The sequence below is a fragment of the Algoriphagus chordae genome (assembly GCF_003254055.1).
GTDB lineage: Bacteria > Bacteroidota > Bacteroidia > Cytophagales > Cyclobacteriaceae > Algoriphagus > Algoriphagus chordae.
In genome coordinates, this window is sequence record NZ_QKZT01000013.1 from 1 (window position 1) to 57,671 (window position 57,671).

General features: G+C 40.6%; 57 protein-coding genes (1 of these 57 running past the window's edge). 33 read left to right on the plus strand and 24 right to left on the minus strand.

All coding sequences use genetic code 11. The features are described from left to right. Positions 1–261: transposase (locus LV85_RS14260; protein ID WP_146260479.1), on the plus strand; the 261-nt coding region annotated here is incomplete at its 5' end. 55 nt (positions 262–316) lie between these two features. Here LV85_RS14260 and LV85_RS22250 read toward each other — a convergent pair. From LV85_RS22250 to LV85_RS14275, 3 genes are all read right to left on the minus strand, one after another. Next, the gene (locus LV85_RS22250; RefSeq protein WP_111320583.1) at positions 317–496 is read right to left on the minus strand and encodes a hypothetical protein; all 180 of its coding nucleotides are present in this window, start codon (positions 494–496) and stop codon (positions 317–319) included. Positions 497–548: 52 nt separating this feature from the next. Beyond that, on the minus strand, positions 549–836 hold the full coding sequence (locus LV85_RS14270; RefSeq protein WP_111320585.1) for a hypothetical protein: 288 nt from the start codon (positions 834–836) through the stop codon (positions 549–551). 108 nt (positions 837–944) lie between these two features. Further along, positions 945–1,280, minus strand: a complete 336-nt coding sequence (locus LV85_RS14275) for a n-acetylglutamate synthase (RefSeq protein WP_111320587.1) — start codon at positions 1,278–1,280, stop codon at positions 945–947. Positions 1,281–1,550: 270 nt separating this feature from the next. Between LV85_RS14275 and LV85_RS14280 the strand changes: the two genes are divergently transcribed. Continuing rightward, positions 1,551–3,203, plus strand: coding sequence for a M1 family metallopeptidase (locus LV85_RS14280; protein WP_111320821.1), 1,653 nt, complete (start codon positions 1,551–1,553; stop codon positions 3,201–3,203). On the opposite strand, the gene LV85_RS14285 is transcribed toward LV85_RS14280, so the two are convergent. From LV85_RS14285 to hflX, 13 genes are all read right to left on the minus strand, one after another. After that, positions 3,200–3,568, minus strand: a complete 369-nt coding sequence (locus LV85_RS14285; RefSeq protein ID WP_111320589.1) for a hypothetical protein — start codon at positions 3,566–3,568, stop codon at positions 3,200–3,202. The genes LV85_RS14280 and LV85_RS14285 overlap by 4 nt on opposite strands. Positions 3,569–3,823: 255 nt before the next feature. Then, on the minus strand, positions 3,824–4,576 hold the full coding sequence (locus LV85_RS14290) for an SDR family NAD(P)-dependent oxidoreductase (RefSeq protein WP_111320591.1): 753 nt from the start codon (positions 4,574–4,576) through the stop codon (positions 3,824–3,826). Positions 4,577–4,596: 20 nt separating this feature from the next. Next, positions 4,597–5,880, minus strand: a complete 1,284-nt coding sequence (locus LV85_RS14295; protein WP_111320593.1) for an MFS transporter — start codon at positions 5,878–5,880, stop codon at positions 4,597–4,599. Then, positions 5,880–6,236, minus strand: coding sequence for a cupin domain-containing protein (locus LV85_RS14300; RefSeq protein WP_111320595.1), 357 nt, complete (start codon positions 6,234–6,236; stop codon positions 5,880–5,882). Before LV85_RS14300 ends, LV85_RS14295 begins: the two co-directional genes overlap by 1 nt. A gap of 25 nt (positions 6,237–6,261) precedes the next feature. Then, positions 6,262–8,370: an alginate lyase family protein gene (locus tag LV85_RS14305; protein ID WP_111320823.1), complete on the minus strand. Its 2,109-nt coding sequence runs from the start codon at positions 8,368–8,370 to the stop codon at positions 6,262–6,264. 7 nt (positions 8,371–8,377) lie between these two features. Further along, on the minus strand, positions 8,378–10,576 hold the full coding sequence (locus tag LV85_RS14310; protein ID WP_111320597.1) for a polysaccharide lyase 6 family protein: 2,199 nt from the start codon (positions 10,574–10,576) through the stop codon (positions 8,378–8,380). Continuing rightward, positions 10,569–12,845: a heparinase II/III family protein gene (locus tag LV85_RS14315; protein WP_111320599.1), complete on the minus strand. Its 2,277-nt coding sequence runs from the start codon at positions 12,843–12,845 to the stop codon at positions 10,569–10,571. The genes LV85_RS14310 and LV85_RS14315 overlap by 8 nt, the downstream gene beginning before the upstream one ends. A gap of 139 nt (positions 12,846–12,984) precedes the next feature. Further along, positions 12,985–14,439 carry a RagB/SusD family nutrient uptake outer membrane protein gene (locus LV85_RS14320; RefSeq protein ID WP_111320601.1) on the minus strand — a complete coding sequence of 485 codons (1,455 nt, stop codon included), beginning with the start codon at positions 14,437–14,439 and terminating at the stop codon, positions 12,985–12,987. Between the two features lie 11 nt (positions 14,440–14,450). Then, complete coding sequence (locus tag LV85_RS14325) at positions 14,451–17,600, minus strand: SusC/RagA family TonB-linked outer membrane protein (protein WP_111320603.1); 3,150 nt, start codon at positions 17,598–17,600, stop codon at positions 14,451–14,453. A gap of 209 nt (positions 17,601–17,809) precedes the next feature. Beyond that, positions 17,810–18,505 (minus strand): FadR/GntR family transcriptional regulator, encoded by a 696-nt coding sequence (locus tag LV85_RS14330; protein ID WP_111320605.1) that lies wholly within the window; start codon positions 18,503–18,505, stop codon positions 17,810–17,812. Positions 18,506–18,745: 240 nt separating this feature from the next. Further along, complete coding sequence (locus tag LV85_RS14335) at positions 18,746–20,416, minus strand: PQQ-dependent sugar dehydrogenase (protein ID WP_111320825.1); 1,671 nt, start codon at positions 20,414–20,416, stop codon at positions 18,746–18,748. Between the two features lie 106 nt (positions 20,417–20,522). Then, a complete protein-coding gene (locus LV85_RS14340) occupies positions 20,523–21,596 on the minus strand; it encodes a sensor histidine kinase (RefSeq protein WP_111320607.1) in 1,074 nt (357 codons plus the stop codon). Positions 21,597–21,721: 125 nt separating this feature from the next. Further along, on the minus strand, positions 21,722–22,972 hold the full coding sequence (hflX, locus tag LV85_RS14345; protein WP_111320609.1) for a GTPase HflX: 1,251 nt from the start codon (positions 22,970–22,972) through the stop codon (positions 21,722–21,724). A 199-nt stretch (positions 22,973–23,171) separates the two neighbouring features. On the opposite strand from hflX, the gene rfbC reads away from it, so the two are divergent. The 11 genes from rfbC to purU all read left to right on the plus strand — a co-directional run bounded on the left by rfbC (position 23,172) and on the right by purU (position 31,636). After that, a complete protein-coding gene (gene rfbC, locus LV85_RS14350; RefSeq protein ID WP_111320611.1) occupies positions 23,172–23,723 on the plus strand; it encodes a dTDP-4-dehydrorhamnose 3,5-epimerase in 552 nt (183 codons plus the stop codon). Beyond that, on the plus strand, positions 23,723–24,469 hold the full coding sequence (locus tag LV85_RS14355; RefSeq protein WP_111320613.1) for a tyrosine-protein phosphatase: 747 nt from the start codon (positions 23,723–23,725) through the stop codon (positions 24,467–24,469). Before rfbC ends, LV85_RS14355 begins: the two co-directional genes overlap by 1 nt. A gap of 15 nt (positions 24,470–24,484) precedes the next feature. Then, positions 24,485–25,438, plus strand: a complete 954-nt coding sequence (locus LV85_RS14360) for an NAD-dependent epimerase/dehydratase family protein (RefSeq protein ID WP_111320615.1) — start codon at positions 24,485–24,487, stop codon at positions 25,436–25,438. A gap of 145 nt (positions 25,439–25,583) precedes the next feature. Beyond that, positions 25,584–26,999, plus strand: a complete 1,416-nt coding sequence (locus LV85_RS14365; RefSeq protein ID WP_111320617.1) for a tetratricopeptide repeat protein — start codon at positions 25,584–25,586, stop codon at positions 26,997–26,999. Between the two features lie 16 nt (positions 27,000–27,015). Continuing rightward, complete coding sequence (locus LV85_RS14370; protein ID WP_111320619.1) at positions 27,016–27,786, plus strand: phosphosulfolactate synthase; 771 nt, start codon at positions 27,016–27,018, stop codon at positions 27,784–27,786. Between the two features lie 58 nt (positions 27,787–27,844). Beyond that, positions 27,845–28,780, plus strand: a complete 936-nt coding sequence (locus tag LV85_RS14375) for a DUF368 domain-containing protein (RefSeq protein ID WP_111320621.1) — start codon at positions 27,845–27,847, stop codon at positions 28,778–28,780. Then, complete coding sequence (locus LV85_RS14380) at positions 28,777–29,514, plus strand: shikimate dehydrogenase family protein (RefSeq protein ID WP_111320623.1); 738 nt, start codon at positions 28,777–28,779, stop codon at positions 29,512–29,514. Before LV85_RS14375 ends, LV85_RS14380 begins: the two co-directional genes overlap by 4 nt. A gap of 62 nt (positions 29,515–29,576) precedes the next feature. Further along, entirely contained in the window at positions 29,577–29,918 is a 342-nt protein-coding gene (locus tag LV85_RS14385; RefSeq protein ID WP_111320625.1) for a hypothetical protein, read from the plus strand. A 91-nt stretch (positions 29,919–30,009) separates the two neighbouring features. After that, a complete protein-coding gene (locus LV85_RS14390) occupies positions 30,010–30,231 on the plus strand; it encodes a hypothetical protein (protein WP_111320627.1) in 222 nt (73 codons plus the stop codon). After that, positions 30,212–30,625 carry a putative toxin-antitoxin system toxin component, PIN family gene (locus LV85_RS14395; protein ID WP_111320629.1) on the plus strand — a complete coding sequence of 138 codons (414 nt, stop codon included), beginning with the start codon at positions 30,212–30,214 and terminating at the stop codon, positions 30,623–30,625. Before LV85_RS14390 ends, LV85_RS14395 begins: the two co-directional genes overlap by 20 nt. 156 nt (positions 30,626–30,781) lie before the next feature. After that, positions 30,782–31,636 (plus strand): formyltetrahydrofolate deformylase, encoded by an 855-nt coding sequence (gene purU / locus LV85_RS14400; RefSeq protein WP_111320631.1) that lies wholly within the window; start codon positions 30,782–30,784, stop codon positions 31,634–31,636. Here purU and alr read toward each other — a convergent pair. Next, entirely contained in the window at positions 31,633–32,787 is a 1,155-nt protein-coding gene (alr, locus tag LV85_RS14405) for an alanine racemase (RefSeq protein ID WP_111320633.1), read from the minus strand. The genes purU and alr overlap by 4 nt on opposite strands. Positions 32,788–32,874: 87 nt before the next feature. On the opposite strand from alr, the gene LV85_RS14410 reads away from it, so the two are divergent. Continuing rightward, positions 32,875–33,462 (plus strand): DNA-3-methyladenine glycosylase I, encoded by a 588-nt coding sequence (locus LV85_RS14410; RefSeq protein WP_111320635.1) that lies wholly within the window; start codon positions 32,875–32,877, stop codon positions 33,460–33,462. Here the strand turns inward: LV85_RS14410 and LV85_RS14415 are convergent. The 3 genes from LV85_RS14415 to LV85_RS14425 all read right to left on the minus strand — a co-directional run bounded on the left by LV85_RS14415 (position 33,459) and on the right by LV85_RS14425 (position 37,538). After that, on the minus strand, positions 33,459–34,985 hold the full coding sequence (locus tag LV85_RS14415) for a sodium:proton antiporter (RefSeq protein ID WP_111320637.1): 1,527 nt from the start codon (positions 34,983–34,985) through the stop codon (positions 33,459–33,461). The two genes, LV85_RS14410 and LV85_RS14415, sit on opposite strands and share 4 nt — an antisense overlap. A 181-nt stretch (positions 34,986–35,166) precedes the next feature. Next, on the minus strand, positions 35,167–36,393 hold the full coding sequence (locus LV85_RS14420) for a Glu/Leu/Phe/Val dehydrogenase dimerization domain-containing protein (RefSeq protein WP_111320639.1): 1,227 nt from the start codon (positions 36,391–36,393) through the stop codon (positions 35,167–35,169). A gap of 71 nt (positions 36,394–36,464) precedes the next feature. Then, positions 36,465–37,538, minus strand: coding sequence for an anhydro-N-acetylmuramic acid kinase (locus LV85_RS14425; RefSeq protein WP_111320641.1), 1,074 nt, complete (start codon positions 37,536–37,538; stop codon positions 36,465–36,467). Between the two features lie 104 nt (positions 37,539–37,642). On the opposite strand from LV85_RS14425, the gene LV85_RS14430 reads away from it, so the two are divergent. The 16 genes from LV85_RS14430 to LV85_RS14505 all read left to right on the plus strand — a co-directional run bounded on the left by LV85_RS14430 (position 37,643) and on the right by LV85_RS14505 (position 51,364). Further along, positions 37,643–38,359 carry a type III pantothenate kinase gene (locus LV85_RS14430; RefSeq protein ID WP_111320643.1) on the plus strand — a complete coding sequence of 239 codons (717 nt, stop codon included), beginning with the start codon at positions 37,643–37,645 and terminating at the stop codon, positions 38,357–38,359. Further along, a complete protein-coding gene (locus tag LV85_RS14435; protein ID WP_111320645.1) occupies positions 38,349–39,632 on the plus strand; it encodes a hypothetical protein in 1,284 nt (427 codons plus the stop codon). Before LV85_RS14430 ends, LV85_RS14435 begins: the two co-directional genes overlap by 11 nt. 102 nt (positions 39,633–39,734) lie before the next feature. After that, complete coding sequence (locus tag LV85_RS14440; protein ID WP_111320827.1) at positions 39,735–41,033, plus strand: hypothetical protein; 1,299 nt, start codon at positions 39,735–39,737, stop codon at positions 41,031–41,033. 82 nt (positions 41,034–41,115) lie between these two features. Next, positions 41,116–41,661, plus strand: coding sequence for an LPS export ABC transporter periplasmic protein LptC (lptC, locus tag LV85_RS14445; protein WP_245942317.1), 546 nt, complete (start codon positions 41,116–41,118; stop codon positions 41,659–41,661). Between the two features lie 756 nt (positions 41,662–42,417). Further along, on the plus strand, positions 42,418–42,648 hold the full coding sequence (locus tag LV85_RS14450; RefSeq protein ID WP_111320647.1) for a hypothetical protein: 231 nt from the start codon (positions 42,418–42,420) through the stop codon (positions 42,646–42,648). Positions 42,649–42,741: 93 nt separating this feature from the next. Continuing rightward, complete coding sequence (locus tag LV85_RS14455; protein WP_111320649.1) at positions 42,742–43,866, plus strand: BF3164 family lipoprotein; 1,125 nt, start codon at positions 42,742–42,744, stop codon at positions 43,864–43,866. A gap of 118 nt (positions 43,867–43,984) precedes the next feature. Continuing rightward, on the plus strand, positions 43,985–44,260 hold the full coding sequence (locus LV85_RS22490) for a DUF1573 domain-containing protein (RefSeq protein WP_111320651.1): 276 nt from the start codon (positions 43,985–43,987) through the stop codon (positions 44,258–44,260). Between the two features lie 141 nt (positions 44,261–44,401). Further along, entirely contained in the window at positions 44,402–44,857 is a 456-nt protein-coding gene (locus LV85_RS14465; protein WP_146260480.1) for a hypothetical protein, read from the plus strand. Between the two features lie 84 nt (positions 44,858–44,941). Next, positions 44,942–45,487 (plus strand): LPS export ABC transporter periplasmic protein LptC, encoded by a 546-nt coding sequence (lptC, locus tag LV85_RS14470; protein WP_170125624.1) that lies wholly within the window; start codon positions 44,942–44,944, stop codon positions 45,485–45,487. A gap of 76 nt (positions 45,488–45,563) precedes the next feature. Then, positions 45,564–45,773 (plus strand): hypothetical protein, encoded by a 210-nt coding sequence (locus LV85_RS14475; RefSeq protein ID WP_111320657.1) that lies wholly within the window; start codon positions 45,564–45,566, stop codon positions 45,771–45,773. 2 nt (positions 45,774–45,775) lie between these two features. After that, a complete protein-coding gene (locus tag LV85_RS14480) occupies positions 45,776–47,059 on the plus strand; it encodes a hemolysin family protein (protein ID WP_111320659.1) in 1,284 nt (427 codons plus the stop codon). 83 nt (positions 47,060–47,142) lie between these two features. After that, on the plus strand, positions 47,143–49,254 hold the full coding sequence (locus tag LV85_RS14485) for a peptidylprolyl isomerase (RefSeq protein WP_111320661.1): 2,112 nt from the start codon (positions 47,143–47,145) through the stop codon (positions 49,252–49,254). A gap of 83 nt (positions 49,255–49,337) precedes the next feature. Then, the gene (locus LV85_RS14490) at positions 49,338–49,607 is read left to right on the plus strand and encodes a DUF493 family protein (RefSeq protein WP_111320663.1); all 270 of its coding nucleotides are present in this window, start codon (positions 49,338–49,340) and stop codon (positions 49,605–49,607) included. A 12-nt stretch (positions 49,608–49,619) separates the two neighbouring features. Then, complete coding sequence (locus LV85_RS14495) at positions 49,620–49,853, plus strand: 4a-hydroxytetrahydrobiopterin dehydratase (protein WP_111320665.1); 234 nt, start codon at positions 49,620–49,622, stop codon at positions 49,851–49,853. Continuing rightward, positions 49,850–50,542 (plus strand): 16S rRNA (cytidine(1402)-2'-O)-methyltransferase, encoded by a 693-nt coding sequence (gene rsmI, locus LV85_RS14500; RefSeq protein WP_111320667.1) that lies wholly within the window; start codon positions 49,850–49,852, stop codon positions 50,540–50,542. The genes LV85_RS14495 and rsmI overlap by 4 nt, the downstream gene beginning before the upstream one ends. A gap of 18 nt (positions 50,543–50,560) precedes the next feature. Beyond that, positions 50,561–51,364, plus strand: coding sequence for an inositol monophosphatase family protein (locus LV85_RS14505; RefSeq protein ID WP_111320669.1), 804 nt, complete (start codon positions 50,561–50,563; stop codon positions 51,362–51,364). Here LV85_RS14505 and LV85_RS14510 read toward each other — a convergent pair whose 3' ends face one another. Next, positions 51,365–52,273, minus strand: a complete 909-nt coding sequence (locus tag LV85_RS14510) for an AEC family transporter (RefSeq protein WP_111320671.1) — start codon at positions 52,271–52,273, stop codon at positions 51,365–51,367. A 327-nt stretch (positions 52,274–52,600) separates the two neighbouring features. After that, positions 52,601–52,975 carry a UDP-glucuronosyltransferase gene (locus tag LV85_RS14520; protein WP_111320675.1) on the minus strand — a complete coding sequence of 125 codons (375 nt, stop codon included), beginning with the start codon at positions 52,973–52,975 and terminating at the stop codon, positions 52,601–52,603. Positions 52,976–53,122: 147 nt separating this feature from the next. Here LV85_RS14520 and LV85_RS14525 point away from each other — a divergent pair, with 147 nt between their 5' ends. From LV85_RS14525 to rpiB, 3 genes are all read left to right on the plus strand, one after another. Next, positions 53,123–54,391: a serine hydroxymethyltransferase gene (locus LV85_RS14525; protein WP_111320677.1), complete on the plus strand. Its 1,269-nt coding sequence runs from the start codon at positions 53,123–53,125 to the stop codon at positions 54,389–54,391. A gap of 16 nt (positions 54,392–54,407) precedes the next feature. After that, positions 54,408–55,265 (plus strand): twin-arginine translocase subunit TatC, encoded by an 858-nt coding sequence (gene tatC / locus LV85_RS14530; RefSeq protein ID WP_111320679.1) that lies wholly within the window; start codon positions 54,408–54,410, stop codon positions 55,263–55,265. Positions 55,266–55,483: 218 nt separating this feature from the next. Beyond that, positions 55,484–55,921 (plus strand): ribose 5-phosphate isomerase B, encoded by a 438-nt coding sequence (gene rpiB / locus LV85_RS14535; protein ID WP_111320681.1) that lies wholly within the window; start codon positions 55,484–55,486, stop codon positions 55,919–55,921. A gap of 85 nt (positions 55,922–56,006) precedes the next feature. Here rpiB and LV85_RS14540 read toward each other — a convergent pair whose 3' ends face one another. Then, the gene (locus tag LV85_RS14540; protein ID WP_111320682.1) at positions 56,007–56,915 is read right to left on the minus strand and encodes an endonuclease/exonuclease/phosphatase family protein; all 909 of its coding nucleotides are present in this window, start codon (positions 56,913–56,915) and stop codon (positions 56,007–56,009) included. Between the two features lie 132 nt (positions 56,916–57,047). Beyond that, a protein-coding gene (locus tag LV85_RS14545; protein ID WP_111320684.1) for an eCIS core domain-containing protein crosses the window boundary here: on the minus strand, positions 57,048–57,671 show its 3' portion. 3,408 nt of this gene lie beyond the right edge of the window; the window shows 624 of its 4,032 coding nt (coding positions 3,409–4,032); the start codon falls outside the window, past its right edge; it ends in the stop codon at positions 57,048–57,050.

Below are 57,671 nucleotides of genomic sequence, written 5' to 3' on the forward strand. Positions count from 1 at the left end.
CTTAGCGCCTATTTTGCTTATACCAAAAGCATCCGCAAGATGATCTATACCACTAATGCAGTCGAAGGGTATCACAGGCAGGTTAGAAAGGTCACCAAAACCAAAGGCGCATTTACCAGTGATATGGCATTGTTGAAACTCGTCTATCTGGCGACAAGAAGGATCGAGAAAAAATGGAGTTCCCCTTTACACAATTGGGGCTTGACTGTCCAACAATTAGCCATTAAGTTTGAAGGAAGGCTAAAGTTGGATATAAATTAATAAATTAGTTCCCTTCCCTTGGGGTACCCCAAGGGAAGGGAAGGACAGAGTTTAGCTAACACTCCCAGAAAATTTGAAAAATTCCTTTAGAGTCTTTTAGTAATTCAATTGATTCAACAGACACAAAATCCTTTATAAAATAAGTAGTACTTCCTGTAATTCCATTTTTCACTTCTTCTCCAATTAAGGGTAATAATTTGTGCTTTGGAATTTCATATGTTGCGAAGTACTTCATTAAAATTAGCTTGATCTAGCAATTCTTTTTAGATGATAAAATAACAACCCACCTACCAATTTTTTGACTCTTTTTCTAAGTCTTCATGAGAAATAAAATTTCCATTACTTACATCATCTGATCGCTTTTTCATTTTATCATATAGTCGTGATTTTATTTCCTCTAGACTCATCAATCTTCCGTTTATGATATCGTTTTCTCCTGCCTGTGCAGCAAATACTAACCTTTCTTGATAGGCAGCTTTATTGGCTAAAAAAGTTTTGATTTCCTCTAGCCATTCTTCACTTTCCACATCAGCGATCATGGAAAATATATCCGATTTCAATTTATCCTTTTTCATAACCATTTGATTTAAAACATTCTAATATACGATAAACCAATTTCAGTATTGCTTCGATTAGCGATTTCGCAACATCGGACACCCGACATCCGACATCAAACATAAAAATCAAATCTCCTCAATAACACTTTCCCCGCTAGACCGATCACCAGAGGTCCATTCCCATGTTTCGTGAAGGCGGATTTTACCGTTTTCTAAGATTTCAGGTTTGGATTGGCAGATGCCAGTCATCAGTTCTCCAAGCGAATTGACTTGGTGATATCTCATGTTGATATTTCCCGCTTCATCTACCAATCCGATCAGATGACCTTGGACGATTTTCCCTCCAGAATATTCGCAAGTCAGTATGTTGCCGTTTTGCTGATAATGGAAAATAGTTTCTGCAGAAGTCTCTCCATTTTCAGTATTGCTGACTGGACGAAAGGTTTTGTTATTGTAATTCATATTTGAGGTTTTTATGGTTTTCACCAAATATTCATAAAAGCCAAAGCAATGGGAATAAAGCTAAAAACTCTCGATAAGGTCCGCATCGGGCATCCGTCATCGGTCTTCTGACCACTTGAGCAAAGAGATTAGGTTTGGCTACCAAATTGAGAATCATGATTAACGATCGCCTCTTTTCACTAAAATAAAGTCCTTTCGTGGAAATGTATCACTTTTCAATAAATCCTTCCAAGTATCTTGTGGATTCAAATCCCAAATTTTGACTTCAATATGAGATTACTACTCCTTTGTTTTTCCCTACTTCTTTGTCTTAGTGCTCAAGCACAGATGTTTCCTCACGGAGAGGAATTTACCAGACAGGATACCCTTCGCGGCACCATCACTCCTGAGCGAGCCTGGTGGGATTTGCAATATTATCATTTGGAAGTAGCAGTACATCCTGAAACCAAGTCACTTTCTGGTAAAAATACTGTGCGATACAAGGTGCTGGAAGAAGGAAAACGTATGCAAATTGACTTGCAAGCACCTATGGAGCTTACCAAAGCTGAGCAAGATGGAATATCATTAGAAATTGAGCATGAGGGAAACGCACACTTTATTACCATGAAATCTGATCAGCCTTTGGGTGAAGACAAAGAACTCATACTTACTTTTTCAGGAACTCCAGTTGAAGCGGTTCGCCCGCCATGGGATGGAGGTTTGACCTGGGAGAAAGATAGTAAAGGCTTGCCTTTTATCGCAAATTCCAATCAGGGGCTTGGGGCTAGCATCTGGTGGCCAAATAAGGACCATAGCTATGATGAACCCGATCAAGGGGTGGTGATGAGTGTGACTGTGCCGGAGAATCTGATGGATGTTTCCAATGGGCGGTTGATCAAAACGGATCATGATAAAACTGCTAACACCAAGACCTACCATTGGGAAGTGAAAAACCCAATTAATAACTACGGTATCAATATCAACGTGGGCGATTATGTCCATTTCGGAGATAAGTACAAAGGCGAAAAAGGTGAGCTGGACATGGATTATTATGTGCTGCGAGAGAACCTAAAGAAAGCCAAGAAGCAGTTTAAAGATGCTCTTCGGATGATGGAAGCATTTGAGTATTGGTTTGGACCTTATCCTTTCTATGAAGACAGTTATAAATTGGTAGAAACGCCTTATTTGGGCATGGAGCATCAGAGTTCAGTGACCTATGGCAATAACTATGAAAATGGATATTTGGGAAGAGATCTAAGCGGAACAGGTTGGGGATTGAAGTTTGATTTTATCATCATCCACGAGTCAGGGCATGAGTGGTTTGCCAATAATATTACCTATCGAGATATCGCTGATATGTGGGTACATGAAGGATTCACTTCGTATTCGGAGAATCTATTTTTAGATTATTTCTATGGGGAAGAAGCAGGATCAGCCTATACCTTGGGTCTGAGAAAAGGCATCAAAAATGACATCCCTATAATTGGTACATATGGCGTAAATCAGGAAGGTTCTGGCGACATGTATAATAAAGGTCACAATATGCTGCATATGATCCGCCAGATTGTGAATGATGATGAGAAATGGAGGTCAATCTTGAGAGGTCTTAATTCTGAGTTTTACCATAAAACAGTCACTACACGCCAAATTGAGAATTACATCTCACAAAAAGCTGGAATCGATCTAAGCCCTGTTTTTGATCAGTACTTAAGGGATATTCGAATTCCTATTTTCAGCTATTACCTAGAAGAAGGAGAGTTATTTTATCGATGGGAAAATGTAATAGATGGCTTCGATATGCCAGTGGAAATCTATGTGGATGGTAAGGAAATGAAATTAAAGCCAACTCAGCAATGGAAATCTGAAAGCGTACCTCAGAAGAACACCAAAATTGTTGTGGATAAGGACTACTATGTAACCACGATGAATCTTACTGGGAATTAATTTAAAAACGGGATCAGTACTTCCTTGGCTTTTTCCTCGGTGAATAAAACTAGGCCAGTCATGGAGTCACCTGGATATTTGAATACGATCATCTGATTTCCCAGGCATTTAACCTCAAATTGAAGTGGAGGATCAAGGTCATCTATGAATTCCAGAACTCCTTCCGGTGTTAGTATCCAATCTAATTCATACTCTTCCCCATTCTCTGATTTGATGGAAGTCCCATTTTCGAAGAAGTTGTAAAAGCAGTCAATCTTGCGGGTTTCTTTGAGACAATGCCAAGGGTTAGCGATTAAAAGCTCACGAGTTATAGGCTTTCCAAAAAATATGATATCAATGGATAGGAGATTGATAAAGTCGAACATAGCAATTAAAAATACGGAATTTTTGAATTTCTATTTCATTGTGGAATTAAGAAAAATTTGTATCCGTTTAAATAGCAAGATCTAATTTGAGTTTGGTTTAAACTTTTGAAAATCCCCCTTGCCCCCTTTAAAGGGGGAATTGCCAAAGTTTAACCTCAGTCCTGAATTCAAAGAAAATAGTCCATTTAAAATGGTAATAAAAAAGACTGGCTTTTTGAAGGCCAGTCTTTTTGTTAAACTAAGAATCGACTCTACTTAAGAGAATAGCAATCCTCCGTTAATATCGATGTTTGTTCCGGTAAGGAAAGAAGATTCATCAGAAGCTAAGTAAGCGACCAAATCAGCAACTTCATTTGCTTTACCTTCTCTTCTCAATGGAGTGCTGCCAGCTACTTTTTCACGTACTTCGTCTTTAGTAAAAGTGTCGTGGAAAGTAGTCGCGATCATACCTGGACAAAGTGAATTCACTCGGATATTTTTTGGTCCTAGTTCCTTAGCCATAGATCTAGTGAAGGTGATCACGCCACCTTTTGCCGTGGAATAAGCTGAAGCACCTGGTCCACCACCGTCACGACCTGCCTGTGAAGCAAAGTTCACGATAGACGCACCGCTTTTCATGTGAGGAACAACTGCTTTTGTTACTAGGAAGTTAGAAGTCAAGTTCAGTTTCAATAAGAAGCTGAAGAAATCTAGATCCATTTCTTCTAGAGTTTTTCTTGCTACTAGTCCGCCCGCTACATTGACAAGAATGTTAACTTCTTCACCGAATGCTTTTGTAGTTTCTGCGACTAGATTAGCCACTGCAGCCTCATCTGTCATATCGCCCTGCACTAGGATCGCCTCACCGCCTGCTGCTTTCACTTCAGCTAGAGTCGCCTCAGCCTGCTCGTCGTTATCAAAATAGTTGATTACAACTTTTGCACCTAGAGCTGCCAACTTTAGTGATACTTCTTTTCCAATGTCTCTGCCACCGCCTGTTACGATCGCTACTTTTCCTGATAGGTTCATATGATTTGAATTTAAATTATTTAGAAATTAGAGTTAGTTACTGGTTTGATTTTGCCACCTAGCAATCCTAGAGAAAGCAATGCTAAGGGTACTAGAGATGCGCCTAAAATGAAGAAAGGCACGTAGGATGTGGTCGTGATGACCGGTACTAGCCAAGTTGTAATTAATACACCTATTACCGCAGCAGAGCCACTTACTCCAGCTAAAGATCCCACAGATTTGCCTGAGAAATAATCACTAGGGAGTGTCTGAATATTCCCGATTGCGATTTGGAAGCCGAAAAGGATCACTGCGATCAGCAACACAGCCATCAAAGGCGTAGCTGCATAAGCAGTCAAAATCAATGGAGGAATCATGATCAGGCATCCTAGGTAAATGATAGTTTTTCTGGCTTTGTTTACTGTCCAGCCTTTGCGCAGCCAAACTCCGACTAGCCATCCACCGAACAAACTTCCGACAGCTGCACCTACATAAGGAACCCAAGCGAATAGTCCGATTTGCTTCACATCAAAGCCAAATTGATCGGCTAAATAGATAGGAAGCCAAGAAACGAATAGCCACCACACTGGATCGATGAAAAAGCGCATCAAGATCACTGCCCAGCTTTGCTTTAGTTTCAAGAGCTCACGTAAACTTGGAGCGTAATCTTCCTGAACCTCTTCGTTTGCTTCAGGTTCTGGCTTTTGTCCTTTGATGATGAAATTTCGCTCTTCCTCAGTGATCCAAGGATGCTTGTCTGGTGAAGCTTTGTACACGATCAGCCAAGGAATGATCCAAAGCAGACCTAATGCAGCTATGCACATGAATGTATATTGCCAGCCAATGGTGACATAGAGCCAAGCGATAATCGGTGCCGAAATCACCGCGCCTAAGGATGCACCAGAGTTGAAAATCCCCTGCGCCAAAGCTCTTTCCTTGACAGGAAACCATTCTGCATTCGCTTTTGTCGCACCCGGCCAGTTACCAGCCTCACCGAAACCTAGTGTAAATCTGAAAATCCCGAAGGAAAAAACCGACTTTGCTACGGCGTGAAGCGCAATAGAAATCGACCAAATAGAGATGGAAAGTAAGAATCCAAAGCGTGTTCCGATCTGATCAAAGATCTTTCCGAAGGCTGTCTGACCTAAAGCATAGGCTACCATAAAGAACGACAGGATCAAGGCATATTCTTCCTTTCCCATATCGAGATCTTCGGCGATTCCTGGCCACATGACGGCCAGTGCGTTTCTATCGATGTAATTGATGACTGTCGCCAAGGCAACAAGGCTCACCACTAACCATCTTAATCCTTTTACCTTCTTCATTACTTATATTTTTCTCCTGTGAAGAAATCCTCTCTGATAGGGCTAAACACATCAATCAATACCCCGGCAGCTAGGCAGACAGCCCCATGTGGTGAGTGAGGAGGGATATAAAAACCATCTCCGCCTTTCAATACTTTTTTAACGCCATTGATTGAGACTTCAAACTCTCCTGACTCCACGTAAGTGGATTGACTATGAAAATGATCGTGGATGGGGCCGATACTGCCTTTTTCAAAAGCTACTTTCACGACCAAAATATGATCATCGTGGCCCATGATTTGACGTTTCACGCCATTACCCACCACTTCCCATTCTAGTTCTTCTTCGACTTGAAATACATCACTTTGAAATTTCATGTTTTCTATGTTTTAGGTTATTATTCTATTTTTTGAGTTCAAATTCTTTGGTGCCTGCATCCTTGGTACTGACGCTGATGATTCTTTTTCCATCTCGTATAATCAGCTCCAATCGTGTGATCTGGTTGGAAGCATTCATCGTGATTTCATTTTTCGAGTCGAAAGAGCCGTGAGTTTCCAGTGCAGATAGGAAATAATGATTGCCTTCACTGTTTGCTCTGAGGATAAGCGCACGTTCATTTCTTAGATTGAAATCCGGATCATTGGCACCGAGCTCAGTGACGATCAACTGATCATCGCTGCTGGTTTTGGTGCTCCAGGTGTAGAATCTGTCTTTGAGAAGCCAAGTGAATTGGCTTAAACTTTCATGAGCTTTTCCCTCAGCTAAATTCCACAAGTGCTCATAACCATTCTCTTTACCCAAAGGACTTAATTGAGCGGTATGGGCTTGTAAAGGAGTATTTAGGTAAATGAACTGGCCGTTGAAATGTATAGGCAAATCGTACTGATGCGCAGTGGTCGATTCGATTTCAAACAAGTCAAGTACTACTGGATATTCGAAAGCTTCATCCTGTAGGTAAACCATCGTCCGGATGAATTTCACACCAGCATAGACTTCAGCTATTTCAGCGCTAGCGACCTGGAAATTTGGATTAGAAACGTCGAAAATCAATTCGGTAGGGTAGGCCGCATTTGCAACTTTGTAAACTCCATCAAAATGGCTTTTCTCATCCATCACTATGGTATTATGTGCTATGGATTGCTTAGCCCAGGTATTATTTTCCGCTAGATAATGTCCGCCATACTTCGCCTCTATATTCAAAAAGCGAGCTGCACCGTAGTCACGTATGATCTCTTCACCATTGTCGTAATACAACCAGGTCAACTTATCGTAGTGCCCGTGCCCCATTCCTTGAGCCGTATATTTATAGATCAAAGCAGCTGAATTGGATGGAGTTTCTGATCTGAAAATCGCCATTCCGCCTTCTTCGCCCTGATTTCCATCTCTTACCCGAAGTGATTTGAATTCAAAGGGTTTTGTCAACCCCTTACCTATTGCATTGGCAACTTCAAATCCCGCATCTATAGGCGCAAAACCTTCCTGGTACTGTGCAATGGACAAGAGCATGGGATCCTTGGTGATGCTGTATGCGATATCCGCTCCGAAAAGCATCTCCGAAGTCTGTAGATTTTTCTCTTTTAATGCATCGTTAATAGGGAAGAAATGTCCAGCATAGGTGAGATCAATGGCAGTATAGATCGCTTTGATCAAGATTGAATCCCTGTATTTGAAGATGTCTAGATCTGGATTATTGTTGGAGATAGCTTGCGCAAAAACCACAAATGGAAGCAATGCATATCGCTGATAATATGGGCCTTCGGTGTAGTATCCATCTGGGGAAAAGAGTTGATCCAACTGAGCCATAAAACCACCTGAACCATCAGTAGCGGTTCCTTTCAGAGACATTTGCACCCATTCATTTACTTCTAGACTGTAGCCTGTCATACCTACAGCAGCAAGTGCCCAAGTCCCGTGATTGTGGATTTTGTTGAAAGTTTCTTCTCCATCTACGGCCAGGAAATTTACATATGGCTCGAATAATTCTGTCTTAAGATAGGCACGTTCTTCAGGAGTCAAATAAGACTTGATCGCATCAAAACCTTGTACCGAATACACCAGCCAGACAGCATCGTTCAAGCTTTGCCAAAATAATTTGCCAGGCGTTTGCTCCTTTTTCTCCGGATGCAGCGGCAGAGTCTTGTACATTTTCGCATAGGCATTCAGCAAAGCTTTGGAGTGAGCGGCATATTTTTCCTCTCCTGTCAATTTATAGAGTACTCCTGACTGGAATATTGAAAGCTGATTGGCTTTGTGCTGCTCGTGGGTGAAGCCTCCACCTGCATCTTTTGGAATAGGGACATTCAGTGGCTCGGCCATTTCTGCTTCAACCTTGGCTTTCATCGCTTCCACCTGCTTTACCGCATCCGGATTTTTTTCTGCCAAGAGCCTATAATCTTCCACTCCTTGGGAAGTAAGCAAGAGCTTGCTTTCTCCAGATGGTGTGGATTGCTGCGCAAAACAAACCGTGCTGAAGAGCATCAAAATCAAGAAAATAGATTTTTTAAGACTCATTTTAGGTTTAGTTTTTTGCATGATTAATCGGAGCGGTCTTCTCTAATTCATTTTCAGAAAGTATAGTCACTGGTGTACCTACAGTTTCGGTGATTTGAATCGGAGCAGATGAGGAGAATTTATTGTTGGAAAAATCCACCCACTGAGCACCAAGTAAGTTGAAGGAAGCTTTTTCCAGATTGCGACTGTTTTTGCCTACTTCTGTGACCTGATTATTGTGGACTAAAACGTAGGGTCCAAAAGTGCTTTCGTCTGTACCGCCACGATACACATCTGCAACTTTTCCACCGATGTTGCTGAACTGATTTCCCTCTACAATCACATACTCTGCATTGTATTTTCCGAGGTCGTCGGTTTCCTTGTCAAGTGTTAATATTGAGCCAGTGAAGTTCTCAAAGCTAGAGTTGCTGATGGAAACCGTGTCAGCAAAACTTCCTTTAGAAGCTTCCAGGAAATTAAATGAGTGATTGACTGTCATGTCAGAAAACTGACTGTTGCTTACTTTCAACTTGTAGTTTTTCAAGGTGCCAGATCTATTGATGCGGATCACTGCATTTCCTGCAGCATCGGCAGCATTTGCTCCAGACACATTTATTCCCTCCAGATTCAAAGCCCCTCCATCATAGATTTCAAACAGATGAGTGCCTTCGAAGCTGATTATTGCATCCCCATCTGACTTAACAGTCAGAGGAAAAAGTACATCCAGCACTTTGTTTTGCTGGTAGCTACCCGCCTGCAAGAGCAAAACATCTCCTGATTTTGCATTTGCCAAAGCATCCGAAATACTGTTCAATCCTGGAGAAACAGGGATTTGCTCGCCTGTGCTGAAGACCATCTCCTTAGAAACTTTTGGATACCAGGTAACTCCTGTATCTGATTTGTCGATCACCTTCAGATCATGTGGCGCTCCTGCATTGATTCCGGCAGGGTATTGCAGACCGTTTGCAGCTTTTTCAAGTGTTAGTTTTTGGACATTCAATCCATTTCCGATGAGCGTAGAATTGATGTTTGAAATGTTGTCAGAGAATGCGATTCCACTGATGTCATCGTATGCTTTGAAAATATCTGCTTGTTTCTCATTGTAGATCAGGTTGTCTTTGAATACACTTCCCTCTGGAATCGCTGATCTTTCTTGGTCACTACCTACAGCCAATTCTATATGCGCCACATTCACAAAAGTGTTATTGGCAATAGTTATATTTTTTACTTGATGGTAGCGATTGATTGAGGAATTTGGGACCCCATTCATGATTGAAATTCCAGCGCGGAACTTGTCTCCATCGAGACCTTGTAGGTAGTTGTTGATGATTTTGTGATCCGCATTGATGACACGGATACCGCCAGTTTCAGGCTTACCGTTTCCCAGGAAAATATTTTCCTCAACAGTATTTCCATTGCCATGACGCAGCGTCAAAGAGCCTTTAGACTCGAAGAAAACATTGCCTCGAATGATATTCCCACCAGATTTGATGGAGATGATTTCAGTCTCACCATTACAGTTGTCGAAGTAGTTATTTTCAATGACCGTATTGGAATTGGTCAGGGAGTATTGGCTAGTGCCTACCCGTAAAGTTTCTCCACCGTTAGAACCTAAAACTGGCCTTGGACCGAAGTAATTATGATCGATACTGTGGTGGTTGGTTTGGCTGTCTTCAGAATTCAATCTAACGGCCATGGTTACCCCTTGATTTCTCTTGCCTTCCAAATGATTATGATCGAAGCGGTTATTTTGGCCATACATCATCACCCAGGAATCCTGGGCGTTGCGATCAGGATTATTGAAATTGTCGATGACACAGGCAGTCACTCTGGAATGAAAAGCAAGGTTTTTAGAATCTGTTCGGAAGGAGATCACTTCACCTGACGGAGTGAAGCCATTTCTGAAAACCAATCCATTGACCACCAGGTATTCTCCTGCGATGCTTAGATTTGATTTGCCTTCCAGAAATACTTCTCCGGGAGTTTCGGCCATCAATACAATCAGCGAATCTGCAGTTCCTTTTCCTTCGAAAATCAATTCCGCATCTTTCCAGACACCATTGGCCAGAAGAAGTGTATCACCAGCTTTCAGCGTACTTATTGTCGAATTGTACTCGTCGATGTTTTTTACAATCTTATGATTTGGCTGACTTTGGCATGCCATGGGAAGGAGGCAAACCAATGCAATTCCATAAAAATGTTTTAATGTTTGTACTAGCTTAGTCATTAGTTGGGTTTAGTGTTAAAGTTTGAAGGGATTCGATTGTAATCACTTCATCCTTAGTCGTAAGTAGCGCATCTTCGTCGCTAAATGATTTGATTTCTATGCCGTCAGCTACTTTTTTTAGAAGTAGATCCACAGGCTGGCTGGAGGTATAGGTATGAGATCCTAACGTCATCTCAGTCATCCCAATCAAGAATGTCAAATCCTCCTTGACAAAGATGTAATCAGAACTGTATTTGTTATTTTTCACAGTATGTTGAGTCAAGTTAATCTGCCAGTCCGCAAGCTGAAATTCTCCATTTGATAGAGGAAGTGCAGTGCGATCTTCATACCTCTCGTATGGCCGAATGATGGTGGCGAAAGAGTGAGAAAGGTTGGACTCCGATTGATATGTAATTCTGTTTTTCCCTTTATCTCCGGCAGTTTGTGTGGTTAGACTCTGACCTCCTAATTGAATTATGTCTATTCCTGAAGCATCTGCCTGATTGGATCTGGCGATAGTGGGAGCATCTTCAAGGGAGTAGTTTCCCTGAAAATTCTGATAATAGGTATGCGCTGATTTGCCGGTAAATTCATCCTTTACAAACCAGAATTCTCCAGGGAAGTAGTATATGGTTCTGTGATAATCCACATTCAAATTCTCATAACCGTCATGAGAAGCTCGGAAAGCTTGAATTTCTCCTTTTGGCTCCCACAGTGTGACGCTGGCTTTTGGTAAAGTTTGGAACTTGCCAAAGCCAGATCCCCCTTGATTCCCAGTCCAATTCTGACCTTGAGGAATGGAGTCCACCAAAACGACATTTTTCACCCAGGAATTTTTGAAGAATTGAAACTCAGGAAGAGGGTATCTTACCTGATAGTTCGGCATAAGCATTTCACCATTTGCGAATAGCTGAAAGCCAAGTACATCTCCATGCTGATGATCTGGTTTCTGCTCAGACACGCCTGTGCTGATCAGCATGTATTGGTCATTTTCCTTCCAGCCTTCTCGGAACACGTAGTACCCCGTCGTCTCCAAGGCGGTGGATTTCATGCTTGGTTGTTTTGATTTTCTTGTGGAAAGAAGTTCCAGGTCTTTCTGACCGAGAAGCCAATAATATTCCTCTGAAGGATGCTCGGCAGAGAAATAGCCGAATTCCGGTTCTTGGAAGAGCGCATAACCCAAAGCCATAATCTCATCCATTTGATTTTGGGTTGCCATCGGTTGATCGGTATCATCCTGGATGACAGGCGCATTTTTATTTGGAAGGGCAATGCTTTTCATTGCCGAAAACATACCTTTCAACTGAGCCGCCCAGGAGTCTGGGATCTCATTTTGGGTGATTTGCGCCAATTTATACACTCTGAAATAATTGTCAATGTCACCTACATGGTAGTGGAATGAGCGCTCAAACTGGAACCCGTCCGCATTCACTTCTTTCTCTAAATGTTCGCCTAGGTTGGCTATGGCGAAATCGTAGTATTTTTTTCCTGGATCAAACTCAGGATACATCATTGCAATGACAGCAAGGGCTACCATTCCTTTGGTTTGGTGATTGCCGTAGCTAAAGTTTTGATTGGTCTGATAAAGTACTTCTGCTGTATGCAGAAAATTACGCATGGTCCTGATCTGATCCTGCGGTAAATAATCTTCAGACGCTAAAAATAAATGATGTGCAAGCACCCAATTTTCGATTCTATTACCTCCTCGGAAAGCTTCATATGCTCCGTTTCCATCTGAAATTAACTCGACTTGACCGTTTTGGTAGGCAGCCATCAAGCTAGCTACATGAGCAGTAAAGTAGGGTAAGAATTCTTTTTGATCTGAAAGAAAGTAGCTGAAAGCCAGGTCACCAGCTTTGTGCTGACGAAATAAATGTCTTATGGCATAGGCGTTCATTTGTTCGCCCGCCTTGTTTACAAAAGGTAATTTCCAGGGAGTATCCGCATTGAAATCCCCTGTGTGATCTTGGGCATCTTTGAGGTGACTTTTTGCTGCAGAAGGATAAGTTTCGTTGTACTCCTTCATTCGCTGGGGTACATTATGCCAGTTGAAAAAGAATCGTTGGGTAGCTTTTTCTTTGAAATAAGCACTCAACATGCCGTAGGCAGCAATTTTATCTCCATTGGCATACACCTGCTTGATCTTAGCTGCATCTTCAAATGAATCAGGGAGACTAGCAAAGAAGTCTTCCTCCGAAGGAATCGGGTACTCTTTCACCTCCGACTGAGCAGCCGCTTTGGCTACAATCAAGAAGAGGAAAATGAAAATGTACTTTTTGAAATGATTCATTAATGAAAAGGCAGGATTTGGGTGTATTGGTATTTTGGTAAAGGCATAGCTATCGCTAGCTTAAGTATATTCTTAAGTAAGAATGGCCGATCTGGGAACCCCTCAGTAAACCAGACCGACCAAATCTATCTACACAGGATTACTGATTAAATATGTCTACTTCACGCTGCGGAAGTGGAAGAAGTAGTTTGTCTGATTGGACAGGACTGATCCCGAATGTATATTCTGAGTAGAATACTTCGTTTTCGAACTGGGTATCCAAAGTCTGTTCTACCAGGTTGAAATGAACCAAGTCGTACCATCTTTGATTTTCGAAGGCAAATTCCAATCTTCTTTCCAGAAGTAATTTGGTAGTGAAATCCTCACTGGAAGCGATATCCGAAGCCTCATAAGTCTCAAGGCCAGCGCGCTCACGAATTCTATTTAGATATTCCAATGCCATAGAAGTTTTACCGTTTTCATTCAATGCTTCGGCATATAAAAGAAGTACGTCTGCAAATCGAATAATTGGAAAATCGTTTTCAGCATCTTGACTGATAGCGACATCTGAGTAGAATTTGGATACATAAGGATCCGGCACAAATGCACCCTCTGCACCAGTGTAGCCGAGTTGTAGACTACTATTCATTCTAAGGTCATTCTCTGAGAATTGGCTGATTAGATCATCAGATGGGCGATTGAAGTGATTTCCATCTCCATTGATAACATAAGATCCACTGTTTTGTGGAGCAAAGTAATTGGCAAATGGTCCGCCTATACCCAGTCCACCAGCTTTGTAACGCACTGCGAAAAGGATCTCAGCGTTCATCTCATTGTCTGTCGCGAATACATTGCTATAGCCGGAATTACCTGGCAGCAGAATGTTAGGACTGTTGTTGACAACGTCAGCTAAAACAAGTTCGGCTTCTGGATATCTGTTAAGGTTACGATATACTTTGCCTAGCAATGCTTTTGCCGCCCAAGATGTGGCTCTACCATTGTATGACTCAGGATAGGATCCTGGGAGATTGGCGGTCGCTATAGCAAGGTCATCCAAAATAAATTGGAATATTTCCTCTGTACTAGCCACCTGCATTTCCGTGGCTTGCTGTGCACTGATACGCGTATCCACTAAAAACACTTCACCGAATAGTCTCACCAAATTGAAGTAATGGTAGGCTCTCAGGAAAGAAGCTTCAGCCTGAAGTAGATCTTTCAAAGCGGGGTCTTGCACATTTTCCAGTTTATCTAAGATTGTATTTATTCTGGAAATGTTCTGGTAGGTGTCAGACCAGTAATTGTAGATATACAAATGCTCTGAGGTGAACGTCATCAAATCAAGTTCTCTAAGAGGGATATAGATATTACTTGATGTTTGTGAATTGTGAAGTCTGGAGTTGTCAGAACGTAATTCTGTCAATGCCCATTCATTTGCCAAAGGAGCCTGTAAGCCATTGTAACAAGCCACCATGGCAGTTACAAAATCAGAGTCAGTTTGGTAAAATGAGCCTTCACCGATTTCGGAGATTGGCTGTAGATCTAAGGATAGATCGCAACTGGTAAGCAGTCCAAGTGAGATAAGGAATGCTGCTATATGTTTATTGAATTTTTTCATTTTTGGTAGGATTAAAAGGCAACATTTACACCGAATACAAATGCTCTTGGCACAGGGAATGCACCTCGCTGGTACCCACTGACAAGTGGTGATTCATAAGCACCGCTAGTAGATCTGGCTTCAGGATTAATGCCTCTGTAATTTTTAGAAGTAAAATACAGTGCGTTCTGAGCTGATCCATACACTCTCAAACTTGTTAGTTTGATTTTGTCAGTCAGAGATTTAGGCAAAGTATAGCCAAGGATAATGTCCCGTACAGAGACATAAGATCCATCCTCAATCATATAGTCAGTGAATTGCCATCCGATACCGTTTGTGCTATAAGGAGTCATGCCATCACCAGGATGCTCTGGAGAAAGCCATCTGTTTTCCACATAGGCTTTGTTCATTCTCTTGGATTCGTTGTAGTGACCATCTCCATTAAATACATCTACACCTTGAACACCTTGAATCAAAAAGCTCAGATCGAAGTTGCCGATATTGAAATTATTGGTGATACCCCAAGTGAAATCCGGGAATGGATTGCCAAGTACTGTTCTATCCTCGTCGTCAATCACTCCATCTTCATTGACATCCATTAATCTAAGTCCACCTGGTCTGTCAAGACTGTTTGATGCATTTGCATCTATTTCTTCCTGAGTATTCCAAACACCAATTGTTTTGTATCCATAGAATTGGATATATGGTTGTCCTACTTGCGCCAAGTATACTTCGTTACGCTCACCATAACTCAATAGTCTATCTTCACCAGAGAATTGGATCAATTCATTTTTCACAGTTGCGAAATTGATCGAAGTCTGCCAGGTAAAATTTTTCTGGGTGATATTATTCAGACGAAGTTCTAGTTCGAAACCGTTGTTTTGAATCTTACCGATGTTATTCCAGAATTCAGAATAGCCGGTGAAAGCAAGAGTAGGCTGCTTCAAAAGCAACTGATCAGTGACAGATTTGTATACTTCTGCAGTCAGACTAAATCTATTGCTTAGGAATGCCAGGTCTACACCAAAGTTGTAAGAGAAGGTTCTTTCCCATGTGATTGCTTTATTTGCCAGAGTAGCTCCAGACTGAGCAAGTCCAGCTGTAAGTGAACCTGTGCCAGCACCGAAACTGTAGTTGTTAGGATAAAGTCTATTGACAGAAGCGTAGTTTTCGATGTCATTATTGCCAGTGACACCGTAGCTACCACGAAGCTTCAGCATATCTAGGAAGGAAGAGTTGTTCAGGAAGTCTTCCTCTGTCAATACCCAACCTGCAGATACAGACGGGAACCATCCCCATCTATTTTCTGGACCAAATACTGAACTACCATCAGCTCTTGCGCTGGCTGAGAACAGATACTTGTTTTTATAGGAGTAAGTAACTCTACCTAAATAAGACAATAGCAAGCTTTCGTCTTTAAGCGTATAAGTGTCTTCTAAACTAATTACAGTAGCACCATTCAACGTAGGGATGTAGTCAGTAGGGAAATTAGTACCCACTATGCTACTATAGTCGTTTGTTACTTTTTGAGCCGTGAAACCCGCTAAAGCAGAAAATTGATGATCTCCAAGTGTTTTGGAATAGTTCAGGATATTTTCTGATAATAGATCTATTCGCAATCTATTCTCATAAAGCCCTCTGTTGGCATCACCTGCTCTGTTTGTTCCTTCGTTTCTATATTCTTCTTGGGTAGTGCTCGTAATATAAGCGCCTTGTGAAGCTTTGAAAAACAGGTTTTTGCCTAGATTTATTTGAATGTAGGTAGATCCCATTAATCTATAGAGCTTTTTGGTTCGCTCATCGTTATCGCTGATAAACAGCGGGTTATTATTGGAAGTATTCCAAGGCCTAGCTACTTCAGAAACTGCAGTTCCATCCGGTAAAGTATAGTTGTAAGTAAGGTTATTGAAATGTCTGCCATGTGCCCAATCACCTACTGGAATTCCAGTTATAGCTGAAGTTTCTTCAGTATGCCTCACAGGCATGAAAGATGGAGTACGGAAATAATCAGTGAAATTGGAAGCTGGAAGGACGTTTTTAGTGAAAGATGGATTGATATTCACCCCAACTTTTACAACATTATTAAGTTTAGCGTCCATTTTCATGCGAAGGTTAAAGCGCTGAAAATCATTATTTACAAGCATGCCTTTTTCGTCATTGTACCCTCCGGAGATCAGGTAGGTAATGTCTTTTTTACCACCCGAAACACCTAATTGATAACTGCTGATCATTCCTTGCTGTAGACCTTCTTGTTGCCAGTCGGCATTATCTCCAAGAGACCAAGCTGCCTGCTCATGTGCGGTAGGACCCGGTGCACCTAGAGCTTCTTCTTCCCAAAGCATCTCTACATATTCTGTGGAGGTAAGCATGTCATGTACTTTATAAGGGTTTTTTACCCCTGCGTACATTTGGAAATTAAATGCAGGCTTGTCTACAACTCCGCTTTTGGTAGTTACGATGATGACACCATTTGCACCTCTGGATCCATATATCGCAGCAGAAGCAGCATCTTTCAAGACTTCGATGGATTCGATATCATTTGGATTGATAAAAGAAAGTCCATCTGAAGTAGGATAGCCATCTACTACTACCAAAGGCTCGTTACTTGCGCCGATGGAGGCATTCCCTCTGATTCGGATGGATGGAGAGACACCTGCTTCTGAGGTAGTATTCTGAATCTGTACACCAGCTATTTTGCCTTGCAAAAGTTGATCAGCTTGTAGAATAGGAATATCTCCAAAGTTTTCGTTCTGCAGTTTGGAGACTGCCCCTGTCATATGGGACTTCTTTTGGGTACCATATCCGACTACGATTACTTCATCTAGCTGCTTTAAATCTTCAGACAGTGTAATGTCCAATATACTTTGGGATCCCACTGCTACCTCTTGAGTGGTATAGCCTATAAATGAAAAAACTAAGGTGTCTGAAGAGCTAGCAGATATACGGTATTTCCCGTCAATATCGGAAACAGTAGCGGTGGTACTTCCTTTTACCAGGATATTTACTCCTGGGACATTAAGACCTTGGTCATCAATAATTTGACCGGTAATTAGTTTAGCCGATTCATTTTGAAAGGCCAGAACTTGAGCGGTATTGCCGAGAAATAGGCAAATACATAATGATAGTATTCGTAAATAAATCACCTGCCCATTCCAAACTTTATTGGGTAATGGTTGTCTCATTTTTGGGTTTTGTTTTTGGGTATTGAAAGATTCTTAATAGAAGGACAGGTATATTAAGAGGTTTTATGGTAGCGATTTATTTGTAAATTTGGCTACACTTAAGGTGGACTACGGTTAGGGACCTCGACAATCTTTAGACAGTAGTACTTAATATACCTGATGTGAAATTTGGTGGATTATGTCCACCATTTTTTTTTATCATAGGCAGTTCATTTTTTATTTATGATATCTGATAAGTGGTTATTCATTGCTTTTTCAGCTAAAGCGCCGTCTTGCTCAATAATGTGTGCAAGTATTTCCTTGTGCTCTTGCAGTGCCCCAAATGGCTTTCCTCCTCCACACACATTGTGCTTAGTGAAATGGTTTAGAATGTCTGGAGTGACTACTAGCATCAATGACTTCAGTACATTGTTTTTGCTAGCTTCAGCGATTTTTATGTGAAAAAGTAAATCTTCATCTATGGCTTGTTCGCCAGATTTCACCTTGGCTTCATATAAGTTCAGTGCTTCTTGGAGTGCTACTATATCTTCTTCTGTTCGACGCTTAGCTGCAAGTTTTACCGTTTGAGATTCTAGAATAAGCCTAGTTTCGATCAAAGAATGAAAGTCACTTCCTTCCATTTTCAGTACATCAGTGATCAAACCTTCTAGAGCAGTGACTCCCAGCCCTGCTATGATAGTCCCACTTTGCGGATGAGTTTTTACAATGCCATAGAACTCTAGCTTTTTTATAGCATCTCTTACGTAAGTCCTACTGATTCCGAATTTTTCGGAAAGTTTGCGCTCGGGTGGTAATTTATCTCCGGCATTAAGCTCGCCCGTGATAATCAAGTCTCTTATTTGACTAATTATTATATCTACAGGATGATCAAGCTTTATTTCTTTAAAATTACTTAAGGTTTCCATGGGTTTAAATTGGTTGACCAATAATTGGTTGACCAATTTTAGGCAAAAAAATGTTAACACCAAAAAAATGTTGATTTTTTTTTCAGATTTCTGAAATAATAACTTGTCTAATGCAAGTCATTGAAAACTAGTAATTTGTAATAAGAGGAATATGATCCTCTTTGCTAAGTGTGAAAGGAGGTGGCTAAATAATTCAGAAAATTGTCAGGTTGAAATTATTGGTAAACCAATTTCATTAGCTCAATTCATCGATAATTTGAATATTTTCCCCTCCGTTTTGCTCATTATATATACCTGACCACTGGCATCCTGACCAAACTTCAGATCCACACGTTTTCCTCCACAGAGTTCAAGAAGGCTGATCTCTTTGCCTTCATAAATTACTCCCCAAGTCTGTACTCCTGAATTTTCTAAATCATCTAAGTCAGCAAAAAACAATCTGCCTGAGAGGATATCTCCAAAGATAAATTTACCCTGAAGTGGGCCAGATGGCATGATATAACCAGCGAATATTGCTGCCAGCTCATCATGATCTAATTGGATGATGGGGTAAGTCACCCCAAATTTTTCGTCGTCTTCCTGAAGCGGAAAGATCTCTCTAAACTTACCGAATGGGTTCATGATAAATCGCCCTTCTCTGATCGGCCAACCGTAGAACTTACCCTTCTCTATTTTATTCAGTTCCTCTACGCTATGCTGACCTATGTCGGTGGCAAACATGTTTCCTTTATTGTCCCAAAATATTCTGTTGGGATTACGAAAACCATAAGCATACACTTCCCCAGCTTTTCCAGCAACAGTAGCATAGGGATTAGTAGGAGGTATTCCATATTTTCCATTAGGGCTATTATTGCCTTTAGGGTCTATTCTCAGAATACTGCTATAGACTTTGGTGCCTTTGTTGTCCGATAGGTAGGCTGCTCGCTTTTCAGTAAGTCCTCCATCTCCGAAGCCAATGAAAAGCAAGCCATAATCCTCATCTCCAGACTTAGCGCTAGGATTAAAGGCCAACTCTTGCATCCCGTGGGCCTGCGAAGGAATATCTATTCTGACTAATTCTCTATTGCTTCCAGCAAAAACTGCTGCCTTGGGATCATCAGCTTTCCACTCTGTCACGATCCATTGCATGAAGACCCGAATGGTATCAGAATAGCCATAATCAGATAGCTGCGTGCCGCCGGGCTCTGTGTGAGCAGTGTAGAAAAGACCATTTTTGGTGAATTCAGGGTGAAAAGTAAAACTGGCCATGCCAGTTGCCCAGCCCGGTTTGCTGACTAGTTCTGGCTTTAAATCTGTAATAGGTAAGTACAAGTTTGGCTTCTTACCTATGAGTTCATAGAGACCTACTCGCTGGTCGTTGATGAATACTCTATCTGTTCCTGGAGCTACGTCCATTTTGGTCATTTTTGCCATGGGATGCTCCGCGTCGGAGGCTGGTAGCTGCGAAAACAACTCCAGTTCAACACGGATTCCTGAATCGGGAACAGTATCAGGAATAGGGTCTTCTAAGCCAATCTGAGGTAAGCTATCAGGCAAATGCTCATAGGTATGCAAATAGGAAAGGATAGCATCAAGATCCTTTTCAGCCAAAGAAGGAAAGGCTGGCATGTAGATTTTATAATCTTCAAAAAGTTGGACCGCCCTCGGGTCATTAGTTTCGATGACAGCAGCAGGGTTTTTTATAAAATCTTTGATCCAGGAAGACTCCACTGTATGACTCAGACCACTTAAATTCGGCCCAATTCCTTTCTGTTCAAAATTGTGACAGGTGCTGCAATTGTTCTCAAAAAGAACTTTTCCAGCCTTAATTTGCTCTGAGTCTTTACTGATGTCAGATCCAATTTCACTTTTCTGATTACAAGAGAAAAAGATAAAAAGAGAAATCAAACCAAGAAATATTGGATTTTTCATGGATGCTTGTTTGTGGTTTTGCTTGTCCATAGCAAGCAAATTGTTTTTTTTGGAATAGCTGTCCTGCCTTATCTTGAGCAGATCAAAAATATTTTCTCTAAACTACCTATTCCTTCGTATTTAAGGTAATACGAAATGTGGTGCCTTCGCCAAGTTGGCTATCCACTTCTATACTTCCACCCAAGCTTTGGACGTGGTTGTAAACCAAATAAAGGCCAATGCCGCGACTATCGCGATGACTGTGGAAAGTCTGCTGAAAACCAAAAAGTTTTCCTTTCACCTTTTCCAAATCGATACCAAGGCCATTGTCTGTAAATGTTAATTCAACTTTACTGTCCACAACTCGTGACGCAATACTGATCACAGGACTTGTTCCTGGCTTACTATACTTGATGGAATTGGTAATTAGATTGAGAAAAATACTCTCTAGATAAGCAGCGTTGGATTTGATTTTTGGCAAATCTTCAAAGTCGGATATCACTTTAGCTTCAGAGTTTTTGATAAGCGTACTAATTGATTTGGAAACGTCTTTTACTATTTTGTTGAGCTCAATTTCTTCAATAGGAACATAAAGTGATTTTTTTTCCTGTAGCTCTTTGGAATAAACATTGAGTTTCTGTCTCAAACTTTCGCAGCTGATTTTAAACAACTTTAGGAGCTCCAGGGTCTCTCTATCCGAAATTTTCGAATAATCTATCAGTTCATAAATGGACAAGAGGTTATTTACCGGAGACCTGAGATCATGCGATGTCATATGACCAATGTGCCGCAGATCTTTGTTTATTTCTGTGAGGTTGGTTAATAAGGTGTTCCGCTCTGCCTCAAGTTCTTTCTGCTGTGTGATATTCTTTGCGATAGCGAATATTACCTTGGATTGCTCGATGGGTTGTGCCGTCCAAGATAGCCATACAATCACTCCAGATTTAGTGACATATCTATTTTCGAAATTAACCAGCGGCGTATCCTTGAGCAATTCAGTTCTTACTCTTGCAGTCATTTCTTTATCATCCTCGTATAAAAATTCGTGAATTGGACTGGCGTACAATTCCTCATAGGAATATCCCAAAACACGCTGAACTGCGGGGTTTATCTTTTTCAAGTAGCCATCAAACCCAGCTATACATACCAGTGCTGGAGTTAATTCAAAAAATTTATCGTACTGTGAAAACTCCGTATTCATACTACTAATAAGTTCTGGTGGCCTACTCTCCGAAATTTAAATGAGATTAGACAAAAGTGCATAATTATGGAAGGAAAACTAACATTTATTGCAATTTAAAATGAATGGATATCCGCGGGAGTGGCCTATTCATCCAAGCTAAATGTCTCGTCCTCTAAATAGTGAGGATATATTTTGCGATGTTGTTTTTTGACCTCTGCAATCAATGCTTCACGAAAGCCGTTTACATTCTGCCCACTTACTGCGGCCATAAATACTGGAGGAATTCCAGTCTTTTTTCCATAAGCCTCAGCCAAAGCATCGAAGTCGTGGAAGTTTGCTTCTTCTAATTCTAGCTCCGTCATTTTCATGCTTTCTTCTTCGCTAGGCATAGTTTCTACCAGATCGATTTTGTTGAATACAAGCAGGATCGGCTTGTCTCCCGCATTGATTTCATTCAATGTCTGCGTGACTACTGCGATGTGATCTTCGAAATGAGGATGAGATATATCCACCACGTGAACTAATAAGTCCGCTTCACGAATTTCATCCAAAGTAGACTTGAAAGCTGCTATAAGGTGTGTTGGGAGTTTTCTGATGAAACCAACAGTATCTGAAAGTAAGAATGGAACATTTTCCAGCACTACTTTTCTCACTGTGGAATCCACCGTGGCAAAAAGCTTGTTTTCGGCCAGAATATTGGTCTTCGTGATAAGATTCATCAGGGTACTTTTACCGACGTTGGTATAGCCGACTACAGCTACGCGGACAATTCCCTTTCTGCCTTTGCGCTGTGTTTCTCCTTGTTTTTCTATTTCTCGAAGTTTCTCTTTCAGCAGCGTGATTCTATTACGGATATCTCGCTTATCTGTTTCGATCTCTTTTTCACCTGCTCCACCACGGGTGGTGGTACCACCTCGCTGCCGCTCTAAGTGAGTCCAGAGATTGGTCAATCGTGGAAGAAGGTATTGGAAGCGGGCAAGTTCTACCTGCGTTTTGGCTTGGGCAGTTTGTGCTCTATTCAGGAAAATATCAAGTATCAATAGAGATCGATCGTAGATAGTCACCTTCAATTCATTTTCTAGATTTCTCATCTGAGAAGGAGAGAGATCATCATCGAAGATGACCATATCGACTTCAAAATGCTTGATGTAGGCCTGAATCTCCTCTAGTTTACCTGAACCTACAAAAGTCTTGATATCAGGCTTATCCATTTTCTGGGTAAAGCGATAAACGGTCTTCGCTCCTAAGGTCTCTGTCAAAAATGCTAGTTCATCCAAGTATTCTTCTGTCTGCTGTTCGGTTTGGTACTGACGAACCACAGATACTAAAATGGCAGTTTCTTCTTTAGGAGAAGTTTCGTGAAGTTTTTGAAGTTTGCGGGAATGTTTACTCATAAGTGAAAGTCTAAGTCCAAACAATGCAAAAGGCTAGCATTTAGTTTCCTATTTCCATTGAAATGGCTAATTGAAGCACAGTTTTTTCGAATTGTCTAGAGAGATGTGGTAAAGTTCGTCATATTTCCTTAGAATTGATTAGGATAGTGTTTGCTCTGGTGGTTATTTTGCCTTTTAAAGCCGAAACTTATAGACGCTTATGGCCCAAATAAAAAAAGCAACCTTAGCGGGTGTTTTAGAGGTATTTCCAAGAATTTTTGAAGATCAAAGAGGGTATTTCTTTGAATCCTACCGCGAGGATTGGTTACAATCTGAAGGAGTAACTCATGGCTGGGTGCAGGACAATCAGAGTTTTTCTCAGAAAGGAACTGTTCGTGGACTTCATTTTCAGCGAGGCGAATTTGCTCAGGCAAAGTTGGTGCGCGTGATTCAGGGGAAAGTATTGGATGTGATAGTGGACTTGCGAAAAGGTTCTCCTACGTTCGGAGAAAAATACGCTACTATACTAGATTCCGATAGAAATAACCTAATGTATGTGCCTGCAGGATTTGCACACGGTTTTTCTGTGTTGGAAGATTCGATTTTCGCGTACAAGTGCTCTAATTATTACAATAAAGAAAGTGAAGGAGGAATTCGTTGGAATGACCCTGCACTTACTATAGACTGGCAAGTAGACCAGCCAATAACTTCTGATAAAGACGCCATTTGGCCTACATTAGAAGAGTTTAAACTGACTGAGGGAGGATTGTAATGGGATTTTTGGATCTATTTAAGAAAAAGCCGGAAGTATATGAAGACTTTGACCTGAGTTGGTTAGAGGTGGATATGCATTCGCATCTGATCCCTGGGATCGACGATGGTTCAAAGACCATGGAGGAATCTCTAGATCTGATCAAGAGGCTTTCTGGCTATGGTTTGCGCAAAATTATTACTACTCCACACATTATGTCGGAGTACTATCGCAATACCCCCGAAATCATCAACATGGGTCTTGAGGACCTTCGAAGAGCGGTAAAAAATGAAGGTATTTCCATAGAAATTGAAGCTGCGGCAGAGTATTATATGGATGAGATTTTCCTGGAGAAAATCAAAAATGGTGAAGAGGTTTTGACTTTTGGTGATAATTATATCTTGGTAGAAACCGGCTTTATCAATAGACCTCAAATGCTTCTGGAGATAATCTTCCAATTGGAGATGGCAGGTTACAAGCCGATTTTGGCTCACCCAGAACGCTATCAATACCTGATAGCAGACAAGGGATTATTGCAGGATTTGACTGATAGAAAAATTCTCTTCCAGTTGAATTTATTGTCATTGACAGGCTTTTATTCCAAACCAGTAAAGGATTTTGGTGAGAAGCTGGTAGAATCTGGACTAGTTCGTTTTTTTGGGACAGATTGTCATAATCCACGCTATTTAGACATGATGGAGACTTTGCCAAAGTCAAAAATGTACAGCAAAATCAAGGAACTCCATGTGCTTAATTCTTCTCTTTGATTTGCGGCCAGTCCAATGAAGATTCTCATTACAGGTATTACAGGAATGTTTGGAAGCTATTTGGCCAAAGAACTTGCTAGGCTTGGGGAAATTCATGGATTTCGCAGGACTAGTTCCTCACTGAGTTTACTTGAGGGAATTGATTTCCCAATTAGCTGGCATGAGGGCGAGCTTTCTGATATTGAATCTCTGGAATCTGCACTCGCAGGAATAGACCTAGTGGTGCATGCCGCTGGGAAAGTGTCTTTTGATGCTTCTGATGAAGATAGTTTGCATCGGATCAATGTGGATGGCACCACGAATCTGGTCAATGCTATGCTAAATACTGGAGTGAAAAAACTGGTGCATGTAAGCTCCGTCGCGGCCATAGGCAGGTCTGCCGAGTTGACACGGCTAGATGAAAAATTCAAATGGGTGGAATCTCCGCTGAATACTGATTATGGTATTTCTAAATACCTAGCGGAATTGGAAGCTTGGCGAGGAGAGCAAGAAGGCTTGGATTTGATTGTGGTGAACCCTTCCATTTTGCTAGGCAAAGTCAGTGATGATCGCAGTTCAACCGACATTTATCATTATGTGATAGAAGAAAACTCTTATTACCCCAAAGGAGACCTTAATTATATTGATGTGCGTGATGCGGCTAAGCAGGTGAGGCAATTGGTAGAAAAGGAGGTATGGGGAGAGCGATTTATTCTAAATAGAGAGCAGATCCCATACAAAGACTTCTTTGAGAAAATAGCAAATGCCTACGGGAAAAAGGCACCGACAAAGGCTGTAAGCCCATTTATGCTCACAATCGCGGTGTTTTTCAATACTGTAGCTAGGAAAATAGGTTTGAGCAAAAGCCCGTTGAATAAAAAGACAGCGATGATTTCACAACAAAAAGTATTCTTCGATAATGCCAAGGTGAATGAGTTGCTCCAATGCAGTTATTATAGTTTGGAAGAAACCTTAGACTGGTCAAAGTAAACTTATTTATGATCACAAGCGTTTGTTCCTCAAGCCGACTGAAGAGAGAGCAGTATTTCTCTGAAGAAGGAAAATAAAATTTAACAAATCGAGAGTTTGAGAGACCGAAATTATTGGTAACTTAAATAAACCATAACACATCCTAATGACTGGAGATCACGATCACGATTGGGAAAATGACAAGAAGCTGGTAGAGCGATTTGAAAACTCCCTCCAATCCAATCTAGACCTTTACTTTGAAGAGGAAGAATTGGAAGATATCATCCGATTTTACTTTGATCAACAGAAGTTTCTCAAAGCGCTACGTGCTGCTGAGTTTTCGTTGGAGCGATTTCCTTTTTCTGTGGAAATCAAACTCCTTCAGGCTCAGTGTTTGATTTTCAATGATGAGTTGGAAGAAGGACTGGGTATTCTGGAAAACATCAATAATATTTCTCCCAATAACGAAGAGATTATTCTTGCCTTGGCAAATGCCCATATTTTGGGAGGAACGCCTAAGGAAGGTATAGAATTGCTGGAAAATTTCTTGCCATTAGCTGAGGACAAAGCCGAAGTATTCTATTGCTTAGGAAACCTGTTCCGTGTGCAAAACAACAATGAAAAAGCAAGCTACTATTTCAAAGAAGCTGTAAAGAACCGTATCAATCACGAAGATGCACTATTTCAGTTGGCTATGATCACTGAGGAAGAAGGTTCCTTCGATGAGATTCTGGATTTCTATCAGGAGTTTATCGATCAGGATCCATATAGTGCTGGTGCCTGGTACAATCTAGGTGTGGTGTACAACCGACTTGGCAGATTTGAAGATTCGATCAAGGCATATGATTATGCCATCTTGATTGATGATACTTTTGCCTCAGCCTATTTCAACCTTGGCAATGCGCTGATGAATACGCAGCAATACGAGCTCGCTTTGGAAGCCTATCAAAACACGATTAATTGTGAAGGGGCAAATGCTGAGAACTGCTGCTACATGGGAGCTGCTAATGAGAAGCTAGACAGAATCGATGAAGCGTTCAAATACTTTAAGAAGTCAGCCAAGTTTGATGAGGAGTACGATGATGCTTGGTTTGGACTAGGAATGTGCATGCTTAAGAAGGAAAAATTCTTTGAAGCCATACATTATTTCAAGAAAGCCATAAATCTTACAAAAGAAAATTCTAATTATTGGGTAGGTCTTGCAGATGCTGAATTTAATTTGGGAAACATGCAGGCTAGCTCCGAAGCATACGAAGAAGCTATCAATTTGGAGCCAGGGATTCTGGAAACCTATGTAAATCTGGCACTTATATATTTTGAGCAAAACCGATTCGAAGAGGCAATTGATGTGACTCGTGAGGCAATAGAGGAAATGCCAGAGGAGGCAGAGCTTTATTATCGCTTGGTTGTATACCTTATCAAAATGGGCAATTACAAAGAGGCATTTTCATTTTTGGAAAATGGGTTAACTTTGGACTTTGAAAAGCATACTATAATGTATGATTTGATGCCAGAGCTTAAACAGCAGAAGGCATTGTACAAGATTATTGCCCAATACCGGGAAGAAAGTCCTGAGTCTTAACTTTAAAACCTCGCTAATGAATTATGAGCTAAATAATATCCCTGTTCGGACTGAAAAGCCACGAACAAAAGGATTTACCATGGCCATGGACAAAGGCCTAAGCCTACGAGCCACCGAAGATTTTGTTGAAAGTTGTTCCGATTTTGTAGATATAGTGAAACTTGGATGGGCGACATCTTATGTGACCAAAAATCTAAACGAAAAACTTGCCATATATAAGGAAGCTGGAATTCCTGTTTATTTGGGAGGTACACTTTTCGAAGCCTTTATTGTAAGAGGTCAGTTTGACGATTACAGAAAAGTATTAGATAAATATGACCTGACTTTCGCTGAAGTGTCGGATGGATCTATTTCCCTCAATCACGACAAGAAGTGTGAATACATTGCGACGCTAGCCAAGCAAGTGACTGTATTGTCTGAAGTAGGTTCTAAGGATGCTGCAAAAATTATCCCTCCATATAAATGGATCGAGCAGATGCGCACAGAATTGGATGCGGGTGCGTGGAAGGTAATCGGAGAAGCTAGAGAAGGCGGTAACGTCGGTCTTTTCAGAGATTCTGGAGAAGTAAGACAAGGCCTAGTGGAGGAAATTTTAACTCAAATCCCTGAAGAGAGAATTATCTGGGAAGCTCCAATCAAGTCACAGCAAGTTTGGTTTATCAAGCTGATCGGTGCAAATGTGAATCTTGGAAATATCAGTCCATCTGAAGTAATTCCTTTGGAAACTATCAGGCTGGGATTGAGAGGAGATACCTTCGATCACTTTCTGGGAGAAATCAAATTGTAATACAACTCAACTCATTACAGGCTGATTGGTGTATTCCGATCAGCCTTTATTTTTGACCATGGATTTTATCAGGAAATATGTGCTCACTTACCTCAAAGGTATGGGCATGGGCGCAGCAGACATAGTACCGGGGGTTTCTGGTGGCTCGATAGCGCTGATCACCGGAATCTACGAGGAGCTACTTCGTAGTATCAATTCCTTCAATGGCGAGAATCTGAAATTACTGCTCAAGTTTGAATTCAAAGCATTCTTCCAAGCAGTGAACGGAGCCTTTTTGCTTAGTCTATTCCTCGGGATAATGACGAGTATTTTCTCGCTTTCGAAGCTGATCACCTATTTGATGGCTGAACATCCCATTCCACTTTGGTCATTTTTCTGTGGATTGATCTTGATCAGTGCTTTTCTGATTCTGAAAGATATCAAAGAATGGAGCATAGGAGTGATTATCGCCCTGATCATCGGCACGATTTCAGCCTATTTCATCACAGAATTACCCCCTACAAGCAGTCCAGATGCGCTTTGGTTTACCTTTGTAGCTGGAGCTATTGCTATTTGTGCGATGATTCTGCCTGGGATTAGCGGAAGCTTTATTTTGCTGATTTTAGGAAAATACGAACCGGTTTTACACGCAGTTTCGGAGCGTGATTTTGCTACGTTGGGTGTTTTTGCTTTAGGTTGCATTGTAGGTCTTCTATCTTTCAGTCGTGTGATTTCCTGGTTGCTGAAGCGATTTTATTCCATTACCATTGGTTTACTTTCCGGCTTTATGCTTGGCTCGATCAACAAGCTTTGGCCTTGGAAAATCGTCACAGCCTACCGCACTTCTTCGAGTGGGGAAGAGAAACCATTTCTGACGAAGAATTTATTTCCAAGTGAATATTTAGAGCAAACAGGTTTTGAGCCAAAATTAATGGTGGCTGTTGCCGCATTCTTATTTGGAATTATTTTGGTATTTGGGATTGATCGCCTAGCGGCATACTTTAAGAAATCATGAGAAAATTTGGACTGATAGGACATCCACTTACGCATTCATTTTCTAAGAAATATTTCGCAGAGAAGTTTGAAAAGGAAGGAATTGAGGGCTGTTCCTATGAATTGTTTGATATCCCTAATGCATTTGACCTGGAGGTGATTCTTAGTGATGATCCGGAGATAGAAGGCATCAATGTCACGATTCCGCACAAGGAAGATGTGATCGCACTGATGGACGATCTAGAGGAGGCTTGTGAAGAAATCGGTGCGGTAAACTGCATTCATATTCAGGATGGAATTCGCACAGGTTACAATACCGATTACATTGGATTCAAAAATTCACTTTCTCCTTGGTTGGGGGGCGTAAAGCCAAAAGCCTTGATTTTGGGCACAGGCGGAGCATCAAAAGCAATCAAGCAGGCCTTGATAGATTTGGATATTGACTTTCTGAATGTATCCCGATCAGAAGATGAGGATCAAATTACTTACGGTGACCTGGCTTCAGACCCTGAGATCATGAAAACTCATCACCTGATTATCAATACGACTCCACTTGGCACTTTTCCAAATGAGGAAGGTATTCCTGCTATTCCTTTGGAGCAGTTTACAGCTGCGCATTTTGTGTATGATTTGGTCTATAATCCTCCGGTGACTACGCTGATGAAAGCTTGTTTGGATGCTGGAGGCAAAGCAAAAAATGGGCATGAGATGCTAATTCTACAGGCTGAGGCTTCTTGGGAGATATGGAATTCTTAAAAGCTGGAAGACGGGAGACCGAAGTAGCGTCAATACATGTGTTCTAAAGCATTTATAACTAAATGAAAAATTTGGACATATTTCAAATCAAAGCCCAACTTAATAGAGGGAAAAGCATTGAACAGTTTTTAGGAACTGGCAATAGTGGCGAGCGTGAAATACTAAAATGGATAGAAATTAGACCTGAAAAATATTCATTCACTCTTGTCTATCACGAAGTTTACAATGACTCTGACGAAGGAATTGAAAGCGTTTATAACTATTCGTATGTTATGCCTGATGACCTTTATGGAAAGAACATAACTGAATCAAAAAGCGTTGAGGAAATTCTTAACAAGGCTCAATCTATATTTGGGAACGGCAATTTCTATAATGAAGGATTTTTAGACGAAATCATAAAATAAAATGTAATATAAACTGCATAAAAGCAGTTAAACCAAGCTGTAAAAATTCCTGAATTAAGAATTGGTCGCAATTTTGTAAATTTGAAATGCTATGACTTATCAAGTAGAAATTCTGAATCCTAAAGCTGAAAAATTGCTGCGAGAACTCGCGGACTTGAACCTCATTTCTATAGCTGATTCATCGAAGGACCCTTTTATGGCTGTAGTGAAAAGACTTAGGAAAAATGCAGCAATTAATCCACCGACTTTAGAAGAGATAACCAAGGAGGTAGAATTAGTGAGATCTAAGCGCTATGCCAAGGGAAAAGCATAGAGTTATTTTAGACACCAATATTTTGGTGAGTTTTCTTTTATCCAAAGATTTGTCCAAAGTTGATCAACTGTTAAAAGATGGCAAACTCGCTTTGCTTTTTAGCCAAGAACTTCTGGATGAATTCTTAGAAGTAGCTCAAAGGCCTAAATTCAAAAAATACTTTTCCACAAAAGATCTTCAGAGCCTAATTTCAAAAATCAGAACAAAAGGTGAATTTGTATTGGTAACATCCTCTTTTGAATTATGTCGCGACCACAAAGATAATTTTCTTTTAGCCTTGGCAAATGACGGGAGAGCATCACATTTAATAACAGGGGACAAAGATTTATTGGTTTTAGAAAAACTGAATCAGACAGAAATCTTAACTATTAGCGATTATTTAGCTCAAAAATGATCACAGAAGTGTTTTCATTGGTCTAGGAAAGATCGAAGTACTTTGAAACTTCAATGCAATAGTTAACTTTTGAATATAAAAACCCAAATCATAATAGCGTGGCCTTTACCACATATAGTCCCTCCAATCTTTTACAGGTAACCAAACTATTCAAACATGAAAAAAGCCATACTCATCATTCAGTGTCCCGATCAAAAGGGAATCGTCGCCGAAGTCTCCAGGTTTCTTTATTCGTATGAAGGAAATATTCTGGAAGTGGATCAGTACGTAGATGAGGAAATGGGCATGTTTTTCATGAGAGCGGCGTGGGAGTTGGATTCTTTTTCTCTGGAGAAAGATGAAATCGCTGCCCGCTTTAGGGAAGAAGTTGGAGATCGGTTTAAGATGGATTTCAAGCTTCATTTCAATTTTCCCAAGCCAAGAATGGCGATTTTCGTCAGCAAGCTTTCCCATTGTTTGTTTGATATTTTGGGAAGACATCATGCGGGACAGCTAGACGTGGATATTCCATTGGTTGTTTCCAATCATCAAAGTTTGAAGGAAATTGTGGAGGCTTTTGGCATTCCGTTCCATCATATTCCTATTACAGCAGATACCAAGGCATCAGCAGAAGCAAACCAACTGGAGCTGATGAAAGCCAATAAGATTGACTTCGTAGTTCTTGGCCGATACATGCAGATTCTTTCTGCTGAGTTTATCAAGCATTTCCCTAATCGCATCATCAACATTCACCATTCATTTTTACCTGCTTTTGTGGGAGCGAGACCTTACCATGCCGCTTACGAAAGAGGTGTGAAAATCATAGGCGCGACGGCTCATTACGTCACCGAAGAGTTGGACGCAGGCCCGATCATCGAACAGGAAGTGGCGCGGGTGCGACATCACAATTCCGTCTCCGAATTAGTCCAAATCGGTCAAGACGTGGAAAAAGTAGTGCTATCCAAGGCTATTAAATATCACATAGATCGTAAGGTGATGCCGATCAAAAACAAGACGGTGATTTTCTACTAAGGAATGATTTTCCTCGGGATATCTTTCGGAAGCCGAGTCAGCATTTCATAGTTCACCATTTGAGTGGATTCAGAGAAAGACGCAACGGTGATTTCTTTTCCCCCTTGCTTACCGATGAGAATCACTTCATCACCGACTTTTAGATCTTTGATCTTGTTCACATTCACGGCGATGGCATTCATGGTGACCGTTCCCACCACCATACAGTATTGTCCTTTGATCAACACCATGCCTTGATTACTCAGCAAGCGTGAATAGCCATGTCCATAGCCCACGGGCACGATCGCCAGCCGGATATTTTCCAAAGCCATATAGCTATTTCCATAGCCTACAAACTCTCCTATTTTCACTGGCTTCAAACTCATCACAGAGCTTTTCCAGGTGATCAATCTCTTGAGTGGATTTTTATTTCCTTTGGGTAGGGAGTTTAGCTTCGCAAAAAAGGTCTCTTTGGTAGGCCAAAAACCATATCCAGCTATCCCTATCCTAACCATGTCCAAGATGGTTTCGGGGAAAATAAGTGTGGCGGCCGAGCAGGCGGTGTGATAGGTTTTGAATGTAATCCCTTGGTTGTTGAAGTAGTCTTTGAATTCGTGGTATCTGGCAATTTGGTTTTTTACTCTCACAAAATTGCTCACAGATTCTGCACCGGCATAATGGGTGCATAGTCCTTCAATCGAAATAAAGGTGAAATTATCCAACAGGATTTCAGCAAGTTTTTCACGCTGATTCCAATCAAATCCAGTACGGTGAAAACCTGTCTCTACTTCGATATGGATTTTTGCCGGAATACCGATTTCCTTTGAAATCAAAATTGCGTTTGCTAGCCTTTCGAAATCAAAAACATAGAAATTGATTCCGTTTCGAATCAACTCCTCCATTTCTTCCATATGGAGCATCCCTAAGATCATGATCTCTGATCCTTTTTTAGAATTCGCCAAAACTTCCCAAGCTTCATCCGAACTAAAGGTGCTAAAGTGTCGGATTCCGGCTTTTTCAGCAATTTCTACCATTTGGGAGATACCATGGCCGTAAGCATTACCTTTCACCACAGCAGATATTATCGGTTTCGGGCCGATTTCTGAACGTATGTAGCGGATGTTTTGACGATAAGCCTTGGCGCTGATTTCAAGGGTGGAGGTGGCAATCATATTTATAATCTAATTGAATGGAGAAAGTAATGCACTCTGATTCCTTATCCCAATACTTGATTAATTTTATTCCTTAAATCTATTTTTATGAAAAATGCCTTTCAAGTTTCTGATCAAAAAAGCCGTTGTCCCTGGTGTCTTGGTTTCGAAGAATATGTCCGCTACCACGATACTGAGTGGGGAGTACCAGTCTGGGATGATCGTATTCATTTCGAATTTTTGATCTTAGAATCTGCTCAGGCTGGCTTGAGTTGGGCGACTATTTTGAAGAAGAGAGAAGGCTATCGCAAAGCTTTTGCAGACTTTGACTACAAAGTTGTTGCGGAATTTCCAGAAAGCTATGTGCAGGAATTACTACTAGACCCAAGCATCATCAGGAACGTACTGAAAATCCGAGCTGCGATCAATAATGCCAAATGCTTTATGGAAGTTCAAAATGAGTTTGGCTCTTTTTCTAACTACATCTGGGGATTTGTAGGCGGAAAGCCAATTCAGAATCGCCTGTCCTCCATGAGCGAAGTACAAGCAACTACTAAAGAATCCGATTTGCTTGCCAAAGACATGAAGAAGCGTGGATTCAAATTTCTTGGAAGTACCACCCTGTATGCACACATGCAGGCAACTGGTCTATTCAATGACCATTTGGAATCCTGTTTCCGATTTACTGAAGTTTAAACCTCAACGAAAGCAAAGAATACCAACCAAACTAGGATTAATAGTGGCAAGAGAATTGGCAGGGAGAATCGGATGATATAGCCAAAGAAGGAAGGCATTTTGACACCATTCTGCTCTGCAATGGACTTCACCATGAAGTTTGGTCCATTTCCAATATAAGTCATCGCTCCGAAGAATACGGATGCAATTGCTATAGCCATCAATTCAAATGCTGAGTCGTGATATCCATCTGCAGCAAACTGGCGAACCTCCTCGATGTTACCGATGGAAGCGCCTTTGGAAGCCATGGCAGCGGCTAGAAAGTTGAGGTAGGTTGGCGCGTTGTCCAAGAATCCTGATAAGATGCCAGTGCCCCAATACAGCGTATTATGTGTGATCATTGCTGCTCCTTCTGGAGATTTGGCAAATGCTCCCACAAGCTCTAAAGCTGGCATCATCGTACCAAATATGCCTACAAATATAAATGCTACTTCTCGTATAGGCTCGAAGTTGAATTCATTGCCTTTAATGGCTCGCTGATCGGCAAATCGATATGAAAGGAAAGCTACAGATAGCATGATGATTTCTCGAATGTAGGAGAATTTCTGTCCATCATAAACGATCGCTGGTACACCCTCTATTACATTTGGATCCAAGAATACTGAACAAATAATAATAAATAACCAACCAAAATTCTTAACCCCGATTAAGGAAAACTTGTTGGTATAATTCGTCTCTTCTAGTTCAGAGTCATCATTTGCTCTTCCTATTTTCTTATCAATGAAATAGAAAGCAATCGCTAAGGCTGTTAGGGCAAAAATCCATGCTGGCCAGTTATGCTCTAAAGTCCAGAAGAATGGGATGCCTTTCAAGAAACCCAAGAATAGTGGGGGATCACCAATTGGTGTCAATGAACCTCCAACATTACTCACCATGAAGATGAAGAATATGATATGGTAAGCTTGGACATTTCCCTTGTTCAGTCTGATAAAAGGACGAATCAAAAGCATGGAAGCTCCTGTAGTACCGATCAGGTTAGAGATCAAAGCGCCTATGATAAGCAAAGTAACATTTGCCAGTGGTGTGGCTTTCTTATCTATGTCGATAAGAATTCCCCCTGAAGCAATGTAAAGTGAGGCCAGCAGTGCTATGAACTGAATATATTCCGCCATGGCATGGACGGGCGCGTGGACATTCCCAAGGATAAATAAATAATAGAAAACGACCAGCAATGCGAATCCAACGGCGATTTTGGGGTAGTTCTTGTGCCAAAAATGCTCATAAAACAAGGGGCCAGTGGCAATCATAAGCAATAATGCTACAAATGGAATCACGAGCCAGAGCGGTGCAGTATGATGATCTTCCTCTCCTGCTTCAGTTACTGTCTCACCATGTGCGGCAGCTTGATCAACAGCCCCATGATCTGCTTGGGCAAGATAAGTCTGCTCAGTATCAGTATTTTGGGCAACGGCATATTGGGTTTCAAGTCCACCCAAAAATAAGATTCCGAAAAGTATGGAGAAACTAAAGATAAAATTCTTCATTAGGCTGATAGGGTATGCTGGGTGTTCTTTTCGGTTAATTTAAACAAATTATTGATTGGCTGTATTCATAACGGGCTTCTGCTAAACTACAGATTTTGCGCGATACAGCACAATCAAAATTTGTCATCCTGATGTATTTATTCAAAAAATAACTCCATCAGTTCAAAGGCAAACTATACTTTTACACGAGTTGTTCTAGAGCTATACTAAAGGAGTTTTCAGCTAGTTTAGTTTTTTCGGGATTTTTGGAATGAACATTTTTTAATGCTTTTTTTATCGTCCGACTTACATCTGAGAATAACGCTTTATCTGTGACTTCGGCGTTATCGCTCATCAGATAAGCAAAGACGCGTGCCATACCGCAATTGGCAATAAAATCAGGGATAACAGAGACCTGCTGATCTGTCCAAACGCCTATCGGCCCAAAGAAAATCTCAGGATCAGCAAATGGCACATTGGCACCACAGGAGATAACTTCCAATCCAGACTTCACCATTCGCTCTGCTTGATCTTTTTGTATTAATCTCGAAGAAGCTGCCGGAATAAATATTTCACGCTCAAGATCCCATATTTTCTGATTGATCTCTTCGAAAGGAAGTTGATTTTCGGCTACTAGTTTGTTTCCATTTCTATTGAGGAAAAGCTCACGAACCTCATCTATTGAAAAACCTTCTTCATTAATAAGTCCTCCATCTCGGTCGATGATTCCTACTATTTTCACGCCTTCTACTGCTAGAAAACAGGCTGCAGCAGCTCCTACATTTCCCCATCCTTGGATGACGGCACGCTTGCCTTTGATATTTCCGCCCCAGATTTTATAGTAATGTTTCACTGCTTCTGCCACGCCAAATCCGGTAATCATATCAGCTACCGTATATTTTTTAATACCATTTGGTGTGAAGTGTGGGTCTTCAAGCACCTTGGAAACCCCTTGTCTGAGTTGTCCTATTTTTCTGATTTTCTCGGGTTCGGTAGCATGGAAATGTCCATTGACTACACCTTCCTGTGGATGCCACAGGCCGTAGGATTCGGTGATTGGAATTACTTCATGGATTTCGTCCACGTTCAGATCGCCACCTGTACCATAGTAATTTTTAAGGAGTGGCATCACGGCTTTATACCAGCGTCTGAGCACCTCGTCTTTGCGTGGATCCGCAGGATCAAAGTTGATTCCTGATTTAGCTCCGCCAATTGCAGGGCCTGAGACGGTAAACTTTACCTCCATGGTTTTGGCAAGGGACTCTACTTCTCGCTTGTCCAGTCCTTTTCTCATGCGGGTTCCACCACCTGCAGCCCCACCTCGGAGAGAATTTATCACTACCCAGCCCTCAGCTTCTGACTCGCTGTCACTCCATTCAAAGATGATTTCTGGCTGTTTGTTTTCAAACTTTTTAAGTAATTCTTGCATTATATCTGGGTTAATAGTTGAGCAAAAATAGAAAAATATAGCTCGCTTATTGCATGAATTCTGAGAGCTGTCTAGCCAAAAATCATTCCTCCAGAGGAGTCAGAAGATGCTCCCGTGACTGAGGCTAGGCAATTATTTTCATTTCGAAGACGCAATACGCCCAAAAACCCAAAAACCAAAGCTTCTTTGAATTCTATTAATTCCGGAGTAGCCAGCGTATGAATCCATTTGTCGTCGAGTAAATTACCCAGTCGCTCTATAAAAAAGGAATTGTATGCTCCGCCTCCCGTAATCAATACGCTAGGCTGATTTGTAGTTTGGTATTGCTTAATCACTCTGCTGATCTGAAAAGCAAAATGCTCCACTAGAGTTCGCAAAATATCTCGTTCTGAAAGACCAGAATCGAGCAGCAGTGGGCTGAATGCCTCTTCCATATCTTCGCGACCAAGGGATTTGGAATCTGATTTAGTATAATAGCTCAGCGCATTCAACTTATTATATAAGGTCTGATTGAGTTTGCCTTCTTTTGCCCAAGCCCCATCTTTATCGTATTCAGCACCTAGCACATTTGCCTGAGCATTTAGCAACAGATTGAAAGGACAGGTATCAAATGCAATGCGCTGTCCAGCCGATTCCATACTAATATTAGCAATGCCTCCGAGGTTGATGCAGAAATCGATTGTCGGAAAGAGCAATTTGTCTCCAATAGGCACCAGGGGCGCTCCTTGGCCGCCTAGTTGCACATCCTTCATACGGAAATCATTGATTACTTTCTGCCCAGAAGCCTGATGTAATGCCCAGCCATTGCCTATCTGAAGACTAAGGCCTTTGGCTGGCTGGTGAAAAACGGTGTGTCCATGAGAGCAGACAGCCATAGGCTTGATTTGCTTCTCACTGCAATAATCCCTGACTTGCTCCCCCATCCATTTACCAAAACTCACATCCAAAAGCGCCAATTCTAATGCAGATAGTAAATGGCAATTCATGAGATTTTGTCCTAAATCCTTGGGAAATGGGATCGTAATCGCATCTAAAATCTCATAAGACCACTGATCTTGAAGCTCGTAGCCACAATAGGCGATGTCTAATCCATCTCCAGAGGTGCCTGACATCAATCCGATCATAGTGTAGTTTGGACTGCTCATGGGTTAAAGTATGTTAAGTAAAGGCTTTGCAAAAGATATTTTAACAAGGATAGAAGGTACTACTTTTTTTGAATGGCTAGTTTGCAACCTATTAATTAAACTGGATGACAAATCTGATTATAGATATCGGTAATACCAGAATCAAGTCGGCTCTTTTTGAAGGAAAAAAGCTACTTGAGGAGGAAGTATTTGATGAGCTCGAATATGCATTAAGCTATTGGAATTCAGTGTCCTTTGATCATTGTTTGGTAAGTTCTGTGAAATGGAGCCAAGCTGAGTTAGGAGATATTTTATCCTTTCCATTTAACTATCTCAGTCCGACGACAAAATTACCTATTTATAATGCATACGGTACACCGGCCAGCTTGGGTTTGGATCGAGTGGCTGGAGCCATTGGAGCTTGGGCCATGCGCGGAAAAGGTCCAGTTCTCGCAATAGACTTGGGAACTTGTATTACTTTTGATCTGATCGATGAGAGTGATACTTACTTAGGTGGAGCTATCAGCCCTGGTCTGGGAATGCGAGCTAAGGCCATGCATGAACAGACGGCTAGATTGCCTCTAGTAGATCTAACAGTGAAGCAAGCCGAACTGATTGGCAACAATACAATCACCTGTATGCAAATCGGAATTTGGCATGGAGTTGAGTTCGAATTGCGCGGGCAAATCGAAGCATACACTAAAAAATTTCCAGAAATCGAGGTCTTTCTTAGCGGAGGAGATGCCAAATCTTTTGATTCATTGGCAAAAGACCTCATATTTGTAGTCCCAAATTTGGTCCTTTACGGATTGAATTCTATTCTAAACCACAATGTTGAGTAAAATCAAATTGCAATTACTGGGTGTACTATGCACCCTTTTCTTATTTACAGAAGCCCAGGCTCAGTCCTCTGCTTCTACTTACAGTGCTCTCGGTATCGGAGAATTTAATTATTCTGGGCTTACCAATAATCAAGCAATGGGGGGGCAAGGCATTAGCTTCGGTTCTGCATGGAACCCTAATGTGGTTAATCCAGCGCTATCTACTAAAAACTCTATCTTTAGTTTTGAAGCGGCGCTGAATTATAAAATGATTGGTGTGGACAATGGCAGGGAGACCGCAGATGTTGATGGTGGCGGATTGTCCTATATCGCATTTTCACTACCAGTAAAAGTAAACAAAGCGACACTTGGCATGGGTTTGAGTCAAATTACAAGTGTGAATTATAGCTTGCTTATTGAGAGTACCGTAGAAAATACAGATTTACAGGCAGTGAATGCTATCGAAGGTGATGGAGGTATTTCAGAAGCTTATTTAAGCTACGGGATGGTTATAGCTAAGAACCTGAGTCTTGGTATTCATGGATCTTATTTATTTGGTTCAACTATTCGTTCAGATCAGTTGGCACTTTTTGATGATGAAGGTAATCAAGTTGGTATTACCACCGAGTATTATGAAAGATTAGCAGTAAGTGATGTGGGTATCAAGGCGGGTGCCTATTACTTTATGCCTGTTGGTACCAAAGGTAAAATACATTTAGGAGCCATTTATCAGCATTTAGGGAATGTTAATGGAAAAGCTTTTGCGAAGCTGTCATCTTTTGGCCAAGCTAGCGACCCGGATTCAGATGGTGACTTGATTGCTAATAATGAGCCTGGTAGTATTTACATCCCCGATCGCTATGGATTTGGGATTTCTTATGAAAAAAACAACAAGTATGTCATAGGTCTAGAAGGCCAATATCAAGACTTTAGAGAGTATAGGTCGTTATTGGATGATCCTTTACGATTGCATCAGGCTATTAAGGTAGGCTTGGGATTCCAGATTGTCCCCGACTACACTGCTATTGACAACCCATTGAAGAGAGGTACTTATCGCTTCGGATTGGAATACCAGCAGACACCATACTACTTGAACGCAACCAATATTAATGATCTTGGCATAACCTTTGGAGCTTCACTTCCTGTAAATCAACTTTCGCTAGTAAACTTCGCAGTGAAGGCAGGACAGAGAGGAACTACCGATAATGGACTTATACGTGAGAGTTATGTTAACTTTACCCTGGGCCTATCTCTGAATGACAACAGTTGGTTCTACAAACGAGTATTTGAATAATAATTAACCAAACCATACGATCAAAATGGTTAAACCCAAGTCTCATATAACTTGGATTTAGACATGAAGATTAAATTGTGCCAAATTAAACCATTTATGAAAATGAAAATTAAATCTACAATCTTAGGACTAGCTGCCCTGCTTCTTGCTGGAATGGTCCAAGCTCAAGAATTTAAATTCCCTACTGATGCAGCTCTAGAAAATAAAGCAAGGGAGCTAAATGCCGCCTATACAGATTACATGGATTCTGAGCAGTATATCGAGGCTATTAATCCACTTTATTGGCTACTTGTCAATGTGCCTGATTTGAATGAATCTCTATACCAGAATGGTGTAATCATTTATGACGCTGCTTCAAAAGCTACTACTGATGAGGCACAGAAAAGAGTTTACCAAGATTCTGTGATTGCACTTTATAATAAAAGAGGTGAGATCTATGATAATGAGAAAAATTGGATAGAAAATAAAGCATACTACGGCTATCAGTATTACAAAGGTGATAAAGACAAACTAGCAGGACCTATTGCTGATTTTGAAAGAGCAATGGAATTGAATGGTACTATTAATTACCAATTGACAGCTGCATATTTTGACCTTGTCTATAGAAATTATGCTTATCACCAAGCTTATACTGGCGAGGAAATCTTGGCTATTCATGACAAAATCAATAAAATGCTTGATGAAGCGGCAGCAGAAGGTGAAGATGTATCAAGTCAAAAAGGTACGCTTGAGCAATTGCTGGTTGCAATGGAGCTAATCGATTGTGATTTTATCGAAAACACTATGGGACCAAAATTGGCTGCAGATCCTAACAACGAGGTTCTAGCTGATCAGATCTTCAAATACTCTGTTCAATACAAGTGTTTTTCTTCCAATGCATTTTTGCAAGCACTGGAGATAAAGGATGCAAAAGAGCCATCGTTCTCTACAAAGCAAGTAATTGCAATGAGGTATATGCAAGAAGATAAGACAGAACAAGCTGAAGAAATGTGGAGCCAAGCATTGACACTTGCCGAAAACGATGCACAAAAAGCAGATGCTCAGATGGAGCTTTCTAAGATCTATGCAAAGCAAGGAAAGAAATCAGCTGCTAGAACTGCTGCTAAGCAAGCTGCTAGCCTAGATCCTTCTAGAACTTCAGATATCTACTCTATGATTGCAGGTATGTACATGAACTCTTTCAATGATTGTAAAGGTGGACAAAGTGTGATCAAGGATAGAGCTGTTTTCATAGCAGCATATAATGCTTACCAGAAAGCAGGAGATTCTGCTGGTATGGCGAATGCAAGAGCTCAATTCCCTTCCAAGGAAGAAGTCTTTACTGAAGGCAAGCAAGTAGGTGAGACACTTAGCACTGGCTGCTGGATCGGTGAAACGGTAACTTTGGCAACAAGAGATTAATCATCTTTAAGATAAAAGAGGCAGTCTTCGGGCTGCCTTTTTTCATTTATAGACTGAAGTAATTTTCAAGTATCTTTGAGCCGTGAAGACTAGCATAATTTCATTTCTATTCTTGGGTATACTTTCTTTTAACAGTTCCTGTAGGGAAGATGTGGATACATCGTTGCTGGAAATGTATGAAGGCCCCACGAATATGAGTACCAATTTTCACCTGATACAGAGTGATTCTGCTATAGTCCGTTCAGAAATCAAAGCACCCAAGCAGTTGGAATTCGCCAATGGAAACATTGAGTTTCCTGAGGGAATAGAAATTCAGATTTTTGAAAAGGATGGCAAGCTGAGTACCACACTGAAAGCGGATAAAGGGTACTTATTGAAACAAGAAAACACCTATAAAGGCATAGGTAATGTTCAAGTTCATAATTTGATTAAAGACCAGAAACTACAGTCAGAGGAGCTGTTTTGGGAGCCTAATAAGAAAAAAATATACACTGAGAAATTTGTGAGAGTACAAAATGGGGGCACATTTTCTTATGGGTCCGGATTCGAGGCAGATGAAACTTTTACTAATTATACCCTTAAAAATCCAAGAGATGGTCAAATTGAGATTAAAGATAATGGGATTTAAGAGACAGAGCTCAGTTGACTTTCCATCTAAAAAAATTAAAAAGGGGATCTTGTTTATAAAAATTAGTTATTAGAAGTCAGATTTTCAATTGGATAGAACATTTTTAAATTTTCTAAAAAAATAAGAAAGTCTTTCATTTAAAGATTTTAGTTTTTAAATTGACCGTACAAAGCAGTTCAACTGCAAATTTTTAACATTTAACCTAAACAATTTAATCATGAAAAAAGCAGCAAAATTCAATTTGTTCTCTCCTTTGCATTAGCATTGGGTTTTGGGATCTTTTTAGGCCTTTCTCCGCAGAATGCCCATGCAGAAGAGGAATTACCAACACCAAGTTGTCTTCATAATGTCAGTGGTACTGAAGGGGCTACTAACTTTTGCGTTGTAGATACTTGTAAAGTATTGACAGGAGTAGGTAGTTTGTTTGGACTATGCGGAGGAGTTTAAATTCTAGTAATTCCTGATCGATTTAAACTATAATTTAATGCTCTCACTTTATTTTGAATCCATGCTGGATTTTAAGTGAGAGTATACTTCTAATTAAGAAATGCTTTTAACCTGAAATCTTAAAATTAAATCAATTTCAGTCAATAGCATATTAATTTAATCTATTGTTTTTCTACAACTTTTTTTATGTTTTAAAATTCAAGACCAGTTTTTATTGGTATAGTATAATCTAGGAAAATAATAAAGCATAATATACTGTTGAAAAAATCTAAATAAATTATAAATACTCATATTTAAAATAGTTTAAACATGAAAAATAGCAAAAAAATTCAAATGATCTTTTCTCTTGCAATTGCTATGGGATTTGGTATCCTTTTAGGATTTACTCCTTTATCTGCTCAAGCTGAAGAAGAAAATCCAGCCTTAACTTGTGCCCACAATAGAATAGGTACAGATGGCCTAACAAATTTCTGTTCTGGAACTGTATGCGGGTTGAAAAGTGGCAATGGAAGCTTTCTAGGTCCATGCGGCGGAGTATGATTCTAATCAAATCATAATTCAATCAATCATTTTGTCTATTAAAATTATTATTCCTGGCATTTAAAATCTAAAAATGTCGGGCATATCATTTATATGAAAAATTTCATAAAATATACCATACTGTATAGCTTAAATATTATTTTTATTTTTGCTTGCTCACAAAAAGATAACGTTGAATCTACATTAACAACTATTGAAAAAAGTGACTTTCCACAAACAATCAAATTGGAAAACCCAGATAAAATTCTAGATGATGATGCATTTCACCATTTTAAAATTTTTGTAATTGACACAGTATTGCTTACAACTTCTCTGGTTGGTGATTATCATTACAATGCATTCCAAATAAATACTTTAGACTTTTTAGGATCTTTTGGAGTGCGGGGTGAGGCACCTGAAGAATGGACTATGCCAGTAACAATGTCGGGACAATATGAAACTTCAAAGGATGGTCTCAACTTGTGGTTTTATGATTATTTAAAAGGCCACTTTTCCAAAATAAATTTGACTAAAACTCTAAATTCTAATAGTTTAAATCCAATAATAGATGAAACAGTTTCATTGGACACTAAAAAATTCCCTTTTACAAACTTATTCTACGTTTCGGAAGAAAAGATCATTGGAGATTCTTGGATAAGTGAAAGTGATAGAAGACGCATTAAATCTTTTAATCCTAAAACAGAGGAAGTAAAGAAATCCGAGTTATTTCCTACAATGAAAAATACCAATAAATTGCCTGCAGAAGTCTTAAATAGTTTTTATACAAGCTCCTTTAGAAAACATCCGACAAAGCCCCTCTTCGTTCAAGCAATGTTTGTATTCAATAGAATTGATATTTTTAATGAGAATTTACAAGTGGTAAAAACAATAGTAGGTGGTGATAATGGGCTAGATGATTATTATGATGGGGCAGAAGTAGATCTTAAGTCAGATTTCCTATTAGGGAAGATACAAGGGTATGATGGAGTAACAACTACTAGCGATTACATTTTTGCTTTAGAAATGAATGTGAAAACAAAAGATCAAATTAAACCGAAGGACTCTTATGTGCGGGTTTATGATTGGAGTGGAAAACCTTTATGTTTATTACAATTTGAACATCCAATAGTAGGACTAGCGGTAGATGAAAAAAGAGGTATGTTTTATATAACAGATTATGAAAACGAATCAGTATTAAGATATAACATTAAAAACTTAATGGACGAATGGAATAATTAAAGTACTTCTTAATTTTATTGGCAGTAGTGCTTGTTGCAACTGGTGCTACATATTTTGGTAAATCATTATACAACAAGATTTATGTACCTGAAATTAGCTTCGAAAACAATAAGCATGAATTGACACTTTATTTACTCAAAAAGACGCTGAAATTTATTTCAAGTATAAAAATGTCGGGACAAAAGATTTGAAAATACTAAATATTCAGACTACCTGCGGGTGTACAATTCCAGAGTGGAACAGTAAACTATTAGCACCTGACGAAGCTGATAGTTTTAAAGTAAGCTATAATATTGAAAATAAGGGAAATTTCCTTAAAGAAATTATGGTTTACTCCAATAGTAAAACAAGCCCAGATCACTTAATAATTTCAGGTTTTGTGCCCATTGAATAAAGGGTATAATAATGAAGCGCTAGCTAACCAGATCTTTATTATTCTGTACAGTACAAATGCTTTAATACTGATGCATTTCTACAAGCACTAGAGATAAAAGATGCAAAAGAGCCATCTTTCTCTACAAAACAAGTGATTGCAATGCGATACATGCAGGAAGAGAACACTGCCAAAGCTGAAGAAATGCGGAGCCAAGCATTGACTCTTGCTGAGAACAATACACAAAAAGCAGATGCTCAGATGGAGCTTTCTAAGATCTATGCGAAGCAAGGAAAGAAATCAGCTGCTAGAACTGCTGCTAAGGAAGCTGCTAACCTAGATCCTTCTAGAACTTCAGATATCTACTCTATGATTGCAGGTATGTACATGAACTCTTTCAATGATTGTAAAGGTGGACAAAGTGTGATCAAGGATAGAGCTATCTATATTGCAGCATACAATGCCTACCAAAGAGCAGGAGATTCTGCTGGTATGGCTAAAGCAAGAGCTCAATTCCCTTCCAAAGAGGAAGTCTTTACTGAAGGCAAGCAAGTAGGTGAGACACTAAATACAGGCTGCTGGATCGGTGAAACGGTAACTTTGGCAACAAGAGATTAATCATCTTTAAGATAAAAAGAGGCAGTCTTCGGGCTGCCTTTTTTCATTTATAGACGTAAAACAATTTTCAAGTATCTTTGAACTGTGAAGACTAGTTTATTTTCAATCGTATTGATAGGTATCATTGCCTTGTGCAGTTCCTGTAGAGAGGATGTGGATGCCTCAGCGCTGGAAGTGTATGATGGCCCTATGAATATGGCTATCAATATCCATCTGGTCCAATCAGACTCCGCTATCGTGCGATCTGATATTCGTGCTCCCAAGCAACTTGAGTTTGCCAATGGAAACATTGAGTTTCCTGAGGGAATAGAAATTCAATTTTTCGAAAAAGATGGCACATTGAGCACCACCTTGAGAGCAGATAGAGGTTATTTGCTGAAGCAAGAAAACACCTACAAAGGCGAGGGAAACGTACAAGTTCGCAATCTCATTAAGGATCAAAAGCTACAATCAGAGGAGCTTTTCTGGGAACCGAATAAGAAAAGAATTTACACAGAGAAATTTGTTACGGTACAAGATGGAGAGACACTTTTCAATGGCACTGGCCTAGAAGCAGATGAAACATTCACAAACTATTCGCTCAAAAACCCGCGAGATAGCCGTATTTTGGTGCCTGGAGAAGGTAATTGATGATGTCTGTAGAAATAAATCTCCCAGGAATTGAACTAGAACCTTGTTCCTGCTATTCCCCCCCATATTATTTAGAATGAAATTAGTAGACGCATTATTATTATCACTTTCTCTTGCACTGATGATTGTAGGCATTCATCAGACAGTCACCCAAGGAGTGGAAGCTTCCTATGCGATTTTTATGTTTGCTGTAGCCTTGTTATTTTGGTTTCAGTATCGCAGAATGCAAAAACCCGAAGAACCACCGACACCTAAGAAAAAGACTAAATCCCGCAAAAAGCGTTAAGCATGGAAATAAGTTATGATTTGATTTATGTGCTCATCACGCTGGTGTTATCTGCCTTTTTTTCGGGGATGGAGATTGCATTTATATCTGCAAATAAGCTTCAGATAGAGCTTCAAAATAAACAAGGAGATTTGACAGGCAGGATACTCTCTGTATTTGTACAACGCCCTGGTCAATTCATCGGTACCACACTTTTAGGCAATACCATCTCGCTGGTGCTTTATGGCATTTTCATGGCTTACCTTATGGAAGGGCCGCTGAAACTGTGGCTGCCAGATGGCTTCAATAATGATGCGATTGTCTTGGTTTTGCAGACCTTGATCTCCACGATTGTTGTTTTGGTCACAGCAGAGTTTTTGCCAAAAAGCCTTTTTATGCTGAACCCCAACAGCATGTTGAATTTCTTTGCACTGCCTTTCTGGATTATTTATGTTCTTTTCTACCCAGTAGTCTGGGCAGTGGTAGGTCTTTCGAGATTTTTCATCACCAAAATCCTCCGCTTAGAATATAGTGAGGACAAGGCGGTATTCACGGTAACAGATCTCAACAGCTTTGTTCAAAACCACATTCACAAGGGGAAGGAAGAAGGTCACGTGGAAATAGACACCAAGATTTTTGACAATGCAGTCGAGTTCAAAACTGTGCGGGTACGTGAATGCATGGTGCCGCGTACAGATATAGTATCAGTGGAAGTGAATGATGCGATTGAAGAATTGAAGCAAGTATTCGAAGAAAGTGGGCATTCTAAAGTGATCGTATATCGGGAATCTATCGATGATGTGATCGGCTATTGCCACCAGTTAGAGCTGTTTAAAAAGCCAAAAACCATTGAAGAAATCCTTACTCCTATCATCATTGCGCCAGAATCTGCCTTGGCAAATGAGTTGCTGATCGAATTTATTCAGGAGCGAAAAAGCCTTGCTTTGGTAGTAGATGAGTTCGGAGGGACCTCTGGGATAGTTTCTATGGAAGATATTATTGAAGAGATTTTTGGAGAAATTGAGGATGAATATGACTCAGATGATTTGATCGAGCAGAAAATTTCCGATCAAGAATTCTTGCTGAGTGCACGCCATGAAATTGACTACCTCAACGATAAATATGGCTGGGAATTGCCGATTGGGGACTTTGAGACCCTATCTGGGCTGATTCTTTCATTGACCGAAAACCTCCCGAAGAAAGGAGAATCGGTTACTTTTGAGTCCTATACCTTCACGGTAATGACCAAACAAGACCATAGAATTGAGACTGTTCGTGTAAAAATCAATACCTCTGGAATTTTCTAGTTAAGCCTTTGATCCAGAATAATTTTGAATTTCCCTAGTAATGCTCTTATTTTGCGACACTCTAAAAAAGCGTAGTAACAATAATGGCGTTAATTAAACAAATTAGACAAAGGACAGGTCTTATGATCGGCGTAATTGCCGGCGGATTAATTTTATTCCTCCTAGGGGGAGATTTACTAAGTCCAAATTCCTCTCTTCTAGGCGCAAGTCAGAACATAGTAGGCGAGATTGCAGGTGAAGATATTACTTATGAAGAGTATATCGCTCGTGTAGAAGAATACAAAGTTGCTAATCAGCAACGTACGGGAAGAGTACCTTCTGAAGCGGAAATGTATTCTATCAGAGAGCAGGCATGGCAGTCTATGATTGTGGAACGTGTATTCAGTGAAGAATATGAGAAATTAGGATTGACGATTTCAGATGCTGAATTAGTTGATATGGTTCAAGGCAAAAACATTGTTCCAGAATTACGTCAGCAATTGGTAAATCCACAGACTGGTCAGTTTGACAAAAGTCAGTTGGTTTCTTTCCTTCAATCTCTTGAGACAGCAGATCCTGCTCAGCAAGCGTATTGGAATCAGCAAGAGCAGCTTTTCGCTGAGTCTAGACTGAGAATCAAATATGACAATATGCTAGCTACTTCTGAGTTTGCTACAGAAGCAGAAGCGAAGGAAGAATACAAAGCAGCAAATACGATCGCAGATGCGTCAATTCTATTTGTTCCTTTCTATGCTGTGCCGGATGCAGACGTAACCGTGTCAGATAGCGAAATGCAAACGTATTTGACCAAGAACAAAAGCAAATTCAAATCTGGTAATGCAGTTAGCTTGGAATATCTAAGCTTTAGCATTCAGCCAAGCGGAATAGATTCAGCAGAAGTTATTTCTCAAATCAAAAGTTTGACTGAAGAATTGAAAACTGTTGAGAATGATTCTCTTTTTGTTTTGAGAAACTCTGACGGACAAGCTCCATATTTGACTATCAGACCAGGTGATGAACTTCCTGCTGATTTGGCAAGTAACGTGGCAGAGATTGAAGCAGGCCAGACTTATGGTCCTTTCATTACAGCTAACTCTACTTATGTATCCTATAAGATCTCTGATCAATACGAGGGTACTCCAAGATTGAGAGCTTCTCATATCCTATTCAGTACTGAAGGCATGGACGACGCGGCTAAGGCTGCAGTAGAAGCTCAGGCTGAAACAGTTCTTGCTCAAGTGAAAGCTGACGGCAACTTCGAGGTAGCTGCTAGACAATACGGTCAAGATGGTACTGCGCAGACTGGTGGAGATCTAGGTTGGTTTGCTAAAGCTGATTTTGTGACTGAATTTGCAGATGCTGCTTACGCTGCAAAAGCTCCAGGTATCTTACCTAGCTTAGTAGAAACTGAATATGGTTACCATATCATTAAAGTAACTGAAATGCCTAAGAGCACTTACACTAAAGTTGCTTCTTTGGAATTGGAATTGGTAGCAAGTGATGCCACTAGAAATGAAGCATTCAGAAATGCAGATTCATTCGCAGCAAATGCTGGTAACAGAAATGAGTTTACCGAAAATGCTACAACTGACAATTATAGAATTCTACAGGCGAACAATGTAGACGCTAGTGCTAGAAACATCAACAATCTTCAAAATGCGAGAGAAGTGATTCGCTGGGCATTCGCAGATGGAACTTCCACTGGTGAGGTTTCCGATGTTTTTGAATTAGACAATGCCTATGTCATAGCTACACTAGTAAGCAGAAGAGACGAGGGTGAAGTGAAATTGGCAGATGTAAAAGAGCAAGTAGAAGCTCAGGTTAGAAATGAGAAAAAAGCTGAGGTGATCAAATCAAAGCTTGCTGGAAAGACTTCTTTGGAAGATATGAAGGCTGTATTCCCTGAGGAAGCTTCTATCAACGAAATCCCTGATATGAAATTAAGCGCTAATGTAATTCCAGGTGTTGGTTTTGCTCCACGTGCAATCGGTGCGATTTTCGGAGTGAAGCAAGGCGAACTTACCCAGCCAATACGTGAGGACGTAGGTGTGGTAGTAGGTAAATTGAATGCATTGACTCCAGCGGCTGAAATAGGCGACTATTCAGCCTACCAAGGTCAATTGACTCAAAATGCTTCTCAACGGACAACATACTCAGTCATGATGGCTCTGCAAGATCTGGCAGGCGTCAAGGACTATCGATATAAATTCTTTTAATAGAAGCTAGATTCGGAACCCATGCCATACGGCATGGGTTCTTTGTTTATATTCAATATCTAACTTGTAGATCATTACCTGCTATGGACAAAAAGAAATTCGACAAGGAGAACTTTAAGGAAAAACTGGAAGCGAGTGGAGAATTCCCTCAGCTCTATATGTTTAAGTTTATAGTTCCTAATGGAAAGGAAAAAGAAGTAGCTGCGTTATTTCCAAAAAATGAATTGACTACCAAAGAAAGTTCTGGTGGAAAATACGTGAGTACTACCATCCAAGCAATGATGCAAAATGCGGATCAGATTATAGACCTGTATGAGCAAGCTGCCGAAATAGAAGGATTAATATCACTTTAAACTCATTTACTTATGTGGATCGAAGAGGATAACAAGCTAAAGCAAACATTCAAATTCAAAGATTTTCAGGAAGCTTTTGCATTTATGTGCCGAGTAGCATTTTTGGCTGAAGCTCAGAACCATCATCCCAACTGGAGTAATGTGTATAACACCGTAGAAATCGAATTGACTACGCATGATGCTGGAAATACAGTTACCAAGAAGGATCATGCGCTCGCAAAAGCAATTGACGCCATTTCTGCATGAGTGAAACTTCTGTCAACTTATACCTAGTACCTACTCCCATCGGTAATCTGAAGGATATTACCCTTCGGGCCATTGAGGTATTGAAAACTGCTGATGTGATCCTCGCTGAGGATACGCGCACCAGTGGGCAATTGCTCAAACATCTGGAAATTTCCCGCCCTTTGCAGAGCTACCATATTTTCAATGAGCATAAGACCGTAGAAAAACTGGTAGAGCGGATGAACAGAGGAGAAGTCTTTGCCTTAATCTCTGATGCTGGTACCCCAGCTATTTCCGATCCAGGTTTTCTATTAGTGAGAGAAGTACTAGCAGCTGGACTGGATGTGCAGTGCCTTCCAGGGGCTACAGCCTTTGTCCCAGCCTTGGTCAATAGTGGCCTGCCAAATGATCGATTTGTATTCGAAGGCTTTTTGCCTCACAAAAAAGGTAGAAAGACAAGAATAGAAGGTTTGGTAGAAGAAGTGAGGACCATCATCTTCTACGAATCTCCGCATCGTCTGCTGAAAACGCTAGGACAACTTGCTGAGGCCTTTGGTGCTGACAGGCAAGCTTGCGTATCCCGAGAGCTCACGAAGCTCCACGAGGAGAACGTTAGAGGCAGCCTAGCCGAGTTAATAGAATATTATGAGGCCAATACCCTAAAAGGTGAAATCGTCCTTACTGTGGCTGGTAAGAATCCGAAAGCCTAATTTAACTTCCCTAGTTTTATGATTTCGACTGAAAGACTTAGCCTACTGCTAGAAAAAACGCAAGAAATTGCCAAAGATGCAGGAGCATTTATCCGCAGAGAAAGACAGCACTTTAAGCTGGATCGTGTTGAGCACAAGGGTCTCAATGATCTGGTGTCCTATGTGGATAAAGAAGCGGAAAAACTCATTGTAACTAAACTGTCTCAAATACTACCTGAGGCGGGATTCATCACAGAAGAAGGTACAAATACCACGCAAGCAGAAGAATTCAACTGGGTGATTGATCCATTGGATGGAACGACTAATTTCATTCATGGGGTGCCTATTTTTTCTGTAAGTATAGCTTTGATGGAGCGAGACGAGGTTGTTTTAGGAGTTGTCTATGAAGTCAATCTTCATGAATGCTTCTATGCGATGAAAGGTGGAGGAGCTTTTTGCAATGACACTCGGATCAGGGTGAGTGCGGCCAAGACGCTTTCAGAGTCGCTTATTGCCACTGGATTTCCGTACAGTAATTTCGATATGATAGACAAGTACCTAGCTGCTTTGAAATCGATAATGAGGTCCTCCCATGGTGCTCGCAGATTTGGAAGTGCGGCTGTAGATTTATGTTATGTGGCAGCTGGTCGAGTGGAGGGCTTTTTTGAATCCAATCTTAATTCTTATGATGTGGCAGCCGGTACTTTGATCGTAGAGGAAGCTGGCGGGAAAGTGACTGATTTTTCTGGTGGAAGAGATTTTGTTTTTGGCAGGCAGATTTTGGCTACTAATAAAAGAATCCATGAGGAAACTAGATTAGATCTTGAAAGGCATTTGGCCTAATCAGCCAAGGAAGTAATACCAAAGCATAATAGTCAAAATCGAGATCGGTATGCCGAGTCCTGCTAGCAGAGTAGCTAGCTTGGGCTTGAGATCGTATTGGATCGCTAGGATAGAGCCGGTGATCATTGGAGCCATGCCAGATTCGAGGACGGTCACTTTGAATTCAAGGCTGTTTTCGGGTATGAAATTTCTATAGATCAACCAAACCATCAAGGGAGCAAGCAAGATTCGATAACCCATTCCAAACCAATAATACTTGGAGCTGAGTGATTCGAAGTCTAATGAAAACTTGAGTCCGATGGCAAAGATCGCAACTGGAGCCATTGTTTTTCCTACCAGAGCAACTAGTGGAATGAGAAATTCAGGGGTTTTCCATCCCATAATACTCATGGTGATCGTGAGCAATAAAAATCCGAAAGGTGGAAATCGAAGAATTTTTAGCGGAATAGCACGTAGATTGCCTTCCTTATGTGAATAGATGGAGCCCACCAAAATGGCAAGGGAGGAAACTAGCAAAAAGGAGCCGCCTTGATCTATCAACAGTGCTGTGGGCAATGCCTCCTTCCCGTACAAACCTTCCACTACTGGGAAACCCATGAAAGAAGTGTTGGCTAGTCCTGCGACGATTACGAGGCAGCCAGTGGTCTGATTGTCCCATTTCAATACTTTGCCCAGCAAACCAAAAATCAACCAGGACAAAAGGAAGGTAAACCAAGCCGAAGAAATAGGTAGCAACAAGTCCCAGCCAGGATTTATTTGTGGAATATATAGTAAGGCCAGAGCCGGAAGAACAATATTGAGTAAATAGGCATTGACCCACTTGGTGATTTTTTCTAGCGGCAGATTGGATTGTTTCTGTAGAAAAAGACCCAGCAAAAGGCATAAAAATGCAATAAGAGCTCCTGTCATGCTGCTTTTTTGTAAAACGTACTTTTTATTAACATAAAAATAACTTCAGATTCTTGTACAATGCTGATAATCAGCATACTTTTGAGGAAATAATCCTATGTCTATGACTAAACTTATACCAATTTTTATCAACGGGAGAAAATGGATTCAGCTTTCACAGCTCTCAAAAGAGCAATCCTCAAATTTGAAATCCTGGCTCCCGGTAAGCTGTTTGAAGAAAATCATGTTTCAAGGAAATGAATTTTCCGATTGTTTAGATTTCGAAACTTACGAGTATTGGTTTAGAACAAATCAAGTTTCAGCTCAAAAGCAGGCCTTGCTAGATTTTTAATCCAAACCGAAATTTTTTCTTTTTTCCTCAAAATACTTTCCCAACTCAGGGTAGAAGTCACTTTCGACTTCCGGAATTCCATCCAAGTTTAATTCCATATTTCCTTCCATCGCATCTGTGTTGACCTGCATTCCCTCTACTAGATAGACCATATCTTCCATAGATAAGGCTTCAAAGCTCGAAGAGGGGTAAAGCATGTAGTCATTTCCGTAGAAATCAACTGCTTCAAACTGGATCTTTCGCTCCAGCCAATGCGCATATATGCTAATTTGCTCTCCCCATTGACTCTCTGGGTAGTGCATTTTCACTAATAAAACGGAGGTAGTCTCCTCCGTAAAATAGCTTTCAGGCTGAAATTTAAAATCAATCATCAGTCAAAAATAGCAATTCCATAGAATAGAAAATCCCAATCCTATTTTTGGATTGGATAATCGGGAGTTTCAGACTATTTTTGGGCACATTTACGGGTAGGCCTTTTGGCTACCGTTCCATAAAAATTGGCTTTCAAACCCCTGATTATGAAAAGAGATTCGCTTGTATTCGACCTGATCAATGAAGAAGAGGACAGACAAAAGAGAGGCATCGAACTGATTGCTTCCGAAAACTTCACCAGTAAGCAAGTAATGGAAGCCGCAGGAAGCGTGCTGACAAATAAATATGCAGAAGGTCTTCCAGGCAAGCGCTATTATGGTGGTTGTGAAGTAGTGGATAAGATCGAGCAACTAGCAATTGACCGTGCAAAGGAGCTTTTCGGAGCTACCTGGGCCAATGTGCAGCCTCACTCAGGAGCACAGGCAAATGCCGCAGTGATGTTGGCTTGTCTGAAAGCTGGTGATGCTATTTTAGGTTTTGACCTTTCTCATGGCGGTCACTTGACGCATGGTTCTCCTGTGAATTTCTCAGGAAAATTGTACGACCCACATTTTTACGGAGTAGAGGAATCAACTGGAAGAATCGACTACGATAAATTGGAAGAAAAAGCACTAGAGGTTTCTCCTAAAATGATCATTTGTGGTGCTTCTGCTTATTCTAGAGATTGGGATTACGCTAGATTGAGAGAAATCGCCGACGAAGTTGGAGCGATTCTTTTGGCAGATATTTCTCATCCATCCGGATTGATCGCTAAAGGACTTTTGAATGATCCGCTTGATCACTGTCATATCGTGACTACTACCACGCATAAGACCCTGAGAGGTCCAAGAGGTGGTTTGATCATGATGAGAGAAGATTTTGACAATCCTTGGGGTCTAACTACTCCAAAGGGAGAGATCAAAAAGATGTCTGCCTTGCTAGATATGGGTGTATTCCCAGGTACTCAGGGTGGTCCATTGGAGCATGTGATTGCTGCCAAAGCTGTTGCTTTCCAGGAATGTCTTTCTGACGAATACATGCATTATGTGCTTCAAGTGAAAAAGAATGCATCCGTAATGGCTGAAAAGTTCGTAAGTCTTGGATATCAAATCATCTCAGGAGGAACTGACAATCACATGATGCTTATTGATCTTAGAAATAAGGAGCTTACCGGTAAAATAGCGGAAGGGACACTTGGCAAAGTGGATATTACCATCAATAAAAACATGGTTCCTTTTGATACCAAATCTCCGTTTGTTACTTCTGGAATGAGAATAGGGACAGCCGCTGTCACTACTCGTGGTTTGAAAGAAGATGACATGGTGAAAATTGTCACTTTGATAGACAGAGCTTTGACAAACCATGAGAATGAAGCCGAATTGGCGAGCATCCGTAGCGAAGTCAATGCTTGGATGAATGAGTTTCCATTATACTAGATTATAGACACTACCCGTGGCATTAGATCAATACCAAGAAGAAGAGGAAGAAGAAGGAGGAATGTCCTTTTTGGACCATTTAGAGTCATTACGCTGGCACCTGCTGCGTTCAGTTGCAGCTATTCTGATTTTATCCGTTGCGGCCTTTTTAGCCAAAAGCTTCGTATTTGGAGTCGTAATCTTAGGACCATCCAAGGTGGACTTTGTGACTTACAGGTGGCTCTGTGAGATTAGCGACTATGTGGGTATGCCGGCACTTTGTATAGATGAATTACCATTCACTATCCAAAGTAGGCAAATGACAGGTCAGTTTACCATGCACATGACCTCGAGTTTTGTGGTTGGATTTATTGCTGCCTTTCCTTTTGTATTCTGGGAAGTATGGCGTTTTATTAGCCCGGGGCTTTATGATCAGGAGAAAAACGCTGCAAGAGGCGCCGTTTTCTTTGTAAGTATGTTGTTCTTCATGGGAGCTGCATTTGGATATTATATTCTATCTCCACTTTCGATCAATTTCCTCTCAAACTATCAGTTGGATCCGTCGATTCTCAATGAATTTGACATTACTTCCTATATTTCTACGCTGACCATGTTGGTACTTGCTTCGGCGATTATGTTCCAGCTGCCCGTAGTGGTTTACTTCTTGGCAATGTCAGGCTTGGTCACTTCAGGTATGCTTAGATCATACAGAAGGCATGCGATCGTAGTGATTTTGGTGTTGTCAGCGATTATTACGCCTCCAGATGTGATCTCTCAGATTTTGATCTCAATGCCAATTTTGGTTTTGTATGAAGCCGGAATTCAGATAGCAAAGAGACTTGAAAAGAAACGAGCTAAGAGAAAAGCTGAGGAAGATATAGATGATGCGCTTTAATTATAGACATAAGTATTAAATACCTAGACCAAAGTATTAAGAGTCAAGATTTTAGAATCAAGATATCCTTCGACTTCGCTCTGGATGACGATCATGTCAGGCTGAGCGGAGTCGAAGCCTTAGGGATAAAAGAGTTAATAGAATACAACATAAAATTTAAAGACAAGATAGAAGGCATTACTAATGTCTTCTAGCTTCGGTCTTTTAAAGAAAAAATTATGGCAAAGAAAATAGCAATAGGAGGAGATCACGCAGGCTTTGAGTACAAGGCCAAATTGGTCACCAAACTCGAGTCGCAAGGCTATGAGGTAAAGGATTTTGGTCCTTTCTCAGATGCTTCGGTAGATTATCCTGATTACGTTCATCCCTTGAGTTCAGCTATTGAAAATGGTGAATATGACTTGGGAATTGTGATTTGTGGCTCTGGAAATGGCGTTGCCATCACTGCTAATAAGCACCAGGGAATCCGAGCGGCACTTTGCTGGAACGATGAACTGGCAGCACTTTCCCGTCAGCACAACAATGCAAATGTATTGGCACTTCCTGCACGATTTATCTCTTACGAACTAGCTGAAAAGCTGGCAGAGACTTTCCTTACTACTGAGTTCGAAGGTGGTAGACACCAGAATCGTGTGAGTAAGATAGCGTGTAGTTAAAAAATGTCAGATGCCGGATGTCCGGTGTTAGATGTAAAGGCCCAAACTTGAGAATTCAGGTTTGGGCTTTTTTGTGCTGGTAATTTTAATCTTTAATCGGAATTTGGAATTCTGCCATCATCGGGAAATGGTCCGAAAGCTTTTCTGTGGCACCCTGATTGAAAATTTTCACTTGTGAACATGTCTGAGCGAGTGCAGGACTGGCCAAAATGTAATCTATTCTTACCCTGTTTTGTAGGATAGTTTCTGGCGTTTGATCATATAGGCCTATGAGCGCAGGACTGGGGAAAGTAAAACTTTCTTCCAGATTTGCTTTACCTAAGCTCAGATCTATGGCAGGGATACCAAGAAACTCTGCCATAGGTGCATAGTCAAATTCCCCCAGCCTAAGATTGGAATATTTCTCATTGGCACTACTCAGCATTTTTGATTTTAATTCCTTTTTGGATTCCAACCAATAGGCATCAAATGGGGACTCAGAATTGAAATCACCTAGAATGATGTAAGAATCACTTTGCAGTTCTTGAATTCGAGACTTGACTTGCTGTGCTTCTCTCAATCGGGTATCACTGTCCGAAGGGGAAAGATGTACGACAAAAAAGTCAATCCCGAAAGTCTTGACATGGAGTAAGCCATGCCAGAAGTTATCCACATTTTTCTCAATCAATTCTATGGGCTCTTTGGACGTCAGTGCAGTTGGGTAGCCTTTTTCTTTTAAGATCTGAACATAGGGATGTCCCCATTTTGCCGCATCTTGACGTAACTTTTCCTCTGTGTATCCGCAAAGTTCCTGTAAAGCCAAGACATCGGGATTCTGTCCCTTCAGCCATTGAATTAGGCTTTCATGTCGCGTTGTATCCTTTCCCCAGTCAAAGCCATTCCAAATATTATAGGTCATGACTTTGAGTGGTTTTACCTTCTCCTCAGCAAATGCAGTAAGGCTATAGCCAAGAATGAAAAGGGTGAGAAATAAAGTTCGGCAAAAGAGACGCATTAATGTGGAGATTTTGGAGTAGTGATGTATTCCCAAGATTGGCAATACATTTCAGTATGAAAAGGATAGTTTGGGAAAAATTAGAATTCCAAACGATATGTGGGATAGAAATTTTTTAAGACACAATCAATGTTACTGAACTATTCTAGTCGTAGGGTTAAGCATTTCAAGCCTCTTTTTAGTTATTCCAATCTGATTTAAATAGTTGGTAATTCTCTGATTGTTATTCACACGCTCGACGATTTTTCCAGCAATTACAGGACCTACTCCATTTAAAACACGAAGTGCTGAAATTGCGGCTGAGTCATTCCCTGCATTTACCACTGTAGAAGTTAAGTTAAAATCTGTTTTTGCTATCCCATCTGTTCTATAGTGCGCTAACTGTCCATAGGATATGTCATTTGGAATTGGAGTCCTTTCATTTCTAATCGTTCCATCCTCTTGTACCAAATCAATAGAGCATTCTAGTCTCGTTGGAACCATCATTTCTGCTTCCAGAATATTTGCAATTTGATTTAGGTCTTCATTGGCATGCAATCCTGTGGGTTGAGTGTCATCATTTGGGTCTCTTATTTGATCCACCCAAGGAGAAATTGTTCTACCGTAGATAGCCCTAACTGAAAAGTTTGACGCTTGCTCCTTGTCATCATTAACGTGAGTTTTCACCAAATTTTCAAAATTTCTTTCATGATCAGCATTTGCATTCTGAAATAATGGAGTAAGATTTTGCCAATCATTTCCAGGTCCCCCCACATG

Bases quoted from the DNA above. Each gene is read 5' to 3' on its own strand.
- LV85_RS22250 (WP_111320583.1), bottom strand. From the start codon at position 496: ATGAAGTACTTCGCAACATATGAAATTCCAAAGCACAAATTATTACCC.
- LV85_RS14270 (WP_111320585.1), bottom strand. From the start codon at position 836: ATGAAAAAGGATAAATTGAAATCGGATATATTTTCCATGATCGCTGAT.
- LV85_RS14275 (WP_111320587.1), bottom strand. From the start codon at position 1,280: ATGAATTACAATAACAAAACCTTTCGTCCAGTCAGCAATACTGAAAAT.
- LV85_RS14280 (WP_111320821.1), top strand. From the start codon at position 1,551: ATGAGATTACTACTCCTTTGTTTTTCCCTACTTCTTTGTCTTAGTGCT.
- LV85_RS14285 (WP_111320589.1), bottom strand. From the start codon at position 3,568: ATGTTCGACTTTATCAATCTCCTATCCATTGATATCATATTTTTTGGA.
- LV85_RS14290 (WP_111320591.1), bottom strand. From the start codon at position 4,576: ATGAACCTATCAGGAAAAGTAGCGATCGTAACAGGCGGTGGCAGAGAC.
- LV85_RS14295 (WP_111320593.1), bottom strand. From the start codon at position 5,880: ATGAAGAAGGTAAAAGGATTAAGATGGTTAGTGGTGAGCCTTGTTGCC.
- LV85_RS14300 (WP_111320595.1), bottom strand. From the start codon at position 6,236: ATGAAATTTCAAAGTGATGTATTTCAAGTCGAAGAAGAACTAGAATGG.
- LV85_RS14305 (WP_111320823.1), bottom strand. From the start codon at position 8,370: ATGAGTCTTAAAAAATCTATTTTCTTGATTTTGATGCTCTTCAGCACG.
- LV85_RS14310 (WP_111320597.1), bottom strand. From the start codon at position 10,576: ATGACTAAGCTAGTACAAACATTAAAACATTTTTATGGAATTGCATTG.
- LV85_RS14315 (WP_111320599.1), bottom strand. From the start codon at position 12,845: ATGAATCATTTCAAAAAGTACATTTTCATTTTCCTCTTCTTGATTGTA.
- LV85_RS14320 (WP_111320601.1), bottom strand. From the start codon at position 14,439: ATGAAAAAATTCAATAAACATATAGCAGCATTCCTTATCTCACTTGGA.
- LV85_RS14325 (WP_111320603.1), bottom strand. From the start codon at position 17,600: ATGAGACAACCATTACCCAATAAAGTTTGGAATGGGCAGGTGATTTAT.
- LV85_RS14330 (WP_111320605.1), bottom strand. From the start codon at position 18,505: ATGGAAACCTTAAGTAATTTTAAAGAAATAAAGCTTGATCATCCTGTA.
- LV85_RS14335 (WP_111320825.1), bottom strand. From the start codon at position 20,416: ATGAAAAATCCAATATTTCTTGGTTTGATTTCTCTTTTTATCTTTTTC.
- LV85_RS14340 (WP_111320607.1), bottom strand. From the start codon at position 21,596: ATGAATACGGAGTTTTCACAGTACGATAAATTTTTTGAATTAACTCCA.
- hflX (WP_111320609.1), bottom strand. From the start codon at position 22,972: ATGAGTAAACATTCCCGCAAACTTCAAAAACTTCACGAAACTTCTCCT.
- rfbC (WP_111320611.1), top strand. From the start codon at position 23,172: ATGGCCCAAATAAAAAAAGCAACCTTAGCGGGTGTTTTAGAGGTATTT.
- LV85_RS14355 (WP_111320613.1), top strand. From the start codon at position 23,723: ATGGGATTTTTGGATCTATTTAAGAAAAAGCCGGAAGTATATGAAGAC.
- LV85_RS14360 (WP_111320615.1), top strand. From the start codon at position 24,485: ATGAAGATTCTCATTACAGGTATTACAGGAATGTTTGGAAGCTATTTG.
- LV85_RS14365 (WP_111320617.1), top strand. From the start codon at position 25,584: ATGACTGGAGATCACGATCACGATTGGGAAAATGACAAGAAGCTGGTA.
- LV85_RS14370 (WP_111320619.1), top strand. From the start codon at position 27,016: ATGAATTATGAGCTAAATAATATCCCTGTTCGGACTGAAAAGCCACGA.
- LV85_RS14375 (WP_111320621.1), top strand. From the start codon at position 27,845: ATGGATTTTATCAGGAAATATGTGCTCACTTACCTCAAAGGTATGGGC.
- LV85_RS14380 (WP_111320623.1), top strand. From the start codon at position 28,777: ATGAGAAAATTTGGACTGATAGGACATCCACTTACGCATTCATTTTCT.
- LV85_RS14385 (WP_111320625.1), top strand. From the start codon at position 29,577: ATGAAAAATTTGGACATATTTCAAATCAAAGCCCAACTTAATAGAGGG.
- LV85_RS14390 (WP_111320627.1), top strand. From the start codon at position 30,010: ATGACTTATCAAGTAGAAATTCTGAATCCTAAAGCTGAAAAATTGCTG.
- LV85_RS14395 (WP_111320629.1), top strand. From the start codon at position 30,212: ATGCCAAGGGAAAAGCATAGAGTTATTTTAGACACCAATATTTTGGTG.
- purU (WP_111320631.1), top strand. From the start codon at position 30,782: ATGAAAAAAGCCATACTCATCATTCAGTGTCCCGATCAAAAGGGAATC.
- alr (WP_111320633.1), bottom strand. From the start codon at position 32,787: ATGATTGCCACCTCCACCCTTGAAATCAGCGCCAAGGCTTATCGTCAA.
- LV85_RS14410 (WP_111320635.1), top strand. From the start codon at position 32,875: ATGAAAAATGCCTTTCAAGTTTCTGATCAAAAAAGCCGTTGTCCCTGG.
- LV85_RS14415 (WP_111320637.1), bottom strand. From the start codon at position 34,985: ATGAAGAATTTTATCTTTAGTTTCTCCATACTTTTCGGAATCTTATTT.
- LV85_RS14420 (WP_111320639.1), bottom strand. From the start codon at position 36,393: ATGCAAGAATTACTTAAAAAGTTTGAAAACAAACAGCCAGAAATCATC.
- LV85_RS14425 (WP_111320641.1), bottom strand. From the start codon at position 37,538: ATGAGCAGTCCAAACTACACTATGATCGGATTGATGTCAGGCACCTCT.
- LV85_RS14430 (WP_111320643.1), top strand. From the start codon at position 37,643: ATGACAAATCTGATTATAGATATCGGTAATACCAGAATCAAGTCGGCT.
- LV85_RS14435 (WP_111320645.1), top strand. From the start codon at position 38,349: ATGTTGAGTAAAATCAAATTGCAATTACTGGGTGTACTATGCACCCTT.
- LV85_RS14440 (WP_111320827.1), top strand. From the start codon at position 39,735: ATGAAAATTAAATCTACAATCTTAGGACTAGCTGCCCTGCTTCTTGCT.
- LV85_RS14450 (WP_111320647.1), top strand. From the start codon at position 42,418: ATGAAAAATAGCAAAAAAATTCAAATGATCTTTTCTCTTGCAATTGCT.
- LV85_RS14455 (WP_111320649.1), top strand. From the start codon at position 42,742: ATGAAAAATTTCATAAAATATACCATACTGTATAGCTTAAATATTATT.
- LV85_RS14465 (WP_146260480.1), top strand. From the start codon at position 44,402: ATGCGATACATGCAGGAAGAGAACACTGCCAAAGCTGAAGAAATGCGG.
- LV85_RS14475 (WP_111320657.1), top strand. From the start codon at position 45,564: ATGAAATTAGTAGACGCATTATTATTATCACTTTCTCTTGCACTGATG.
- LV85_RS14480 (WP_111320659.1), top strand. From the start codon at position 45,776: ATGGAAATAAGTTATGATTTGATTTATGTGCTCATCACGCTGGTGTTA.
- LV85_RS14485 (WP_111320661.1), top strand. From the start codon at position 47,143: ATGGCGTTAATTAAACAAATTAGACAAAGGACAGGTCTTATGATCGGC.
- LV85_RS14490 (WP_111320663.1), top strand. From the start codon at position 49,338: ATGGACAAAAAGAAATTCGACAAGGAGAACTTTAAGGAAAAACTGGAA.
- LV85_RS14495 (WP_111320665.1), top strand. From the start codon at position 49,620: ATGTGGATCGAAGAGGATAACAAGCTAAAGCAAACATTCAAATTCAAA.
- rsmI (WP_111320667.1), top strand. From the start codon at position 49,850: ATGAGTGAAACTTCTGTCAACTTATACCTAGTACCTACTCCCATCGGT.
- LV85_RS14505 (WP_111320669.1), top strand. From the start codon at position 50,561: ATGATTTCGACTGAAAGACTTAGCCTACTGCTAGAAAAAACGCAAGAA.
- LV85_RS14510 (WP_111320671.1), bottom strand. From the start codon at position 52,273: ATGACAGGAGCTCTTATTGCATTTTTATGCCTTTTGCTGGGTCTTTTT.
- LV85_RS14520 (WP_111320675.1), bottom strand. From the start codon at position 52,975: ATGATTGATTTTAAATTTCAGCCTGAAAGCTATTTTACGGAGGAGACT.
- LV85_RS14525 (WP_111320677.1), top strand. From the start codon at position 53,123: ATGAAAAGAGATTCGCTTGTATTCGACCTGATCAATGAAGAAGAGGAC.
- rpiB (WP_111320681.1), top strand. From the start codon at position 55,484: ATGGCAAAGAAAATAGCAATAGGAGGAGATCACGCAGGCTTTGAGTAC.
- LV85_RS14540 (WP_111320682.1), bottom strand. From the start codon at position 56,915: ATGCGTCTCTTTTGCCGAACTTTATTTCTCACCCTTTTCATTCTTGGC.